At 38.4% G+C, this 55,758-nt stretch carries 31 protein-coding genes, 2 tRNA genes and 3 pseudogenes; 10 read left to right on the forward strand and 26 right to left on the reverse strand.

Annotated elements, in window-relative coordinates; all coding sequences use genetic code 11:
- Positions 1–497 precede the first annotated feature (497 nt).
- From T344_RS0116125 to T344_RS0116160, 7 genes are all read right to left on the reverse strand, one after another.
- Positions 498–2,078 carry a response regulator transcription factor gene (locus T344_RS0116125; RefSeq protein WP_027629569.1) on the reverse strand — a complete coding sequence of 527 codons (1,581 nt, stop codon included), beginning with the start codon at positions 2,076–2,078 and terminating at the stop codon, positions 498–500.
- Positions 2,053–3,924 (reverse strand): cache domain-containing sensor histidine kinase, encoded by a 1,872-nt coding sequence (locus T344_RS0116130; protein ID WP_051571943.1) that lies wholly within the window; start codon positions 3,922–3,924, stop codon positions 2,053–2,055. The genes T344_RS0116125 and T344_RS0116130 overlap by 26 nt, the downstream gene beginning before the upstream one ends.
- Before the next feature lie 128 nt (positions 3,925–4,052).
- The gene (gene nagZ, locus T344_RS0116135) at positions 4,053–5,417 is read right to left on the reverse strand and encodes a beta-N-acetylhexosaminidase (protein ID WP_027629571.1); all 1,365 of its coding nucleotides are present in this window, start codon (positions 5,415–5,417) and stop codon (positions 4,053–4,055) included.
- A 178-nt stretch (positions 5,418–5,595) separates the two neighbouring features.
- Positions 5,596–7,740, reverse strand: coding sequence for a glycoside hydrolase family 3 C-terminal domain-containing protein (locus tag T344_RS0116140; protein WP_027629572.1), 2,145 nt, complete (start codon positions 7,738–7,740; stop codon positions 5,596–5,598).
- A 302-nt stretch (positions 7,741–8,042) separates the two neighbouring features.
- The gene (locus T344_RS0116150) at positions 8,043–8,897 is read right to left on the reverse strand and encodes a carbohydrate ABC transporter permease (protein WP_051571947.1); all 855 of its coding nucleotides are present in this window, start codon (positions 8,895–8,897) and stop codon (positions 8,043–8,045) included.
- A complete protein-coding gene (locus tag T344_RS0116155; RefSeq protein ID WP_027629574.1) occupies positions 8,894–9,778 on the reverse strand; it encodes a carbohydrate ABC transporter permease in 885 nt (294 codons plus the stop codon). Before T344_RS0116155 ends, T344_RS0116150 begins: the two co-directional genes overlap by 4 nt.
- Before the next feature lie 151 nt (positions 9,779–9,929).
- Positions 9,930–11,264: an extracellular solute-binding protein gene (locus tag T344_RS0116160; RefSeq protein WP_027629575.1), complete on the reverse strand. Its 1,335-nt coding sequence runs from the start codon at positions 11,262–11,264 to the stop codon at positions 9,930–9,932.
- 229 nt (positions 11,265–11,493) lie between these two features.
- On the opposite strand from T344_RS0116160, the gene T344_RS0116165 reads away from it, so the two are divergent.
- From T344_RS0116165 to T344_RS0116185, 5 genes and pseudogenes are all read left to right on the forward strand, one after another.
- Positions 11,494–13,263, forward strand: a complete 1,770-nt coding sequence (locus tag T344_RS0116165; protein WP_027629576.1) for a cache domain-containing sensor histidine kinase — start codon at positions 11,494–11,496, stop codon at positions 13,261–13,263.
- Positions 13,256–14,860, forward strand: a complete 1,605-nt coding sequence (locus tag T344_RS0116170) for a response regulator (RefSeq protein ID WP_027629577.1) — start codon at positions 13,256–13,258, stop codon at positions 14,858–14,860. The genes T344_RS0116165 and T344_RS0116170 overlap by 8 nt, the downstream gene beginning before the upstream one ends.
- A gap of 119 nt (positions 14,861–14,979) precedes the next feature.
- Complete coding sequence (locus T344_RS0116175; protein ID WP_004625524.1) at positions 14,980–15,276, forward strand: hypothetical protein; 297 nt, start codon at positions 14,980–14,982, stop codon at positions 15,274–15,276.
- A gap of 82 nt (positions 15,277–15,358) precedes the next feature.
- Entirely contained in the window at positions 15,359–16,882 is a 1,524-nt protein-coding gene (locus tag T344_RS29870; protein WP_051571949.1) for a sensor histidine kinase, read from the forward strand.
- Between the two features lie 106 nt (positions 16,883–16,988).
- Positions 16,989–17,183, forward strand: a pseudogene (locus T344_RS0116185) (TetR/AcrR family transcriptional regulator); the annotation flags it as partial.
- A gap of 139 nt (positions 17,184–17,322) precedes the next feature.
- Here the strand turns inward: T344_RS0116185 and T344_RS28460 are convergent.
- The 3 genes and pseudogenes from T344_RS28460 to T344_RS0116195 all read right to left on the reverse strand — a co-directional run bounded on the left by T344_RS28460 (position 17,323) and on the right by T344_RS0116195 (position 18,478).
- Positions 17,323–17,688, reverse strand: a complete 366-nt coding sequence (locus T344_RS28460) for a putative immunity protein (protein ID WP_051571951.1) — start codon at positions 17,686–17,688, stop codon at positions 17,323–17,325.
- Positions 17,689–17,842: 154 nt separating this feature from the next.
- Positions 17,843–18,034 (reverse strand): annotated as a pseudogene (locus tag T344_RS30435) (SRPBCC family protein); the annotation flags it as partial.
- 39 nt (positions 18,035–18,073) lie between these two features.
- Positions 18,074–18,478 carry a VOC family protein gene (locus T344_RS0116195; RefSeq protein ID WP_027629579.1) on the reverse strand — a complete coding sequence of 135 codons (405 nt, stop codon included), beginning with the start codon at positions 18,476–18,478 and terminating at the stop codon, positions 18,074–18,076.
- Between the two features lie 207 nt (positions 18,479–18,685).
- Between T344_RS0116195 and T344_RS30440 the strand changes: the two are divergent.
- Positions 18,686–18,832 (forward strand): annotated as a pseudogene (locus T344_RS30440) (type II toxin-antitoxin system RelE/ParE family toxin); the annotation flags it as partial.
- A gap of 192 nt (positions 18,833–19,024) precedes the next feature.
- Here the strand turns inward: T344_RS30440 and T344_RS0116200 are convergent.
- The 5 genes from T344_RS0116200 to T344_RS0116225 form a co-directional block, all read right to left on the reverse strand.
- Positions 19,025–19,113, reverse strand: a tRNA-Ser gene (locus T344_RS0116200).
- Between the two features lie 123 nt (positions 19,114–19,236).
- The gene (locus T344_RS0116205) at positions 19,237–19,893 is read right to left on the reverse strand and encodes an ABC-2 transporter permease (RefSeq protein ID WP_027629580.1); all 657 of its coding nucleotides are present in this window, start codon (positions 19,891–19,893) and stop codon (positions 19,237–19,239) included.
- The gene (locus T344_RS0116210) at positions 19,886–20,746 is read right to left on the reverse strand and encodes an ABC transporter ATP-binding protein (RefSeq protein ID WP_027629581.1); all 861 of its coding nucleotides are present in this window, start codon (positions 20,744–20,746) and stop codon (positions 19,886–19,888) included. Before T344_RS0116210 ends, T344_RS0116205 begins: the two co-directional genes overlap by 8 nt.
- Positions 20,739–21,122 carry a GntR family transcriptional regulator gene (locus T344_RS0116215; protein ID WP_004625643.1) on the reverse strand — a complete coding sequence of 128 codons (384 nt, stop codon included), beginning with the start codon at positions 21,120–21,122 and terminating at the stop codon, positions 20,739–20,741. The genes T344_RS0116210 and T344_RS0116215 overlap by 8 nt, the downstream gene beginning before the upstream one ends.
- Before the next feature lie 184 nt (positions 21,123–21,306).
- A complete protein-coding gene (locus tag T344_RS0116225; protein ID WP_242842098.1) occupies positions 21,307–22,239 on the reverse strand; it encodes a putative ABC transporter permease in 933 nt (310 codons plus the stop codon).
- A gap of 362 nt (positions 22,240–22,601) precedes the next feature.
- Between T344_RS0116225 and T344_RS28465 the strand changes: the two genes are divergently transcribed.
- The 4 genes from T344_RS28465 to T344_RS0116250 all read left to right on the forward strand — a co-directional run bounded on the left by T344_RS28465 (position 22,602) and on the right by T344_RS0116250 (position 27,474).
- On the forward strand, positions 22,602–23,906 hold the full coding sequence (locus tag T344_RS28465) for an HD-GYP domain-containing protein (protein ID WP_034861851.1): 1,305 nt from the start codon (positions 22,602–22,604) through the stop codon (positions 23,904–23,906).
- Positions 23,907–24,167: 261 nt separating this feature from the next.
- Positions 24,168–24,259, forward strand: a tRNA-Ser gene (locus T344_RS0116235).
- 966 nt (positions 24,260–25,225) lie between these two features.
- Positions 25,226–26,218, forward strand: a complete 993-nt coding sequence (locus T344_RS0116245) for a cysteine peptidase family C39 domain-containing protein (RefSeq protein ID WP_027629583.1) — start codon at positions 25,226–25,228, stop codon at positions 26,216–26,218.
- A 224-nt stretch (positions 26,219–26,442) separates the two neighbouring features.
- Positions 26,443–27,474, forward strand: a complete 1,032-nt coding sequence (locus T344_RS0116250) for a hypothetical protein (protein WP_027629584.1) — start codon at positions 26,443–26,445, stop codon at positions 27,472–27,474.
- Here T344_RS0116250 and T344_RS0116255 read toward each other — a convergent pair.
- The 11 genes from T344_RS0116255 to T344_RS0116305 all read right to left on the reverse strand — a co-directional run.
- Positions 27,449–28,129, reverse strand: a complete 681-nt coding sequence (locus T344_RS0116255) for an ABC transporter ATP-binding protein (protein WP_027629585.1) — start codon at positions 28,127–28,129, stop codon at positions 27,449–27,451. The two genes, T344_RS0116250 and T344_RS0116255, sit on opposite strands and share 26 nt — an antisense overlap.
- 56 nt (positions 28,130–28,185) lie before the next feature.
- Positions 28,186–29,946, reverse strand: a complete 1,761-nt coding sequence (locus T344_RS0116260; RefSeq protein ID WP_027629586.1) for an ABC transporter ATP-binding protein — start codon at positions 29,944–29,946, stop codon at positions 28,186–28,188.
- 22 nt (positions 29,947–29,968) lie between these two features.
- Positions 29,969–31,723 (reverse strand): ABC transporter ATP-binding protein, encoded by a 1,755-nt coding sequence (locus T344_RS0116265; RefSeq protein ID WP_027629587.1) that lies wholly within the window; start codon positions 31,721–31,723, stop codon positions 29,969–29,971.
- Positions 31,724–31,743: 20 nt separating this feature from the next.
- Positions 31,744–32,814 carry an HlyD family secretion protein gene (locus T344_RS0116270; RefSeq protein ID WP_027629588.1) on the reverse strand — a complete coding sequence of 357 codons (1,071 nt, stop codon included), beginning with the start codon at positions 32,812–32,814 and terminating at the stop codon, positions 31,744–31,746.
- Between the two features lie 114 nt (positions 32,815–32,928).
- Positions 32,929–34,005, reverse strand: a complete 1,077-nt coding sequence (locus T344_RS0116275; protein ID WP_027629589.1) for a hypothetical protein — start codon at positions 34,003–34,005, stop codon at positions 32,929–32,931.
- A 68-nt stretch (positions 34,006–34,073) separates the two neighbouring features.
- Positions 34,074–39,254, reverse strand: coding sequence for an SDR family NAD(P)-dependent oxidoreductase (locus tag T344_RS29875; RefSeq protein WP_051571954.1), 5,181 nt, complete (start codon positions 39,252–39,254; stop codon positions 34,074–34,076).
- A gap of 20 nt (positions 39,255–39,274) precedes the next feature.
- Complete coding sequence (locus T344_RS31145) at positions 39,275–39,424, reverse strand: hypothetical protein (protein WP_162178040.1); 150 nt, start codon at positions 39,422–39,424, stop codon at positions 39,275–39,277.
- Positions 39,425–39,607 carry a hypothetical protein gene (locus T344_RS30785; protein WP_162178041.1) on the reverse strand — a complete coding sequence of 61 codons (183 nt, stop codon included), beginning with the start codon at positions 39,605–39,607 and terminating at the stop codon, positions 39,425–39,427.
- A gap of 28 nt (positions 39,608–39,635) precedes the next feature.
- Complete coding sequence (locus T344_RS28480; protein ID WP_051571956.1) at positions 39,636–52,169, reverse strand: non-ribosomal peptide synthetase; 12,534 nt, start codon at positions 52,167–52,169, stop codon at positions 39,636–39,638.
- A gap of 62 nt (positions 52,170–52,231) precedes the next feature.
- On the reverse strand, positions 52,232–53,914 hold the full coding sequence (locus T344_RS0116300) for a B12-binding domain-containing radical SAM protein (protein WP_027629590.1): 1,683 nt from the start codon (positions 53,912–53,914) through the stop codon (positions 52,232–52,234).
- Positions 53,915–53,941: 27 nt separating this feature from the next.
- The coding region (locus T344_RS0116305) for a condensation domain-containing protein (RefSeq protein WP_027629591.1) at positions 53,942–55,758 on the reverse strand (1,817 nt) is incomplete at its 5' end.

A 55,758-nucleotide genomic window follows, 5' to 3' on the forward strand; every position in this document is an offset into this window, starting at 1 on the left:
AAGGAGCTCAAAGCACCGTTTTGCAAGAGCCACTTTCGCTGCTGCTAATATACATCTGGATGCTTGGATCAAACACAAATCCTTTAGTATTCTGAGTCTATTGCAATAGTACAAGAACTTTTCAAACAGCATTTAAAAATCTTTGAATTTCAAAGGTTTATTTGCTGTCCCAAAAAATCTGGGCTCAAAATTACACAACTATTAATTTCTCAAGGTACAATGCTTTTTCTACAAATAGCTCCATTTCACAAAGAAAATGGAGTGAAGTATTGGTTTTTCTCGAAATTACCAATTACTTTTCGAGAGTATTCTATAAGTTGTTTTAATATATTACAATGATATTACCGGAGCGTACATTATCAAATTAATATTTCTATGAATTATATAGACAATTTTAAGAGGATTTTGGCAGTACTTTGTAAAAAGACCTTCCTTCTGAATTCCTAAAAAAACAACCATGTACTATTTTATGATAATTAATAAAATAGTACATGGTATTAATTTTTATGCTTTATATCCTTTGGAGTGATACCGAAATATTTTTTAAACAATCTGTTGAAGTAAAATTGATCATTGATCCCAACTGCCGATGCTGCCTCCTTTATAAGAAAATTTTTGGATACCAGGAGCTCATAAGCCTTTTTCAGCTTTAACTCGTTTATATAATCGATCATGCTTTTCCCCACATCCGACTTAAACACCCTGCAAAGGTATGTGTCTGTCAGATTTACCCTTCTGGCAACCTCCGGAACAGTAATTTTACGGTAAATATTATCTTCTATATATTTCAAGGCTTCATGGATTTCCTTACGGTATGTTTTCCGGGTTTTAATGCTTTGTACGGCCGTTTCAAATATATTTTTCAAAACAAGCTTCAAAGCCTCTTCACTTTCTGCGGTAAAAATCACGTCTTCATCAGTATTGTATTCATCAAATATCTCCTCGTTGCAAATCCCCAGATTCATTAGCCTTTTTTCCGCATCCCGCAAAACCCTCTTTATTATTTTCTTAAGTCTGAAGGGGTTCAGAAGAGTTTCTTCTCCGGCTTTTATTATACTTTCAAGAGTTTTCAATATACCTTCAACATTGCCGCCGGCAACCTCATTGAAAATACGGTCTGCCGACGATAATGCCAGCTCTTTCACATATTGTTCATTGTCATCCGGTATGCTTTTATTATCGGTACATACATCCGAAATACTCTCATAAAACATAAGCTCACAGGCTCTTTTACTTCTTCCCGCTTCATTTATCAATGATTGTGCATCCCGGGCAAAAGCTCCGTAAATAACGCCTATTTTCAGGTTGAAGTACATATAGGTTATATCCTTGATTCTCTGGGCTGTCTCCTGAGGAGATATTTTAACTTCATCCGTTGGGAAATTCACAGCAACAAGAGCGGAATTATTCTCAAAATCCAATGCAGATATCCAATTGGATTTGTTGAATATATTACCGGCAATATTCTTAATAATTTCCCCCACTTTTTGCCCGGTCTTTTCCAGAGCTGCCCGGTCCCCGCACCTGACCACAAATACTTGAATACATTCATTCCGCCCTGAAGCAAACATTCCGGAAACTGCCCCGGCTTGGGCTGCCGCTTCGTTTTCTGGCCCGAACCACAGCTTGTACAGGCAGTTATATCTCTCAAATTCAATGTCCTTCATACTTATTTGAGGAACAGCTTCCTTTCCTCTTCTGGAGTCAAGCTTTTCCTTTATCTCATACAAAACCCTCATAAATTCCTCAGAGCTAACAGTTACCTTAAGAATATAGTCATGGGCTCCGTATTTCATAGCTTCCCTGACGAGCTCAAAATCATTGTAATTGCTCAAAACCAAAATTTCTCCGTCATAATTTGTATCCTTAAGCTTTTTTATCAGTTCAATTCCGTCCATATGGGGCATTTTTAAATCTGTAATTATTATATCCGGTCTGGTTTTCTCACATATTTCAAGGGCACGTGAGCCGTCGGATGCCGTACCTAAAAGCTGAAATCCGCTATCCGCCCAATTGATCATGGATTTTATGGCAAGCTTTACAATCTTTTCATCATCCACGATTAAGATACTGTACATTATCATCACCCTCCCATAGAATCAAAGGCAGAATTATCTCGGTAACGGTTCCTTCGCCCTTTTTACTTTTTGTTGTGAGCCCATAGCCATCTCCAAAGTTGAGTTTGATTCTCTCGTTCACGTTTTCTATTCCTATTCCGGACAGCTTGTTCTTCCTGGATTCCCCATCCATACTTTCAGTATCAAAGCCCTTCCCGTCATCAGCTATCCGTATAAGGAGCACATCTTCAATATTGCCTACCGATATTTTTATGCTTACTGTCCTTTCATCCTCATCAATTCCGTGAATAATGGAATTTTCAACTATGGGCTGTAAAAGAAATTTTATAACCATGCACTTTTCCAATCCTTTTTCTATTTCATAACTTAATGAGAAGGAGTTGGCATAACGGATTCCCTGAATAGTGGCATAGTTGTTTAAATTTTCTATTTCCTTTTCCAAAGGTATGATTTCTTCCTTATTCAGTATTGTGTCCTTCAATAAACCTGAAAGAGCTCCCAGCCCATCTTCAAGAGTTTTATTACCGCTGAGCATGGCAGACCATTTGAGAGAATTGAGGGTGTTAAACAGGAAATGAGGATTTATTTGAGCCTGGAGCATCTTCAATTCGGCTTCCCTTTTTCTGAAATGCTGTCTCTCAATTTCCACAATCAAAGCTTTCAGTCTTTCAACCATTGCCTTAATATTGAAAGTCAATTCACTTATTTCATCGTTATACCTGTCGTCAATTTCTTCCTCCAGATTCCCGTCCCTTATGTTTTTTGCCGAGTGCAGCAGTGATTTCAAGGGTATGGAAACACTTGCATAAATAATGAGAGACAGGATTATTGAAGCAGAAATGACAATAATGCTTGCAAATATGACATTATTCTTGACCTCGCTGGATTGCGAGCTTATAAACCTGTATGGGATCTTTCCGACTATATACCAGTCGAGAGAAGGCAAAAATGACCCGGCCACCAGGAAATCCCCTTCGGGAAACCTGTATCTGAAGGTATTGTTGTTTTTGAGATAGTTATTGTATATTTGAGTCTTAAGGTTGTTATCCTTTATGAAAGTATCTTTTTTTATACTGCCTGAAACTGTGGAAACCACCGCTCCGTCGCTCCTCATGATGAACAGGTCGCTGCCCTTCCCAAGGTCTATGTTTTTATAGGTATTCTGTGCAAATATTCTTTCGTCGATGACTATTAACAGATAACCCCGTTTTTCCAGATAGCTGTGTTTTGAATATACCACCCTGCTGAGCACTATACAGCTGTTCCCAAGGTTTGATCCAAGTCTTGTCCAATATGTGTTTCCCATGGCATTGTCGGTGTGCTTTATTATATCAATTATGTCGTTCTCATTGAAAATCTCGTATCCAAGGTCATAAAATATATTTCCGTCGGGAAATCTGATACTTATATTCTTGACGTTTTTATAATTGAACAGTTCCCTGCTGAATTTATTTGTCAGCAGCTCCATCAGTTTGTTCTTGCTCACATCATTCATATCATTGAACTTGATAATCCCATCCTGTACATCGTCATTCATAATAATTGATTCGCTTAATTTCTCATACTGATCCGTTTCGTTTTTTACATTTTTTGTGATTTCCTGAACCAATTGACCGGAATATGAGTTAAGTTTCGATGTAATGGATTTCTCGTAATTAGAGTTGGAATAGGTTCCTACAAGAGCGATTGGAAGCACCGAAATAAGCAAAAAACCGAGAAAAATACGCTGTATAATGGGTATTTTTCTCACTTTTAAAATAAAAGCAATTGATTTATTCTTAGCAATTTTATAGAAACGCACCCTTGCGTAATCAGTATTTTTGGCTCCACCAAGTTTATGTTTCATAATATGCACCATCATACGCAAATTTATTTTTTATTATCTACTAAAATGTGATTCTATCAAATATTTAACGTTATTGCAAACCATAATACGGAAATAGCGGGTTATCTATCTCCAAATTAACAACTTTATTATTTAAATAGTGCACTTATTTCAGCATTGATTTTCTGCGGATCAACAGGCCCGGCCGGTGCATTTCCAAGCGAATACCTCTGCTTCAGCTCCAGTACCCTGTAAACACTTTCATCCAGCCTCCCGGTACTGATCTGTCCTGTTTGTGCGGCAGCCAGCAGAGCTTTTATGACTGTCTCCTGCTTGTCAAAGCCGTGGCAGACCAGCACTATGTCGGCACCGGCCTGAATGGATTTTACTGCCGCCCCGCCCATGTCGTAGTTCTTCTCTATGGCACCCATGGTAAAATCATCTGTGATAACGACGCCATTAAAGTTCATATCTGTTCTCAATAAGTCTGTAATAACAGCTTTGGAGAAGGAGGCAGGGTTTTCCGGGTCAAGTTTTGGAAGCAATATATGGGCTATCATAATGGCGTCAGCACTATTTTCGATAGCCGCCTTAAACGGCACCAGTTCAAAGCTTTCCAGCCTTTTAAGATCATGGTTGACCCGGGGCAGGCCTACGTGGGAATCCACCGAGGTATCCCCATGGCCTGGGAAATGCTTGACAACCGAAATAACATTTTCAGCCCTGATACCCTTCATGGTTTCTATTCCCAGCCTGCTGACCAGGCCGGCGGTTGTTCCGAAAGACCGGTCACCGATCACAGGGTTTTTAGGATTGCTGTTTATGTCCAGTACAGGAGCAAAGTCCATATTAAAACCAAATGAGCTCAGTTCTCTCCCCAATATGTTTCCTATCTGATAGGACAGGGAACTGTCGTTTTTTTGTCCTATTACTTTGTTGGAGGGGAATTTTTTAAATTCATCTGGAAGTCTGGACACTCTGCCGCCTTCCTCATCCACCGACAGGAACAAGGGCACTTTATTGGAGGCCGCATTTGTCTCCTTCAGCGAATTAAGCAGAGTCAACAGCTGGGCGGAATCCTGTATGTTCTTTTTAAATAAAATGAAACCGCCTGCGTGGTATTTATCCATGAGCTGCTTTGAATGTTCGTCATTTTCATAGCCGTCCACACCCACAATTACAAGCTGTCCCACTTTTTCTTCAAGGGTCATACTGTCAATCAAAGCTTTAATTTCATCGGTCTGGCTGTCCTGCCCCGGTTCTGCCGTATCAGGACTGTTCTGTGCGGTTGTATTTCCGGGGCCTCCGGCCATTCCCGAAGTTGCGGCAGCAGTACTTTCAGCTGCTCCGCCCGGCCTTGTGCCATCCGAAGGTTTCAATACCTGCGGCAGGCCAAAGTTCTGTATCAGTACATACCCCAATACAACCGCTGCTACTGCTATCAGTGATAATCCGATTCCAACCCTGGATCTTCTTTTCCTTCTGTAGGTTTCTTTCCTGCTGCCCTTATTCATAAGCCTCCATTGAAATATAATATTCATAGTTATATTTGCTTTTATATAATTATATGCCTCCTGACCGCAAAGTACCAGACCGGTACGCCTATCACAAAACCCCGTTCACCGGACACTGACCAAGCATGTATCCGTTTAACGGGGTTTTTTAAATTTATATTAAATTTCAGTTATGCGTTTATTCAACTGTAAACGTCACTTCCAGAGGTGCCTTTCCGCTGAGTCTTTTGCTGACTTTGTCGGGCTGCGTCCCGCCCACAAAGAGAGTAAAATCGCCGTTCTCAACATAGCGCTTTCCTTCTTCATCCACAAGCATCATTGCCCTGGGGCCGATCTCAAAACTGACTGTCCTTTGCTCCCCGCTCTTCAGGTGCATGCGCTTAAAGCCGCACAGACTGTGATTGGGTACTCTTACCGATGCCTTCAAATCCTTGATATAAACCTGAACGACTTCATCGGAATCCCTGCTTCCGGTATTCCTGACATCCACACTGACCGTTATGCTGTCCCCGTTCTTGATCCTTGAGCCGGAGCAGACCGGGTTTGAATATTCAAAATTTGTGTAGCTCAGACCAAAGCCAAAAGGATACAGAGCATCCTGCTTCATGAACTTATAAGTCCTGTTTTCCATTGAATAGTCTTTGAAATCCGGCAGTTCTTCGGTTGACTTATAGAAGGTCACAGGCAGTCTTCCCGCAGGCGAATAATCTCCGAACAGCATTTCAGCGAAAGCCTGACCGCCCCTTGAACCGGGATACCAGCACTGTACAATTGCCGCTGCCTTGTCGGCCGCATTTCCTATGCTGAGCGCACTGCCTGAAACAAGGGCCACAATTGTGGGCTTGCCGGTTTCAAGAATTGCATCCAAAAGCTTTCTCTGTGATTCCGGGAGATTAAGGTCGGCCTTATCTCCTCCGGCATCCAGGATTGCCGTACCCTGGTCGTTCTGCTCTCCCTCAACTGATGCGTCAAGCCCCAGACAGAGAACGACAACATCACTGCGTTGGGCAGCCGACACGGCTTCCTTCAGCCTGTCTCCGGGAAGTGCCAGATCTTCCTCCCTGTTCATGTGGAGGTGGCTGCCCAGAGCGTACCATACACGGGTTTCAGGTGACACCCTGTTTCTGATGCCATCCAGCAGGGTTATACTGTGGGACGGCGTACCGCTGTAATTTGCTATCAAAGCCAGATCACTTGCAGCATTGGGTCCGATAACAGCTATATTCTTTATTTTGCCCGGCTCCAAAGGCAGAAGTCCGTTATTCTTCAGCAAAACCATTGATTTTCTCGAAGCATCAAGTGATAGTGCATTATGTTCCTTGCAGTCATTTATTTCATAAGGTATGCTGTCGAATTCGCAGTCATCGTCAAACATACCAAGTCTCATTCTGGTAGTCATAACCCTGATTGCAGCACGGTCAATATCCTCTTCGGTAATCAGGCCTTCTTTTAAAGACAATAGGAGCAAGAGATAAATATTGCCGCAGTTCAGGTCACATCCGCTTTTTATGGCCAGTGCAGCAGATTCGGTTGGAGTCTTTGTCACTCCGTGACCCTCATGGAAATCCTTAATTGCCCAGCAGTCCGAAACCACATGGCCGTCAAAGCCCCAGGAATCCCTGAGAATGTCCTGCAGCAGTGTTTTGCTTCCGTTGCAGGGTTCTCCGTTGGTCCTGTTGTAGGCACCCATTACCGCTTCAACTTTGGCTTCCTTTACAAGTGCTTCAAACGCAGGGAGATATGTTTCAAACATATCCTGCTTTGAGGCTATGGCGTCAAAATGATGCCTGTCATCCTCGGGTCCGCTGTGTACTGCAAAATGCTTTGCACAGGCTGCCGCCTTCAGATGTTTCCCGCTGCCCTGGAGCCCCTTTACAAAAGCCACCCCAAGCCTTGAAGTAAGATACGGATCTTCCCCGTAGGTTTCATGTCCCCGTCCCCACCTGGGATCTCTGAAAATATTTACATTGGGTGACCAGAAGGTAATTCCCTTATATATGTCACGGTCGTCTTTCCTTGAACTTTCATTATACTTCGCTCTTCCCTCTGTTGCGATCACATCAGCGATTTTTTGCAGATACTCATCATCAAAAATGGCTGCCAGACCTATTGCCTGTGGAAATACCGTAGCAACACCCGCTCTGGCAACTCCGTGAAGCGCTTCATTCCACCAGTTATACCTGGGGACACCCAATCTTTCAACCGCCTGCGCATCGTATCTAAGCTGTGACGCCTTTTCCTCAAGCGTCATCCTCGACACCAGGTCGGCCGCTCTTTCTTTGAAGGAAAGTGATTTGTCCAAATATTTCGGCTTTTGTTCCATATTAACCTCCTAGTTTTTCTCGCTTTCCGCTTTAATTTAACGCGTTGTGCTAATTAATTAAATTATGTACTTTATAATTATTTGCCATAACTGTTGCTGCAATCAGCTTAACCGTCATGCCGGTCAAATTGGTTCCCGGCTTTGCAGTTAAAGGAGTTATTCTTATTATACAGGTACAGTTACACAACTTCAAGCAATGGACGGCACGGTAAAGTACCTGCTGATATTTGCTTGTGAACAGCAAATATTATTTAAAGCAAGCGCCTGGTGTGCAATCCATTGATTGAAAAGGAAAACTCATGTCAGCCCTTGACGGCCCCAACCACCAGGCTGTCCTGTACTTTCTTGCTCATGAATGCATATATGATCAGGGTTGGGATTGTTGCAACCATGAGACCTGCACCTATGGGGCCCCAGTCAGTGGTGTACTGGCCGGCCAGAGACTGGATACCGACTGTCAGGGTTTTGAACCGGACATCGCTGATAAACACCACTGCAAACATCAATTCATTCCAGGCCTGCAGAAAAGTGAATATGGTAACTGTTGCCATGGCCGGTCTCATCAGCGGCATTATTATGCTGAAGAATATCCTGTAAATACTGCAGCCGTCAATACACGCAGCCTCCTCCAGCTCTCTGGGCAGGGACGCCATAAAACCGGAAAATATAAGTATGGCCATAGGTATTGCAAAGGCTGAATAAGGTATGATCAAAGCCCAATAGGAATTGACCATTTTCAGGTTCCTCAGCATGACGAATATGGGAAGCAGAGCCGAATGGAGGGGGACAGTGAGCCCAAGGATAAAAAAGGAATTCATTTGTTTTCTTATCTTAAATACCATTCTGGTCAGTGCATAGGAGGCCATGACGGAAAATATTACCGTAAACAGAATTGTGGCAGCCGTGACTATTACACTGTTTATAAAATAATGCCCTACGTTACCGCCCAAAAGAGCATTGCTGTAATTGGACCAGAGCCATTTGGTGGGAATACCCAGGGGATTCCCACCGAATATTTCCGAGTTGTCCTTCAAGGAAAAGGTAAACATCCAGTACAGCGGAAACAGCTGTATAAATGCTACCACAATGAGGGCGGCATACATAAGTATACTTGATATGGATCGTTTGGAACTGCTCACCGTTGTATGTCTGCTCATCTTTTTGCACCCTCCCTTTCTCTGAACAGGAAACCCACCAGGATTGACAGTACAAAGCATTCAAGGATAACGAATATAGCCATTGCACTTCCGTATCCGTATTGGTTTCCTTTAAATATGGTACTGACCATATACGTACCTATAACCTCACTTGCGTGGACAGGGCCCCCGCCGGTCAAAACATATACAAGATCAAATACCTTAAGCGCTCCTGTTACTGCAAATATTACAGAGACATTGAGTACAGGCTTCAGCATAGGTATGGTTATTTTCATGGATGTATTCCACCAGGAAGAGCCGTCTATTACCGCAGCTTCAAAAACATCGGTGGAAATGGATTTAATACCCGCGTACATCAGCAGCATATGATAGCCGATATACTGCCATATTATAGGAATAAAGGTAGCGCCCAGCGCATTTCTGGTATCTCCCAGCCATTCCTGAGCCCAGGAATCAAGGCCTATTGAACGCAATAACAAATTCAGGATACCGTAGTCATAATTATATATTTTCATCCACAGCTGACCTATAACAACTGTGGAAATAATAACCGGTACAAAATAGACAGTCACAAAGCTTTTTTCAAATTTGACACCCTTTGCCAGAACAAGAGCTAAAAGCAGTGAAATGGGGAGCTGGATAAATACCGACGCAACTGCCAGAATCAGCGAATTAACAGCCGCTTTAACAAATATGGGATCAGAAATGAGTCCCTTATAGTTGGCGAGCCCAATAAAGGTACCTTTTCCGAATCCGGACCAATCCTGCATGCTATAGTATAATGACATAATTATCGGTACTATAATAACGGCTATAAACATAACCAGGGCCGGAAACAGGAAAAATACTATGGCTTTCTTATTATTCAATACCCTATCCACAAAACTCACTTCCTTCTTTTATTAGTTTTTATTAGATTAATTATTGCTCTAATCTTTATTACATTTTTCATAAGTATTTGGCGTCCATTTGCCACCGGTGAATTACCAAATAAGTATCAAATGGACGCCAGGTATATAATTTCAGTATCTGTTATTTGCCGTATATTGACTGCAAGCTGTCTACAAACTGTTCCGGTGTTTTTGCCCCCATGAACAATTCCTGCAGAGCATTCAGATAAGTTTCAGTATCCTTGCCTGCAAGGAGGGTATCCCACCAGATTGTAAAGCCTTCCGCATCTTTTGTAAGATCAACAACCTTTACAAGTGTGGCCGGCAATTTGCTTTTATCAACATCCTCAGCCTTCCAGGCAGGCATTGCTGCACCAGCCAGGTAGGATTCCTTTGAAAAGTTTTCCGCAAAATACATCTGGAATTTAACAGCCTCATCCTTGTTCTTTGTGTTGGCACTGACCATTACCGCGTCAACCGCTCCGCCTGTAAACTGCTTTGCGTTTCCCTTTCCGTCGGGTATTGCCGGGAAGGAGATGACACCGATCTTGCCGGCAACCTTGGAATCCTTGGCATCAGCCTTACCTGCCGCCCAGCTGCCTTTGAACATCATTGGTATTTTTCCGTCATAGAAGGGCACTTCAGCTTCATCGTTGGATATTCCGGCCGCACCCTTTGAGAATGCACCTGCATCTACGAGTTCCTTAAATCTCTTAGCCGCATTCAGGAATTCCGGATCTTTAAAGGAACCTTCCTTTGTAAGGGTTTTAACTATTTTCTCAGGTCCTGCCGCTCTTAATGCCATAACGTCAAAGTACATCGCTATGGTCCATTTATCTTTTCCGGATACGGCCATAGGAGTTATTCCCTTCGCCTTGAAAGCTTTGATGGCTGTAAGCAGTTCATCATAAGTGGCCGGAAGTTTCACATTGTTCTTATCAAACAGTTCGGTGTTCACGAATAAAGCTCCCGCCGCAAGGAAGAAAGGCATCCCATATATTTTATCGTTGTAAGTCAGGTTGTTGAAGGCACCGTTAACCAGTTTGCCCTTGGTTTCAGCCGTAATGTAATCATCTATAGCCAAAACTGAATTTGAATCAATAAATGGCTTTGAGAAGCCCCCGCCCCAGGTTGAGAAAAGGTCAGGCAGTTCATTGGCCGCTGCCATGGCTTTTATCTTTGTCTTGTAGGCTTCGTTTTCGTTTGTGTCAACTGTTATCCTTACATTTTTATTAGCCTTCTGGTAATCATCAATTACCTTTTTAGCAGCCGGCATAAAAGGATCCGTTGCTCCGCCCCAGATATGGCTGAACTTCAATTCAACCTGCTTTCCGGCACCGGCATTGGTATTTCCGGCATTTGTGTTGGTGGCAGTACCGGTATTGTCCCCGGCAGGTTTCCCACAAGCTGTCATACCAACCGCCAAAGCTCCTGCAAGTATAAATGCCATTCCTCTTTTTACTAGCATTTTGTTCATGGTTATTCCTCCTTGAAATAATTGTTACGCTTAATGATACTAGGTAATTATGCCTAAAGTAAACGTAAAATGGTTACCTTTCATTGTGCAATATTATTACTTTTAATTAACCTTTTCATAAATATTTTTATAAAACTCCTCTAAAAAAGGTAAACTAATTTTATTGAATCTTATGGTATAATAGCAGCAATATACAAAATTATTATTCGCAAAATACACGGAGTTATTAATGAAACCTATTATGAATATTATGGAAAAAATAAAGTCTGCCTTTATGGATTTTTCTATCCGGCGTAAAATGCTTTCAATATTTATGGCATTTATGCTTTTTTACATTGGAATCAGCATAATAATTTATATACAGATCATTAACAATGAAACCGTCAGCCAGGTAAAACAGCGCTCTCATGAAACCACCGAGCTTATCAGGAAAAATATTGACACATTGATTGGCAGTGCCAACAACGTATCAAAAATCCTCACAACAAATTCCCTTGTCAGGACTTATCTGCATACGCAGGACCCGGGGCTGGCTCTGACAAAAAGCGTTAATGAGTTTTTGACAAGTATTCATATCACCTCCCCGAATATCGATTCCATTTACGTTTATGATTTTCACGGCTCATCGCTGAAAACTACAAAATTTCTTACCGTTTCAACAGTGGAGGATGTACGGCTGGCGCCCTGGTTCAATGAGCTTAGGACTCTTAACGGAGGCTATAAAATAAGCATCAACGCCGATAATACCCTCAAAACCACTTCCGGCAAGAACCTGGTATCTGTTATGCGGATATTGAATGATCTGGACAGTATCACTCCCATAGGTGTCCTGGTACTGAACATTTCAGAGGACAGCGTTTTCGACATTGTCAAGGAGACCACCAAAAGCGGCTCCTCCACTTTTATCCTCCTGGATAAAAACAACAGTCCGGTTATCAAGGATGATCCCGGTTATCCTGTTTACTTGAAATATTTGCGTGACATGACGGGCTCCGAAAGCATCGAGACGGTAAATAATCAAAAAAGCTATATCTACACGCTGGGCCTGGAGGACATAGGCTGGAGGATAATCAGTTTTTCCAGCCTGTCGTTTACTTCACCCGAAATTAAAACCCTGAATGTCGTCTACATGGTTTTTATAGTTGTGACCCTCTTATTGTTTATTCTGGCGGCACTGTTTACTTCCGGGCTCATTACCGCGCCCATTCAAAAGCTGATCAAATCCATGCAGGGAGTTGCAAACGGCGTATTCAAAAGGGTCAGCTATAACACGGGGAATGATGAGATAGGCGAATTGAAGAACAATTACAACCTGATGATAATGCACATTAACGATCTTATTATCAGGCTGGTGGATGAGGAAAAACAAAAGCGCCGTTTCGAACTGGATGTGCTCAATGAACAAATAAAACCGCATTTTCTGTATAATACTCTCGACAATATTGCCTTTCTGGCCCTGCAAAACAATAACAATACGCTGTACGAAGCCGTCAACGCTCTGGGAAGCTATTGCAGGATCAGTCTGAGCAAAGGTTCCGAGACCATCAGTCTGGCTGATGAAATAAGACTTATCAGAAACTATCTGGCCCTCCAGAAGCTGCGGTACGGCGATATGATAAACGATGAATACAAGGTGGAGGATAATACTCTCAATATAAAAATTTTAAAAAACATTTTGCAGCCCCTGGTTGAGAATTCCATTTACCACGGCATAAGGCCCAGCGGTGAACCTGGCCTGATAACCGTATCCGCCAGCCTGGCTGAGGGTTACCTTTTCCTTTCTGTCCAAGATAACGGGCTTGGTATGGATGAGGACGAAATAAACTCCATATCCGATGAAAATCTGGCCAGAAATCAGTCAAGTTTTGGCCTCCGGGGAACGATACAGCGTCTTAAAATCCATTATGGAACAAATGATATATACAAGGTTGAGAGTAAAAAATATGAGGGTACAAAAATAATTTTGAAAATTCCTGTGGAGGTGAGCAGTCATGAATAACAGAGCTTTAAAAGTACTTATTGTGGACGATGAAAGCAATACCAGAAGTCTTGTACGTATGTCCATAGACTGGGAGGGGCTGGGCCTTCAGGCCATCGGCGATGCCACCAGCGGTCTTGAAGCACTGGATATGATAGACAGTGAATTACCCGACATAATAATTACAGACATCCAGATGCCGTACATGGACGGACTGTCCCTGAGCAAGGCTGTAAAGGAAATGCATCCCGATATGGCCATAGTCATACTGACTGCCCATGACGAGTTTTCATATGCACAAAGTGCTGTTTCAATAGGTGTTTCAGACTTCATACTAAAACCCATTGATAAGGCACTGCTCAATGAAACTCTTTCAAGGCTGGCCGACAGGATTAATTCACACAGGCTCAGGCTGGGTGAGCTGGAGCTGTCACACCAGTATTTCAAGAACAATATCGGTGTCTTTCAAAACAAGGTCTTAAATGATCTCATATCCCCCAACAGACCTGGCTTTACTTTTGAGCCGGGGGAATTCGACATGGTTGAACTGGACTTTGATTCCGAATATAATACCTGCCAGATTGCCCTTATTAATATCGCCATGGAAAAAAACAGGTATTCCAACCTGGAAAGGCAGGTTCTGCTCCAAAACTGCTGTTCCCATATTAAAAACAATTATTGTCCGTCGGGCAGGGCTTATGTTTTTACAGATGTAAACGGTAATATAGTCTTACTTGGCAATGACAGAAATATCTCTCTTAACGATATTTCCGAATATGCTGCGGCATATTTTAAGGAACAGCTTTCCACAGTTGTATACTGCGGAATAGGAAGAACCGTAACAGGTATTGAAAATGTGCACATTTCTTACAATCAGGCTCTCAATGCCCTGAATACATGTTATATCACCGGGGAGGAAATAACCTATGCCGAGGTGCAGGTCACAGGGTATGAAAGCAAAATATTCAACAACAGTTCCTCCATCGAAAATATGAAGCTGGCCATCAAGTCCGGTATGACAGACCGGGCGGTACATTATACCAAAGAATTGCTTTTTAACTATGCCAAGGAAAATATCAATGACCTGGACGGCGTGAAAATAACTGCCATAAACATCAGTACTTATATCAAGGAACTGCTGAACGAGATGAAAATTTCATATATGGCTGACCTGTCGCTTTCAGGTGAGATGGTCCTGGGCATATTTAAATACGATAAATATTCAGACATAGAAAATACCGTAACCGCTATGGTTCAAAAGGCCTGCGAGCTTATTAACGAAGCTCTGAGCAGTAAAAACAACTCCATGGTGTCGGAGATAAAAAATTATATTGATGAAAATTTCAGCAATTATGATCTGAATCTTAAGCTGGTTGCAGATAAATTTTATCTCAACTCAAGTTACTTAAGCAGAATTTTTAAAAAGGGTACAGGAGTGTCATTTTCAGAATATCTGATAAAAATACGGATGGAAAAGGCCATTTCCCTGCTTAAAATTCAGGATTACAAGGCATATCAGCTGGCGCAGTTCGTGGGAATACCCGATCCGAACTATTTTGTAAAATGCTTTAAAAAAATTGTTGGAATTCCTTTTGCAGAATACAAATTAAGGAAATAGCCCCTTAAAGATCAGGTCAGCAGGTATTTGAGCCTTTGAAAATTGAATAACTTTTTAATTTTTGGGCCATATTGATTGCATATGTATATTGATTACACAGGTTAAGAGGGATTTATAAAATGAATGATGAACAGCTTCTGGAGTGCCCAAACTGTAAAGGCCATAATTTTCTAATAAAGTACGAAGCAACCTATGTCTATTCGTACAACATAGACTCTGATGCTCCCGGCTTTAAAAATACAGGGGAATTTCTTCCTTTTATGTTTGATAAAAGAGAGCAGAAAGACGCCCATCAGTACCTTGAGTGCAAAACGTGCGGTAACCAGTATCCCTGCTATCTCAACGAATGGGACAACAAAACAGGAATCCTGAAACTTCAAAAAGCTGTCGGCCAGCCTACAAAAAATATTGGATAAATTACCAATTAGTAGAGGAATTTGTATTATAATGTAGAACTCATAATTAAGTGTTCAAATTTATTTTGAAGGAGACGCTATTATGGGTATATATAATCTTCTTTGTAATGTACTTGTATTAAAGAATCCTAAAGAGCTGTACAAAAAGTATTCCAAAGAAATAAATGAACAGATTCTCAGGCTTAACATTGTCAGGATTGTAAATATAATGTGGGTTCTATTATTCGCAAACAGTATTCTGGTCCTGACCGATATTCTGATTTTCAGAGGCAAATTGGCTGAGTCTGCCTACAAGAATGTGTTCTACCTGCATTTAAGCCTGTATCCCATCCTATTATTTTATCTGGCTTTATATCATATAAAAATAAAAAACCTGAATAACTATAAATATATTAACCTGTCCATAAATATTGTCATGATCATTTGGTCTGAATTGATGTCCTTCAATGCCCAATTCATACACAGCCAGATTTCGGCCTATCTGTTAACCCTGTTCTGCATGTCTGCCCTGCTCATTATGCCCCCTGCCCAAAGCCTTATTCTATTCCCATCCGCTTTCATATCCTTGTTAATCGGCATGTTGATTACAGGTATCCCGGAAACGATACTTTACGGACATATAACCAATTCTTTCTTTATGGTTATAATTTCTTTATTTATTTCCATCATAAGTTATTGGACATTTTGCGGCCATGTCATAAACCAGCAGATTATTGCTGATAAAAATAAGGAAATAGATGCTCTTAACGAAGAACTTATCAGGAAGGTTCAGTCGCAAACCGACGAACTAGTTAAAATGAACTCAACACTTGAACTTGAAAAACTCAGGATATCGTTATTTGCAAATATTTCTCATGAATTCAAGACCCCTATTAACGTTATATTATCTGCCGAACAGCTGCTGGAGTATAAACTCAAGGATGACCGGTCTCCCATTTCCGCTTCCTGCATGAAAAAATACATGTCCTCAATAAAGCAGAACTGCTACAGACTAATCCGTCTTGTAACAAACATCATAGATATAAATACCATTGACTGCGGAAATATGAATCTGCAGCTTGAGAACCAGGATATTGTCAAAGCCACCGAAGATATTGTCCTGTCTGTCGCAGGCCTCATTAAAAATAAGAATATTTCCCTGATATTCGATACCGAGATGGAAGAGAAAGTGATTGCAATTGATTTGGATAAAATAGAAAGAGTTATTTTGAATCTGCTTTCAAATGCCATGAAATTTACTTCTCCCGGAGGATCCATCACCGTAAATATGTTCGAGCAGGATAATTATGTAGTAATATCGGTAAAAGATACGGGTATAGGGATACCCGAGGAGCTGCAATCTGCCATTTTTGACAGGCTGGTGCAGGTGGACAGATCCTTTACCAAGAGTTCAGAGGGAAGTGGTATAGGTTTGTCAATTTCCAAATCAATTATTGATATGCATAAGGGCATGATATACGTAAACAGCCGGGTTGGGGAGGGAAGTGAATTTATTGTTGAACTCCCCTCCTATACAATTGAGGGGGCAAAAGCAGAAGTAGCTGCCGTAGATGAACTGGGCAGAATTGAAAAAGTGAAAATCGAGTTTTCTGATATTTATTTGTAAAAATCGCAATTTCGCGTTCATGGTCCTTAACCGGCTACCTTGACATAATAATACTGCAATATACAATACGTACTAACAGTCTGTATTTTGGGTGAGGTGATAAAATTTGGCACGTAATAAGTATCCGGAGATAGCTGTAAACCGTATCCTTGATACAGCAATGAAATTATTCATGACAAAAGGGTATGAACATATAACGGTTCAAGACATTATCAATGAATTTGGCAATTTAAGCAAAGGTGCCATTTATCATCATTTCAAATCCAAAGAATATATAATGGGTGCTGTAAATGCCCGCATGTTAAATGATTTCGAGTTGTTATCCGTGAGTTTTCACGGGTGTTATGAAGAAAATGCTACCAAAATAATATTTTCAGGATATTTGTTAGCATAGTTTTGCATCGCCCAATCCACCAGCTTTATAGCGATGCCGGGTTCCATTAGCGTTTCCTTTTTAAGCTCGATAGAGCCGGTACACCATATTTCCTAATTATAGCTGTTAAATCATAGATTGGAAATCCGATAGCATGTCCATTTGCATGAACTACGCCGCAAGCTTGCCCAATGGCATGGCACAAAGCTATATCTTCAAGAGAGTCGATTTCCTTTGCCACTGCGTGAGCCTGCAAAATCGCGCGCTTGGCCACGGGCATTTTCACTTTACCAGCAGCCCAATCTTTTGATGTCAGCACAGCGGATCCAAGTCGCTTTTTGTTTGGATAACGCTCAAACAACTTTTGAGCGGTTTCATCGGCAAATTCAAATGCCCACAAGACCATTGTCCGATGATTTTGTTCTTGAATCAATGCGGTTAAATCAGCTAAAATTTCACTATTTTTAGCAAAAAGAACCTTATTCTTTCTGTTAAACTCTATTTTGCACTTCGTTAAGCCAATTCATATTTTCTCCTTTGACAGATAAATTCCCATTATCTGATACTTCCAATTATATGATTGCACATTAACTGTGAGAAAACTTTATCAACCTATCCTCCAGTTGATGAAGAACCAAGGGCCATGCCTGTTCATGCTTGTCCCTTGATTCTTCATCTGAAAGCCCTGCATGATTTAATCGTAATATTGTTCCACTCTCAACCATTTCTAATTCCACAGTCACAACTGTTTCTGCACCTTTAGTTCCGTCAGCACCCGTTAGCCATGTAAGCGAGTTTGGGTGCGTAAATACGCATTCCTATTTAATCGCAGTAAACATCCAATTGATGCCAAAGCGGTCGCGAAGCGAACCGTGCAGCACGGCGAAAAACGACTCTGTAAGCTCCATATAGATTTCGCCATCCTGCTTTAGTATGTTCCATGCCCTTTGGATGAGTGCCGCGTCCTTTGTAGTGATGGAAACGTACATATTGTTACCCGCTTCGCCCCGCTCGGACGCATCGGCACACATAATTTCCCCGCCGTCCAATTGGATACGGGAGTGAAGCACAAGCTCTTTGTTCTCCTCCGGAACAGGGAAGTTTGGGTTTGGCGGCATATCGCCATATTTTTGCATTTCAGTTATTTTCGCATCAAAGGCCTTTTCGTAGACTAAAAGAGCCTCGGCACAATTCCTGTTAAACATGAGATAGTGCCCTAACATATTGTTTTCCTCCTTATTTTAAGATTCAATTCTTCAGCAAGATAAAGATTATAGAGATAAGTATATCACAAACATTTCAAATTATATAAAGAGTTAAATCAACTTTTAATAATATAAAACGTCCACATAGATAATGACACACCAGGACGCTGGCAGCAAAGACTGTTGAAACCCTTCTTTCACCTTCTTATGCGATTTCCAATGAACCGCCGAAGCGAGAATGAATTGATGGATGCTAACCGCAAGATATTCATTGCGAAATGGTATCTGATTCTGTATCAGATTAAAGATCAGTCGGTGTACGTTGATTATATTGTGGATTGCAGGCAGGATTATGGATGGTTGGTAAAATAGATCAGTCCATTTATTAAAAGGGCAATAAATATCATAGGAACAAAAAATTAATTAATAGAAGCAATGCAGGGATAAAAAAGAGGAAACTCTTTTTTATTGAAAAATTATAATGAAAAAAGCCCGCAAACGCACTAAAATTTTATGTATAAAACGCTGAAAAGCCTGATAAAATCAGGCTTTTCAGGCAAATTGTGGCGGAGAGGGCGGGATTCGAACCCGCGTGACGTTTCCGTCAAACTGATTTCGAGTCAGCCCCGTTATGACCTCTTCGATACCTCTCCAAAATCAGCTAAAGCCGTTTACTTGTTTATATTGTATGTCAACTAACTTCAGCATATATATTCTACACGGAAAACCACAGTGTTTCAAGTTTTTTATTTTTCCATATTCTTTCAGTAGGAAAACTATAGCTCCATTCCATCATACAACTTCTGAGTAAATCCCATTGAAATGCCGTAAATTACGATATCCAGCAAAATCGAGACTGCAAAAAAGGCGGAGACATTATTTAATACAGCAATATCAGGAATTTTTTGAAGATTTTCCGGACTGACACCTTTAGCTATAACCCCGACCAGAAACATTCCTATAAAAGGGATGAAAGTAATAAATCTGCCTTTAATGGCACCAAACTTGAAAAACCCCGGCAGTTGTATCGCCGTAAAAAGTGTATACAGCATCAATCCCACGCTTACTGCTATTACTGTATCCTGATATGAAAATGATTTTTTTGTAAATGTCAGAATTACAACATTCATTACCACTCCGAATAAGACGGCAATAACTCCTGTAAGTGCTGAGAACATATATCTGCCTGTCACAATATCTCTCTTGGTCACGGGCAGTAATCCATAAAGCCTGTTGAGATCATTTTTCTCAGCTATGGAAAAGGTGTAGCTTGAAGTCATTGCCATAATACTCATACAAAATATAACTCCTGAAATTATATCCTGTGTTCCGAATATTACAATCAACGGAACCAGAAAAACTATCAGCAGCGATTTGGAATATGGTTTGATTAACGAAATATCAAGCTTTATCATTTTTATAACATTATTCATTATTACTGCCTCCCTTGCTGGTAAAAATAATAATATCGTCTATTGAAACAGGTTCACAGCTCATGTTACTAAAGCTCTTGATATCACTGGTCCTAATCAATCCTTCAAAGCCTGTTGAATACTTCCTTATACCCATAAGCATTCTTTCCTGTTCTCTGCCAAGGTCATTTTTGCCCCCCTTGACCATCCTGAAACCGTCTATAAAATCATCCTTTGACCCGGTGAAAAATAAATTACCATTATTTATAAACGTAATATAGTCTGCAATCTTATCCAAATCAGAGGTTATATGGGTAGAGAACAGCACACTTCTTTTACCGTCCTGTATAAATTCAGATAAAATATCAAGAAATTCATCTCTGGCCACAGGATCCAGCCCACTGGTAGGTTCATCAAGAATCAGCAGTCTGGCATCGTGGGACAACGCGCAGGCCACCATTAATTTCATCTGCATTCCCCGGGAAAGTTCTTTAACCTTTTTATTTTTATCCAGACCAAAGTTTTTAATCATATTATGAAACTTTTTACTGTCCCAGGTTGAATAAAAAATACCAATGGATTTTTCCACCTGCTTAATGGTCCAGTCCTGTACAAAATAACTGGAATCGAATACGGCGCCTATGTTTTCCTTTATCCTGCCCTGGTCGTCAATACTGTCCATACCAAGGATTTTTATACTTCCGCCTGACTTTTTTATCATATTGAGCATAAGTTTTATGGTTGTAGTCTTGCCTGCTCCATTTGGCCCTATGAGCCCCATGATATACCCTTCCGGCAATGAAAGGTTTATATTGTTCAGGGTAAATTTATCATATTTTTTACAAAGGCCCTCTATTTCTATAACATTACTCATTTTCATCCTCCTCCATAAGTATTCCAAGCATTTTTACAAGTTCTTCCTCTGATACGCCCGCCCTTCTTGCTGATCTAATCGCCGAAACCAGATTATCCTCTATTTCTCTCAGCAGCTGTTCACGGATCAGTTCAGAGCCCCTTCCCATAACGTAGCAGCCCTTTCCCTGAACATTTGTCACATATCCCTCCTGCTCCAACTCGGTATATGCTCTGGTGGTGGTAAGAACGCTTATTTTAAGATCTCTGGCCAGCTGGCGCAAGGAGGGCAGAAGCTCATTCTCTTCTATTTCCCCCGAAAGAATGGAACTTTTGATCTGCTCTTTTATCTGTTCATAAATGGGTATACCCGAGGTATTTGAAATAATAATTTTCACTTATATCCTCCGTTCGGATGTATATACTGTTATATATGTTACATATACAGTATATACATTAATGACAGCACTGTCAATAAAAAGCCGCAAAAAAGCCTGCATGCTTGCAGGCCCATAACAGCAGGTGTTTTGAATATTAAATTTTTTTATTACTTCAGCAGATGCTTTAAATATCAGCCACTCCTTACTTGGTCACCTTTTGTTTCAATTCTTTCAGAGCTTCCTTCAAATGGCCCAGCTGTGCGTTATACCTGACGCTGCGCATTCCAGGAAAAGCTTTGATTAACCTGTGTCCGCTGCCTCTTTTGGCAGTTAGGGCTTCAAACTTTTCCCTCAGCTTTTTATTAAGTTCCAGTTTGCTCTCCTCAAACTTGTGATTAAAGCCTGTTTTACTTTCTTCGATTATCTGATTTAAATTTGCCTTACTTTCCTCCAATTTGTTATTAAGACTTGTTCTGCCTATTTCTATCTTTTGATTTATACCGGCCTTGCCTTCTTCTATGATGATTTTCAGCTTTTCAAAGCTTTTCAGGAATTCCCGCTCATTGAACCATTCCTGAATATCGGTATTTTTACGGAGTTCCTCTGTAAATTCATATAGCTTCCTGAGCCGCTCATTAAGATTTACCAGCGTATTAAGCGTAAAGATGCTGTCCACGATAAAAACTACAAATAATAAAATGTCTATAATCATCAAATAGGAATAGGGTATGTTCCCAACCAGCTTTTCGGTTATTGGATGAATGACCTCTATAAGCAGGACGCCCATCATTCCAAAACAAATGGAATTCTCCAGACATACCCGGCCTTGCAGGTTAAACCTCTTATTACTGTAATCCCACCATCTTGTTCCGAAAAAAGTCTCAAGCAGCCAGCCTGTTATATACTCAATAATGCTTGTAATTGCCATACCGGTTATAAAAACGAACGGCAGACTAAAGGCTACAGGTTCCAGCAGCCATATAATAAAAAGAGCTCCAAAACCGTACACAGGACACACAGGCCCCGCCAGAAAACCTCTGTTTACAATTCTTTTTGATAAAAAGGAACAGAATACAACCTCACAAAACCATCCAATAAAGCTGTAAATGGTAAAATAAACAAACAATTTTTCCACTTCCTGCAATCGGATTCCCCCCTGTCAACATCCCTCAGCTATTTATATAAATTATACGAAATTTTTTGATTAAAGTTTATAGGTTAATTGAAGAAAAATGTATTAATTTGTAATATTAAGGTCTGAAATAAGGTCTGAAAAATGGCGACTGATGATATCATAAAGAGCTCGTGGAATCCATACCCTCAAATGTATTGTATCGGAAAAAATGCATAAAACCTGTATATACAACTTTACCAGCTATAGCCCAGCATTTTTATGGATATTTCATCTGAAATTTCATTCCAAATGCAATGGGTTTATAGTAAAATAATTCTATATTATGTCATAATTTAATATATAAAATAATAAAAGGTGGTAAAATGGATCTTCAAATTCCAATTATAAATATGGTTTTATCCCTCTCAGGCGCAATTGATTTAATTGACCGCAGCTTGACCAATCATCACAAGAGAGTCACATATATAGCATTCAGTATAGCAAAGCAACTGAATTTTTCGGATCGGGAGCTGAAAGATATCGTTTTGGCAAGCCTGCTGCATGACTGCGGTGCCGTAAATGTATCAGAAAGAAATTCATTATTCGAATTTGATTACGGAAATTCGTCAATACATAGGCATTCCCATGGCTATAAGGGATGGTTTATTCTCAGTGATTCTGAAGAATTGAAGGCTGCTGCCGAAATAATCAAATTCCATCATGTTTTTTGGGAAGAACAGGACGAAGGATATCTTCATACTGATGAAATACCTGTAGCCAGTCATGTCCTCCACCTGGCAGACAGAATTGATATACTTATCAATAGAAATAAGGAAATTCTTGATCAGAGAAAATTCATCCTTAATCAGGTTGAAAGATGTAAAGGTACAATGTTTATGCCGGAAGTTGTAGAGGCATTTGAAACTCTTGCACCCAAGCCGTATTTTTGGTTTGATATTGTCAATCCCTATCTTGATGAACTGATCAAGAATGAAATGTCCTCCTACCTGGTAACCCTGAACAACAAGAGTTTATTGGAGTTTGCCAATGTAGCACACAGGATAATCGACTTCAGAAGCAAATTTACTGCCACCCATTCAATCGGAGTTGCAACCAGTGCCAGCAGTCTGGCTTCAAAGCTGGGCTTCAGCAAAGAAGACTGTGAGCTTATGCATTGCGCAGGCCTGATGCATGATCTTGGAAAGCTGGCCATATCTGAAAGGATTCTGGAGAAATCGGGGCCCCTTGACAAGCATGAGTACAATATTATTAAAACCCATACATACCATACATACAGAATTATAGATTCCATACCCGGCCTTGGCAAAGTCCGAAACTGGGCGGCCTTTCACCATGAAAAGCTGGATGGTTCCGGGTATCCCTTCAGGCTGAAGGCCGATGAACTTGATTTGGGTTCAAGAATACTGGCCATAAGTGATATGTTTACAGCATTGACCGAAGAGAGACCCTATCGGCGTGCACTATCTGTCAATGCCGCCATTGATATCATAATGAATACAAAAGGTCTGGATCCGGATGTAAAGGACTGCCTGTATAAAAATCTTGAGGAAATAAACGAGATACGAAGGGTTTCACAGGAAAATATCTTTCTTAGCTGCCATGAAGTATTGAATAGTCAATATGATTTTGCATATTCTAAATTAAAGTTATCCGGACAAATTAAGTAATTCTTTTTACATAACACACATTGCTTTAACAGCCAATCGAAAAAAGATAAAAAAACAGCCGGCCATCCAGCCGGCTAAATTTATTGTTAAGGGTATTTCATAACTATATTGTATACCTGATCGGGTTTAATTACACTGTCAATACATGCGTCAGGAGGAATGTTATACCTGTATATGATTATTGACAGTTTGCTGTTGACAAGTACCATGGTGTAATGTAAAATATAAAAGCGGCTTAAGGCCGAATTAAATATTTTATGTGGAGAGATGGCTGAGCTGGTCTAAGGCGCACGACTGGAAATCGTGTGACGGCTAATACCCGTCCGAGAGTTCGAATCTCTCTCTCTCCGCCAAAATTTATCTGAAAGTCCTTGTAAATCAAGGGCTTTCAGTGTTTTATACATCGAATAGGAAGTAGCTGATTATTTCAGATACCCACCTTTCAGTCGAGTAAATAAGGGGAGTTTCACCCCAAATTTTTCAACAGAGTCGGCTTCTCCCTTCTTGCTATACATAGGTACTTTTTTACAAGCTCCTCCACACAGGGAGATCGTCATATGCTCATTCGTCTGGCTTGAAAAGACATGGCTGCCCAAGAAGGTAAGTTTGTTTACACATGTCAGAAAATATTTTAATAAAGCAGCACACTGTACAGGTCTCGTTACGATACGGGCATTACTTGGACATTTTGCTTAATCATTTTCAAATGAGAGGTTCTCTTTTTTCAAAGCTCATCTTATTTTATTACAGAAATGCTCATATATCGTACATTCACTGTCCAAAATACTGGAAGTATTTTTTTCAGTATTTGCTTCCCATTGATATTCTGTTGTGATACAATACTCATTGTAATATTCCCTTTTTAAGTAAAATAAGGGGTATTATTGTATATACAAACAATCCCAGGTCCAATTAAGGTGAGAAATTCCTTTAGAAACATGTAAAAAACTACAGTGAAATCAAATCGTAAGATCTTATATGAAAAACTAAGTATACGGTAATATTATGTCTTATCACGCTCTTTACAACCCGTCAAGTAAATGAAACTGCACAGGAGGTGGGATTTACCATTAAACCTTTTAACATAGTTTAAAACTTATACAATAGGCACATAGAAAAAGCAACAGCTACACTCAAAGAGATATACTTGCCTACCAAACTTATCAATCAAGTTCACCTTAACGATAAGCATAACAGAAGAATTAGACACAATAATACCGGATGACTTGATCCAATAAGAAAACTCGACGCATAAAATTTTGAAACTAGTAAAAGGACTATGCTTAAAGGAATGAGAGTTTAATAAGGGAGGAGAATTAATGAATCGGAAAACATTGTATATGCAAGATCCGATTGTAAGTACATATACATCATATGGAAGTTTATTTTCTATAATCCAGGATAAAATGTGGCCATGGGTTTTTAATAATTTTATTCAAATAAGATATGCTCGTGGGTGGAAAATATATGCTTTTGACAATCATCACATGTTTTTGAGTAATTGTCCAAATATTGCATACTATATATTACCGCAAGGTATAATAATAAATAAATGGAATAAATCCTTAAAAGAACTGATTATTGATTCGGTAAATTCAGATTATTATCTATTCTTATACGTGGATCGTTATTATATTTCTAAATCAGATTATTACTTAAACTATCATTTCCCACATGAAATCTTTATTTATGGTTATGATTTGGAAAAGGATATAGTCTATATTGCAGATAACTTGCAAGGTGGTAAATTTATTAAGACTGAATGTTCATTTGAAGAAATTGAAAATGGTTATTGGCATGTAAAAGGTGATTATACTTTTCTTATAGATGTTCGGTTATTAAAACTCAAAGATGATATTTCATCTAATTTCGATTTGGAACAGGTACGCTTGGGATTAGATAGTTATCTTCATTCTAAGAGAACAGTTGACTTATTAGACGAACAAAAATGTGATTTTGGATTTGATGCAATCAATAGACTCTTTTGGGAACTAGAGAATCAATCAAAAGAAAAAGCTGAAATTGATATACGTCCATTTCATTTATTGTATGAACACAAGATATTAATGGAAATGAGAGTTAAGTATATGGTTGAACAAGGATACATATTAGATAATTGTAATTTAATAAGGAACTTATCTGATTTAAAAAATGATTATTTCTCATTAAGAAATATGCTCATAAAAATTAATATAAAAAGAGATTCTAAGATGATGCGCGATATAATAAATAAATTTCAACTCAATATTATAACTGAAAAAAGCTTGATTACTAATCTGCTACAAACCATAACCAGCTCTACTCCAATTTAAAAATACCCCAAATGCCTATATATATTGAGAGTGATGCTATAAAGCAGACGATATGTTCTATCCACTTCGGAGAGAGATAATTTGTTAAATATTTAAAGCTGAAAGATGAATGGAAAACAAATAGGGAATTTAGTATTTATTACAATCTCTTATCACTAATTTTTGCTTCATGGTTCTATAAAAAGAAATTGCAAAATTATTAACTCATGCATTGGAGAGAAATTATGAACTATTTATTATATTGTGCTTTTGGAGAGACTAAATATATAAATATGGCTGTTTATTCCATACTATCTTACATTAATTCTTATGGTAATCCCGGCAAAGAAATAAGCCTCGTAATATTTACCAATAATGTTATCCCTTTTAAAAAGGCATTATCGGAATACGAAGGGAATATCATATATGAAAAAATATCAGATAGTACATTAGATGACTGGCTTAATGGGACTAATTACATGCCCAGGCTAAAAATTAAATCCCTGCAGTATTTTTTTGAAAAGTACACTGGGAATGTACTTTTTATAGACTGTGATACCTTCCACATTAAGAATATTGAACATCTTTTCGATAAAATAAATGATAATCGTTTTATCTTATTTTCAAAATGTCCCTCAATAAGAGAGTATTTAAAGTTCCTTGGTGAATATTTCAAAAAATATCCAACGGATTTTCCTTTTTCTCTATATAAGTTGTGTCTCGACTTGGAAAAGACAGGTTTTATAACAGATGGGCAAAAAAAATACTCTATATCTTTATCCTTCTGTGAATATAATTCAGGTGTGATTGGAATGAATGCTAAATATTTACCTCTTCTTGATGAAGTGCTTAATTTGTCTGATATTATTTATAAAAAATATCACTATTGGTGTGCAGAAGAATTTGCATTCTCTTATGTGATAAGCCAAATTCAAGAGATAGTAACCTGCGAAGATTCAATATACCACTACTTCAATGATAAATGGTGTAGATTTATTTTAGCAGATTTATTCGGATGTAATGATGAAAATGATATAGATGAGTTTGATAAATATTTAAAGCAGAATAACCTTGCATCCTTAAAAGGCAGCATTAATATCAATTGTGAGGATTTACCGTTCCTAATACAATTTGTACGTGAATATATACTAAAATTGGGTACTGATATACTACATTTTTTTTATTTCACTGATGATTCTTATCATGCATTTGTTGTAAAAAATTTCAAAACATACAAAAAAATTGAGCAACTTATGAAAGCACAATCCCATCTTTAATTTTTACAATTCTATCTCCGTATTTTACAGACTCCATAGAATGTGTAACTTGTATGATAGTTTTTCCCTTTTCTCTATTAATTCTTTGTAAAAGGTTCATAATATCCGTTCCTGTTTTGGAATCCAGATTTCCAATCGGTTCATCCGCCAATATAATATCCGGACTGTTTATTAATGCTCTTGCGATTGCAACCCTCTGTTGTTCACCTCCGGATAATTCTCTTGGTTTATGCTTCATTCTGCTTTCGAGACCAACAATGTGTATAATTTCATCCAGTTCCTTTTTGTAAAACTTCTCTCTTTTACCATCCAGTAGTAAGGAAAGCATTATATTCTCTTCTACATTTAAATTTGGTATTAAATTATAGAATTGAAATATAAAACCAATATCCTTTCTTCGCATGGAACTTGCTTCCTTATCTTTCATACTTGAAATACTCTTGCCTTTTATTTTTATTTGACCTGATGTTGGATTATCAAGCCCACCGATCAAATATAGAAGGGTGCTTTTCCCAGATCCCGATGCGCCCATAATCGATATAAACTCACCTGAGTATATATTTAAGTTTACATCACAGAGTACTGGTAGCTCTACCTGGCCTAATTTAAATACTTTATGTAATCCAATTACTTCAATAGCTTTATCATACGGCATGATAATCCCTCCCTTTAACACTACATTTTTTTAAGTTAACTAAAAAATTTTATAATTCAATTCTCTGCAAAAATTTGGCCAAACTGCTTTTCAAAAAGATTTTCATACAAACCATTTGAATTGATAAGTTCTGCATGACTGCCATATTCAGATACACTGCCCTTTTCAATGGCATATATAACATCAGCGTTTATAACCGTTGTCAGTCTATGTGCAATAACCAGCACCGTTCTTTCTCTTGCCAAGTTTATTAAAGCTTTCTGTATTGATCTTTCTGATTCAGAATCCAAAGCAGATGTAGCTTCATCCATTATCAGAATGGGAGCATTTTTAAATAATGCCCTTGCAATAGCTATTCTCTGTTTTTGTCCTCCGGATAAATTTTTTCCTTTCTCGCTTATAACACTATTATAGCCCTCAGGTTGACTCATAATAAATTCATGAGCATCAGCAGCTTTAGCAGCCTCTGTAACCTCTTCTTCTGTTGCATTTACACATCCAATGGAAATGTTATTAAAGATCGTATCATTAAACAAAACAGGATCTTGGGGCACATATGCTATTAGCTTTCTCAACTGTTTTAAAGAAAAATCATTAATATCTCTACCGCCAATCTTTATACAACCGCTTGATGCTCTATAAAAGCCTAACAATAGCTTTACAATGGTACTCTTTCCCGAACCACTCTCTCCAATAAGCGCAATTGATTTTCGATTACCTATAACCATATTTAAATTTTTTAGAACTACCGTATCTTTATATGCAAAGTTTACATCTATAACTTCGATTGAATAGTCTTGCTGTTCCAGATTATCCTGAATAAAAGTCTCCTGCTGTTCAACTTCCGTTTCTGAATCCAAAATTTCAAAAACTCTGTGAACTCCTGCCATTGAACTCTGAATATCTGCAACGAAGCCGCCCATTCTCCTAAACATAGCGTACATATTGCCTTGGAGTGTATACATCGCCATAACTGAACCAATATCGATATAGCCCTTAATTAACATAAATACGCCTGCACCTAGCAATCCTGCGGTACTTAGCTGCATAAAAGCTGCATTGATACTGTTTAGCCATGCATATGTATTACCTATTTTCCTGCACTCTTCTGTTAATATCTCACTTTTCATTACAACTTTGTCATTGACTAATTTTTCAAGTCGAAATATTTTAGATAAATGTACACTGGAAAGTAAATCAACAACACTTTGAATCATATGACTGTAAAATACTCTGATTTTATCATTTGCCCTTCTCACTGATTTAGAGAACAATGTATTAGTGATAGTTACAAGCACACCAAGAATTAACAAAGGAAAACCTATTCTCCAATCGATAGCCATTATACTGAGCATTGCACTCAATCCCAGAATAATTGAAAATACCAAGTTGCTAATATGTCCCCAATAAAGTATTTGTATGGTATCAATATCGCCTGTAACTCGTGATATATAATCTCCCGAATGGCTATTCTCAAAACTTTTTAGCGGTAATTTCTGTAGTTTACTGAACACTTTTATTCTGATTTCAACCATAGTTTTCCTTACAGAGACTCCGAAAAAATACTTACAAATAGGTTGCAAAATGAATGCACTCAATGTTGAGACACACACAATGATAACAGCCCTGTTCAAAAGTTCTCCATTCATTTGAGCAGCAGCATTGAACAAGTCTTTGACTATAAATGCAAAAATAATATTGAAGCATATGGCAATTATAATTTGATCACCAAGTAAAGCCAGTGCATAAATCCAAAACCTCTTTCCAAAAAATCGGAAAACTCTCACAAACTCATTTTTCATTAACTTTTTAATCACACAATACTACGCTCCTTAATTCTTAATTTATATCTCCAGAAGTCTGAATAGTATAAAGATTTTTATAATAGTCACATGTGTTAAGCAGATACTCATGCCTACCACTCCCAATTACTTCTCCGTCCTTTATGACGATAACTTCATCGGTATCATTTGTTGCTGATAGCCTATGAGAAATTATTACTACAGACTTATCCTCAAGGTAATCCTTCATACTTTCTTGCAGGTCAGCTTCTGTCTTCGAGTCAATGGCAGATGTCGGCTCATCAAAAAGTATTAATGGTGCTTCCTTCAAAAGTGCTCTAGCTAAAGCAATTCTCTGTTTTTGACCTCCTGATAAGTTTGTGCTATTCTCACTAACAATGGTATTATATGCCTCTGGAAATTGCACAATGAAATCATGTGCATTGGCAGCCTTTGCTGCTTTTATAATTTCGTCATCTGCAGCCCCGCTTCTTCCCATTGCAATGTTCTCCATTATTGTTACAGGAAATAGATATGTATCTTGAGAAACTATAGCAATATTTTCTCTTAAACAATTCTTACTTATATCATTGATATTTTCACCAAACACCTTGATTATCCCCTTTGATGGCTTATAAAACCCACATAGCAGCTTGAAAAGAGTTGTTTTTCCACTTCCACTTGCTCCTGCAATCACTAACTTCTTTCGTGCAGGCAATTTGAAATTTATATCATTTAGTACAACAACATCATCCTTATAGGAAAATGCTACATTTTCAAATTCCAGAGCCGTATTGTTATTATTATTCAAAGTCTGAATATTTCCGAGGTTTTCTTCATATGGTTCGTCCAACACCTCAAATATTCGTATTATTGCTCCTTGTGCCGTTCTTATCATGTTGAATATTCCCCTGATATTATTTATTGAACCTGTCAGGAAAGGCAGCAAATACAAAAATATTACAAAGTCGCCAATAGTTATTTCATTTTTAAAAGTAAGATATCCACCATAAATATTAACCACCACCATAGGTACTATAATTGTTAAAATATTTAAAGGTGTTATCAGTATGTTTCTCTTTTCAATACGTTTTCCCCACTGGAAAACATTTGACATAGTTTCGCTAAACTTTTTAATAAATAAGTTTTCAAGCTGAAATGATTTAATAATGTGAATTCCCTCAATAGTCTCCTGTATTAGAATATTAGCTGACGAGTTCTCCCGGGCTATCATATTTGAATAGTATGGAAATACCTTTGTCAGGAGATTGTTTACAAACAAAGTGAGAGGAAACATAATTACAGTTGCTAAAAGAAGCTTCCAATTTATTGTAAAATCATAAACTAAAACACCTACAAATATTAGAGGCTCAAAAACGATACTGTTAACATATTCCAGCGACGTCGCAACCGAACCGATATCGTTATTCAATCTGGAATTTAAATCACCTGAATGTTTAGACTCATGGTATGGTATGGATAACTTACCCACATGATTAAATACATAATTTCTCAAATCCCGAATAGTATAAATAACAAAACGGTTGTGAGTTAGTGACCTAAAAAAGGATACCGGAATATTTGCAACAAAAGCTGCAATTAATATATAAAAGTAATCTCCGAAAAAACTTTCAAAATCTTTACTTAATGCGGCATTAGTAAGTCCTTTAAAAGAATATGCAAGCATTAATGGAATAGCAAAGCTAATAAGACTACAAATTATATTAAGTGACAGATATATTTTATGATTTTTTATAAAAGGCAGTAACCTCTTGTAAATGTTTACTGCGCTTATCTTCCCGCTTATATTCAAATTATCACTCTTTCACTTATTTAATTATTACTTATTTCGACATCTATGCTTAACTGTGGTAATAAAAACCCTCCGCCATCAATAAACTCTATTTCCACAGGAAAAACAATCTCACCGTTCTGTGTAAATCCATCACCGGAAATAAATGAAACTTTTCCGCTAAAACTTTTTGATTTATCTGCTATTGGTGTTATTTTTACTGGGGCATCCAACTTTACATTTTTGATATCCTCTTCACTAACATCAACTTCAGCAATCAATTGATCTAAGTCTACAATGCTGCATATTTTCTTAGTACCGTCAAGCTGATCATTTTCTTTAAAGCCTAATTCGGAAATGCTTCCATTTTCAACATCTGAGATAATCGTTCCATCTTTTATGTATTCTTCGCTTAATAATGAAATATAACTATCCAAATCTTCCTTCGCCAAACGGGCTTTTTCCTTTAAAACCTCAATATCATTTTCGATCATTTTGGCGGCTTCTTTATTATCACTATTTTGTTTATCAACCGAACTTTGGGCCTTTGAAATAGAAAGTTTCAGCTTCTCAATATCAATTTTTTTCTGATTAACCGACTTTTCAGCCAGTTTATATTCTTGTTGTGAGATACCTCCCATATCCAGCAATTGTTTACTTTCAGTTAATTCTCTTTGAAGTTCAGCGTACTCCTTTTCCATTGCCTCAAGCTGAATGGACATTTGTTCCATATCATACGGATCTACCTTAATAATTTGCTTTAATTTCTTTAACTGTTCCTCTGATTTTTGCAACTCAAGGTCTGCTAGCTTATATTGACTCTCTTTCTGGCTTTTCTGTAATTCATACTCCTGCATATTAATAGTAGCTATAGTCTGTCCTTTTTTAACTTTCTGTCCGTTTTTAATAAGAATCTTTTCAATTTTAGCTGGAAATCCGATATATATATCTCTGCTTTTAAGACACTTTATACTACCAAAAGCTTCAACAGGCGCTTTGCTATAGTTATCATAAGCAACCACATTTTTTACGGGCTCCTTTGAAGTGTTGCTGCAAGATGCCAATAGCGCTGATATAATCAATAACGTAGATATGATAATACCCTTTCTCATAATCCATTCCCCCTCATATATTGTATTAAACATTAATATATTCCGTCAAGCAAATTCATCCTTTTCTTCCATTTACATGCAACAAAGCCGTTGCCACAGGTTAAGAAAAATAGTTTATAAAATCCTGCTTTTCATATATTCATAGAGAATGTCTCGGACAGCAGATAAAATTGAAATATCTAATTTTTCAGCTTCCATCAGTTTACATCTCACTAATTCTAAATATTTTATATCCTGTGTATACCAGTACTTTATCGACAATTGATGCATCTGTTCAAGCAATGTACCTAATGCTTCGGTGCTGTCTATTACATCTTTGGAAATTGAAACATATCCATTTTCATCAAGATATTTCCAAATAGACACAAGTCTTGATTTATTTTCAGCCAGTGCTTTCAAGGCTCCTTCGATCGGGTCCATTCTTTCCAAGGATAAAGTGGCTAAGTCGCCTGTCATTTTCAATAGAATATTGTATAAATCTTCATAGTAACTTTTATAAATAGAAACTCCGAATCTCCTTACTCCCGAACAAAAAATATCACCTTCTGTTTCAGGAACTAAGACTTCTCCTCCCCTCAAGCATTTTGTTATTGATGCATATATAACTTCAAGCCGTGGCTGCCTGTCGAAACTGTCTATTAAGTAAAAAACCGTTGCAGGTAAATGCAACCTATATAAATCAATGTATTCGTCTATATTTTCAGACATAGTACTTAATGAGCTTTGAAAAGCAACTTCAAGTTGATTGTATTTGATGACATGTTCGGCCCAATATTTGTTGTTAATACTAAATCCCACGAAACAAAACTCCATTGACTCATTGTCGTAACCATAAATCAGTATATTATGCAGCCGATGCTTGCCTAAATATTCTTTGCTTCCTTCAACATAGTAGTAATCACATAAAAGAACAACATAACCATTATTGTCAATTTCCTGAATTATTTTTTCAACTATATTTGTTTTATCGATTATATTTTTGCATGTTATAATTTCATCATAATTACAAAGAGCCTCCAGTGAATCCACCTGACTGTACCCAAAAAAGTAATTCTCATCAACCACACAATAAATGAATCTTTCAATGAACCAAGGAATATATTTCGGTGATGACAATATTGCAGCAAGCCTGGTAAATGTCCAACATTCCGTTGTAAGCTTCGTATTTAAAGTCACAGGTAATTTCTTCATTACAACGTCTCTCCTCCTCTATTCAAACTGATATACTTAAAAACCAATTTTAATTCCTATGTTCTGCTTCAGGAAAAAGCAAAATCAATCTCTTCTTTTATTGATCGATCTTCCTTTTCAACAGTGTAAACATTATTAAACTTAATATCTATTATTCTTATCTCCTTGTTATCCAGCAAAGCATTTAGAACTTCGCAAAAATTATTACTGATACTTTCGATTGTTTCTTTCTTAAACAAGTTGGTATTATATTCAAACCGACCTTCAATTGTATCATTCAAGTCTATGCAAAAAAGGCTCAGATCAAATTGGCTGGCTCCCTCATTTTCTGGAGGGATAGTCTGATAAATCTGAAACATGGTGTTAAATATCGGATTTCTGCCAAAATCTCTTTCATAGTTCAGTTTGGTTACCAATAGATCAAAGGGGTAATTGAAATTATCGTAAGCCTGCAGGTTTTTCATTTTTATATACTCCAATATGTTGACTAAAGTCATTTGGTTATCAATCTTCGCTCGGATACAAAATGTATTTATAAACAGACCTACAACGTTTTCTATCTCCTTGCTGTACCTTCCACTCTCAGGTATTCCAACTATAATATCCTCGTCAAGGGTTATCTTGTGCATAAGAACAATATAAGCAGACAGCAGAAGTATATGGGGAGTAACCTTTAATTGCCCGCACATTTCTCTGATCTTTGTAGTATGTTCAGCAGAAATAATAATTTTTACATAACTTCCGTTAAAGGTCATTGACTTCGGACGAGAGTAATCAAAAGGAAGGTTGAGCAGTGGTAGCACACCAGAAAGTTCATCTTTCCAATAAGAAAGCATCTGTTCAGCTTCGGCACTTTCCAGCCAGATTTCCTGTTTTCTTACCCAGTCAAGATAAGTTGTACTTAAAGGAATTAATTTGGGCTGCCTATTTTCAACAAGAGAATTATATATTTCGATTATTTCTTCCTGACATATTAATGAACTCCATCCATCTATAATAATATGGTGCAAGTTAAAATGTATGCAGAAATGCTGATTTTCAAGCCTATAAATTTTTATCCTTATTAACGGCTTATCTAAATTAAAAATATATTTGAAATCATCATCAAGCATCTTATCGAGATCATTCCCATTCCCAGAACTGTCTGTAATATCTATGATTTCCATGTCAAGCTTCATATCACTCAGAACTACCTGTCGGGGAATCCCCTCCCACTCTACAAATATTGTTCTAAGTGCACTGTGTCTTTCTATTAATAGATTTACTGCCATTTTAAATTTTTCTATATCCAGTTCATAATCTACATATATATTAAACGGGACATTATACGCTATCATATCAGGATTAACTTTTTGCAGGAACCAAAGTCTTTTTTGGGAGTTTGACAGGTTAAATCCTACGGTTTTCTCAAGCTGATAACTTCCTGAATCTTCTGCCGGCTTAATATCCTTTTCTTTTCCAAGTTCCTCTATGTATGAAGTGAAGCCTGTCACTGTTGGATTATCGAGTAAATCACTTACAAGAACATTCTTACTTAGAATTTCTTTAATTTTGTTTACGATTTTAGTTGCTACAATAGAATCTCCCCCCATTTCGTAGAAGTCATCATAAACATTAATTTCCTTTAAGCCCATATACTCAGCCCATATTTTCGCAGTGATTTTTTCATTTTCCGAAATATCCTCAGGGTTCTTACCGGATATCTCAACTTCATACTCCTTATTAGCAATTACCTCTTTTTGAAGAATGGTATCTGGCTCCTGTCTGACTTTAATATGATCAGATAATTTTATAAAGCGCTGAGCTTCCCAATAATTTCTGTTCAATTCATAATCCGGCTTACCAATAATTACTCTTGCTTGCCCACTGCTAACTGCTGTATCAAAACAACGGATTGCCGTAACGGTATTAAGTGCTTTGAAAATTCCATCGTAGTTTACGCCATAGTTTACAGCCATTCCAACTTGTTTCCATGTAGCCCAATTAATTGATAGTACCTTATTCTGTCCAGTTCTATTGGCATATGCTGCATAAGAATCAATATATGAATTGGCAGCAGTATAGTCACTTTGTCCTCCTCCGCTGAAAATTGATGTAATAGAAGAGAACAAAATAAAGAAGTCGGGGGCATCCTGTCTTGTCAAGTTATCAAGTATCCATGTTCCTAACACCTTCGGAGCCAATACTCCTGCTATTTCCTTTTCCTCCTTCCTGATGATAAAGCCTTCTCCTGCAACCCCGGCGCTATGAATTATGCCGTTTATTCTTCCGTACTTTTTCCTCAAATCATTGATTAACAGTTGCATATCCTCCAGTGAAGACACATCGGCACTAACGTAGAAAATGTTTGCACCCTTACTGGTAAGGTCTTTTATTTCGTTAAGTCTTTTATAAATTTCAGCGTTATTTGAACCCGTGCCATTTCCCTGATATTTTGTCAGATCGGATCTGCCGATTAGAGCTATATTAATTAGCGACTTCCGCGCTAAATGCTTACAGATTTCAAACCCTATTCCTCCCAGTCCACCAGTTATGAGGTATACACCTTCAGTCTTTATTTCAATTCCATTTTCAGATTCACTGTTGATTTCAAGACCACTTTTAATTTCAAGTCGCCTGAATACACACTCATAGCGAATCCCTTCACGGTAGGAAGTTATATACATGTTCCTGTCTGCATAAATCTCACTTATTAATTGTTCTACAGATATATTATTCTCATCAATGTCAATACAACTGCATTGAAGATTGGAATACTCGTCCTGGATTGATTTACCGAATCCATACAAAGCAGAGTTTTCAGGATATATATTTTTTTCGCGCCCCGTAACTTCATTAGCATTTTCCGAAACTAGATGAATCCGGATATCTGTCCTTATTTTATTATTTGACAGAGCTTTAATGATATAAAAAATACTATACACCCCTTTATCCAGCTTTAGCCTCAAATCCCGGATTGTGCTGACTTCACTGTAAGAATTTGTGATCGACATCAGGTGTACAATCCTATTTATATCTTTACAGTCCGAGGTACTGAAAAGTTTGTCATAGTCCCCCGGATTCTCACTTATGAAATAGGTGTATTCATCCTGCACTTCATAGCTTTCGCCAATACTCACTTCTATGACGTCATTACCTGATTCACGGAGAGCTGCGGCCAACTTTTTACCTATACCCTTTTCGTCCATAAAAATTAATATTTTTTCTTTTATCCCCTCGCTCATGGTGCAGTTCTCTTGTTTGCTTACCTGCCATTCACATTTGTGAAAAAATTCTTCAATATTCTCATTTATATCAGCTTTATTAACTTCAGGTATTTCAACCCAGCAGCGATCACGTCCAAAAGGATATGTAGGCAAGCTTACCTTTCGCACCCTATTTTGCGAATACAACACTTCCCATTTCACATCAGCACCCTGCACATACAGGCTGCATAAAACCTCTATCAGGCTATCAAAACTGTTTTCGTAGCTTTTATCGATGATCTGACTAAGTTTTTCAGCTGCATACTCATCCAGATTATGTTTATCACTCTCGAATAGTTCTCCCTTTTCTTTAATGGGTTTATTGTAGGGAATTATCTTATAATTTCCGAAATATACCCCTACCGGAGTTATATCATCGAACCTTGTAACTGAGACTGTTCTAAGCTTCTGTTTCAAATCATCCACGCTGTTGCATGGGATAGCAATCCTATAATTATAGTGCCCCCTGCCCGTATTTGCCGTAAAACAGATATCCTCTAAAATAGTGTCACCTGAATCCTCAAAAAATGCCTGATATTTCTCAACAAGCTTTTTTAAAGAGGCTTGACTTTTGGCCGACAAAGCAAAAATCTGAGTTCTAGCCTCAGAAATGTTTTTTGTTCTCTGTGTAACTTCACCCTTATATTGCTCCAAGACCACATGGCAATTGGTACCACTGAGGCCAAAGGCACTTACACCAAATCTGGCCGGGGTATCTGACACCTCAAGTTCGGTCAGTCTCGTATTAACATAAACGGGGGAATTTTCAAAGTCGATTTTTTTATTTGGTGTATTAAAATGTAAACTAGCTGGAATTTTTCCGTTTTTTAACGACAATACACACTTAACAAGCCCAGCAAGTCCGGCAGAACTATTCAAGTGACCAATATTAGTTTTGACGGAGCCTATTGCACAGAATTGCTTTCTCGACGTGTAATTTCTGAAGGCTCTCTGTATTCCCTCAACTTCTATAGGATCTCCCAGATCTGTTCCTGTACCATGAGCTTCAATATAAGATATGGTTTCTGGATTAATCCCCGCATCTTTCCAGGCTTTAGTTATTACCTTTTCCTGTGCTAACGGGCTTGGTGCCGTGATTCCGATTGTCCTTCCATCCTGATTATATGCACTTCCCTTTATTACCCCATGGATATTATCCCCATCAGCTACAGCTTTTGCCAATGGTTTAAGAAGTATAGCAACCACTCCCTCTCCCCCTCCGGTACCATCTGCACTATCATCAAATGTTTTTGATCTTCCATTTGACGATTCTATTCCAATAGAATCTTTTACATTACCCATAGTGGTTAAAAGGCTTAAGTCCACGCCCCCAGCAATTGCATACTCGCAATCCCTATTTTTTAAAGCCTGGCATGCAAGGTGCACAGCTACCAATGAAGATGAGCAAGCTGTATCTACCATCAGTGATGGCCCATTCAGGTCCAAGAGATACGATATTCTACTTGCAACAATAGAACGTAAATTTCCGGGCATCGAGGAAACAAGCATTTCCGGAGCGACAAGGTATATAAGAGTTTTATAGTCCAAAACCAGGTCATCGCCACAGCTAGCAAATACACCTGTATTGGTTTCCGCAAGTCTGCCGCCTCCATAGCCCGCATCCTCGATAGTTCCCCAAACCGTTTCAAGAAACAATCTCTGACGGGGATCCATAAAACTTGCTTCTTTGGGTGATATATTAAAAAACTTATAATCGAACTTGTCTATTTCATTCAAATAACCAAGCTCTCTATACTTTATATCCTCTGTATTTACACCTTGGAAGCTTAAAAAAGCATCTGAATCTGTTTTCCTCGTCTCGGGGATATTCCTGATGCAATCCTTTCCCATCCTAAGAATGTTCCAATAATCTTCTATGCTGTCGGCTTGGGCAAATCTTCCCGCCATTCCTATAATGGCGATATCCTTTTTGGAAACACTCTCCATTTTAAACCTCTCTTTGGTTGGTACCTCATTGTCGCCTAACACTCTCAAGCTAGCCATTTTACATGTCCCCCCACTAATCATTCCTCATATGCATTATAGTAAAATTTGGTTATTTTTTCAAGTTCTTTCAAACTAAGCTCTTCATCCCCCACATCATACGGTGTCACTTCGCAGATTTTTTTACCCATGCAGTGCTCAATGATTTCACACAGGTTTTTCCTGTACACTTACGCAAGGCTCTTTATGGTCTCTTCACGGTACTGCTTCCTGTTATAGCTGAAGGTGAGGGTCAACTTTCCTTCCACTGTCATTCCGTTTATGTCAAGCGCAAAACTCCTGTCCATGTCGGGGCATGTGCCTTCCTCCCGCAGCTTCTGCTCTAGCCTCCACTGCCACCTCTTCCGAATCATATAAGCCATTTAAATATCAGTACAAAATCTAGTCAGCAAATGTGTAACTCGACAAAGCCTGAATAAGCTCTGCATAATGATATAACATACCTTCAATCTTATCCCTGTTTAGCCTTGAAGCATTAAACTCACAGGTAATATATAGTTCATTATCCTCACAGGCTGATAGAATAATATCATATACCCCCAAAAGATTGCCATGCAAAGCCGAATCACAAACAAACAACGGTATTATTTGGTTTTTTTCCTTTTCTACAATTATTGAATCCAGTTGTGAAAAGAGATGATTAGTACCCGCTTTTAAACGCTGTTCATTTACTTGACTGAGCATAGTGTCAATTTCCTCTAAATCTTTAAGGCCTATATCCATAATATTTACAAGATTATCCGTATGCACAGCCGAATGTAATTTAAAACTTTTAAGCCCAGAGGCATCTGATAGCACGCAGGCAAAAACGCTCATCAGGATATCCGGTAATTCGACCCTTTCCCTTGATGCCAGTATCTTCAGTCTGTCATATACAGAATCTTCAAACCTCACCTTTAATATGTCTTCCTCCTGCTCAACATCTGTAAAATACTCATCAGGCAGTATCATCTTATCCAATTCCATTAAGGCTGCAGCATTATGTCCCCTGCTTTTTATATGAAGCGCCAGCTTGGAAATGGTAGGATAGGAAAAGATGTCAGCTATTTTTACATCTCCGGGGTATTTCTTTTCTATCTGGCTATGCAGCTTAATAGCCAATAGTGAATTACCTCCTATTTCAAAGAAGTTATCATTTGCTCCAATCAGATCAATATTAAGTAAATATTCCCACAAGCCTTGTAAATCCTTTTCAATCTCTGTGGATGGAGCTGCATACTGATTTCGAAGTATTACTCTCTCATTATATAAAGCTTGTAAAGCCTTACGGTCTACCTTTCCGTTGGAAGTAACAGGGAAGGCTGGCAAGTAAATATACCCATTCGGAATCATATACTCCGGTAAGGTCTTCGACAGGTGAATATATAGTTCTGATACAAGCAATTCACTGTCGGCTGTATAACATGCTATCAATTGTTTACCTTCGAAACCGTCATCCCTTGAAACAACTATGCACTCTTTAACATTTTCATGCTCTTCGATGCATTTTTCTATCTCTCCCAGCTCAATTCTGAAGCCCCTGATCTTTACCTGATTATCTATTCTGCCGAGATATTCAATATTTCCATCCTCAAGCCATCTGGCGAGATCTCCGGTCTTATACATCCTATCCAAACCTGGAGTATCATCATCTTCGAAAGTATATGGGTTCGGGATAAACTTTTCTTCGGTTAATTCCGGATTATTCAGGTAACCCCTTGCCAATCCGGCTCCGGCTATGTATAAGTCGCCTGCAATTCCAACGGGCTGCAATTTTTTATTTTTATCCAGTACCAGCAGCTTTATATTGTCTATGGGTTTACCTATAGGCACAGTGCTATAATTCTCCGCCTCCGAGCAATCAAAGTATGAGACGTCTACTGTGGCTTCAGTAGGACCGTACAAATTATGCAACTTAGTCCCTAACTTCTCGCCGAGAAGATTATTGAACTTTCTTACTTGCTGGAGTCCCAATGCTTCTCCACTGGCAAAAACTCTCTTCAAGCTGGATAATTTGTCATTGTGTGAAATGTATTCCAGATACTCCAGGAACATGCTCAACATCGAAGGTACGAAGTGTAATGTGGTTATCTTATTTGTATAAATTGTTTCGATGATGCAATCCGGATCTTTCTCCCCTCCAGGCTTTAAAAAGCAAACCTTTGCACCTGCATAAAACCACCAAAGAAGCTCCCAAACCGATACATCAAAGGTATATGGGGTCTTCTGCAGTATCACATCATTTTCATCAAGGCAGTACTGCTTTTGCATCCAATTAAGTCTGTTTATAACAGCATGGTGCTCTATCATAACTCCTTTTGGTTTTCCTGTAGTTCCTGAGGTATAAATTACATATGCCAGGTCACCAGGCGCATTTGTGCTGTCAATGCTCTCCTCATTCTCACTGTACAGGGAATCGTTCTCAATGTTTATGATATCTACAGGATAATCCGTATTATCTGCATAGCGTTCCTGTGTAAGCAGAATTCCTGCTTCGCTGTTTTCCAGCATAAACCTTATCCTGTCGTGAGGATAGCCAGGATCTATGGGCATGTACGCTCCGCCGGCTTTTAAAATACCCAGGATGCCTACCATCATCTCCAGAGAGCGTTCCATCATAATTCCTACAATAGTATTTGGTTTAACTCCCTTTCTTCTCAGCATGTTGGCAAGCCTGTTGGATTTTTCATTCAGAGCTGCATATGTCAGTTCTAAATCTCCAAAACACACTGCAACCCGGTTGGGGAACCGTTGAACCTGTTCATTGAACAAATCATTTAATGTCTTTTCCCTTGGATACTCACTTCTGGTATTATTAAATCCGCCAATGATTTCTTCTTTTTCAGCGCCGCTTATAAGTTCAATTTCTGAAAGCACAATTTCAGGATTAGAAGTAACTAGTTTTATGATATTTACAAAATGGTCTGACATCCGTTTAATAGTGCCGCGTTTATAAAGCCTTGTGCAGAACTCAAAAGCAAAGTCCAAATTATCTCCGTCCTCTATAGCGTACAAGCTTAAATCAAACTTTGCTATCCTGTTATCAAAGCCATAAGAACCAAACACTAATCCATCTATGGATATCTCCATACCTTGATTGTTTTGCAGCGAGAACATTGTATCAAACAATGGGTTCCTTCCCATATCTCTGTTAAGTTCCAGAGAATTTACAAGATCCTCAAATTGATAGTCCTGGTTCTGGAATGCTTTTAATGAATTATCCCTGACCTTTTCCAAAAATTCATAAAAGCTATATTCTTTAAGCGGATAATTTCTCATTGCAAGAGTATTTACAAATACCCCTGCAACCTCCTCCAAGTCAGCATGGTGACGTCCTGCAATGGGTGTACCCACCACTATATCTTCCTGACCGGTATACTTTGACAACATTATGTTATAGATTGACAGAATAACCATATAATTTGTCGTCCCGGTCTCAGAAGCAATAGTATGGAGCTTTTCAACCAGTTCCCTGTCTATTCTGAAACCAAGGGTATCACCCTCAAAGCTCTGTACTGATGGTCTTGGATAGTCTGTAGGCATATCAAGTAAAGGTATCTCACCTTCAAAGATTTTTAGCCAATATTGCATTTGTACATCCATCAGTTCTTTGTGAAGGATGCTGTTCTGCCACTCTGAAAAATCTTTGTACTGAAGCCTTAAGGACGGTAATTCTCTGCCACTGTAAATTGCGGCAAATTCCCTTGTTATAATTCCCATTGTCACACCATCAGTAACAATGTGATGTATGTCCCACATCAGTATATGTTTGTCCTTGGAAAGTTTTATAAGAGCGACTCTTATCAATGGAGCCACAGCTAAGTCAAAAGGTCGGATAAATGCATTAATACCTCCCTGTATCTCTGATTCATCCTTTTCCAAAAGCTCAACTTCGAAATTAACCTTATCATGTATAATTTGTACTACTTCTTCATCAATGAAGCTAAAGGATGTTCTTAATGCCTCATGCCTATCTATAAGCTTTTTAATGGTTTCTTCAAGTCTTTCAATATCCAGCGGTCCATCAACCATCATTGCCATCGGAATATTATAAGCAGTATTCGCCCCCTCCAACTTGTCAAGTATATAAAGTCTCTTCTGTGCAGCAGATACAGCATAGTAATCTCTCTTTTCAGCTTTTTCAATAGACAGATATGCTGTTTTCCCAGCCAGATCAATATATTCTCCAAGATCTTTGATGGTAGGCTTTTCGAACAACTGCCCCAAAGGTACCTCAACATTGAATTCCTTATGTATCTCATTCAGCAAAGCGGTGGCTCGTAATGAGTGCCCTCCGATTTCAAAGAAGTCATCTGTTGTACTTATTCTTTCTTCATTAGTTGATAGTACCTTTGCCCATAGTTTCACAAGATTTTCTTCAATTTTATTCTGCGGAGTATTAAAATCTGCCCCATCTTTTGCCGGCTCTTTTACATCAAATTTGGCTAAAGCCTTCCTGTCAATCTTACCGTTATCAGTCACGGGAAAGCTGTCTATTCTGGTAAATGCCGAAGGCAGCATGTAATGCGGCAAACTTCCGGACAAGCATTCTCTCAGTTCCTGCAGGTTTATATCCTCGTCAGAAACATAAAATGCATAAAGGCTCTTATCTCCGTCCATGTCGTCAATATCAAGCACCACTGCTTGTTTTACAAGGGGATGCTGCTGTATGGCGTTTTCAATTTCCATTAATTCAACCCTGTATCCCCTTATTTTAACCTGATAATCCGACCTTCCCAAAAATTCTATATTTCCATCTGCGTGCCATCTTGCCAAATCGCCTGTTCTATACATCATACTGCCGGGTTCAAATGGGTTTTTAACAAATCTCTCACATTCAAGCTCAGGCCTATTCAAATATCCCCTTGCCAACCCCTCACCCGAAATACAAAGTTCTCCGGTTATTCCTATAGGCTGCAGAGTGTTATTTTCTCCAAGTATATATACTTTAGTATTCGCAATAGATTTTCCAATAAAAATAATCCTGTCTGACTCTAAATTTCTGCATATGGTTGTTGCAACGCTGTTCTCTGTGGGCCCGTATTCATTTATCAGCTCAATATTGCTGGATTTGGTCCTGCTTTTTGTAACCAGAGTGGAGCTTACCTTATCCCCAGCCAGCGTTACTAATCTGAGGGAGTGTAAATCCTCTGCAGACGTATATTCCAGTATGGAATCATAAAGGTGTGGAACTGCAATAAAATGTGTTACTTTATACTTTTGAATATAACCAGCCATTGCCATCGGGTCTTTGGAATGTTTCTCAAGTAAAATTACAGCGCTGCTTCCAGACACAATTGGTGTAAAAAAGCTGGTAAGAAAACCATCGAAAGTATGTGAGAATAATTGCAGAACAACGTCTGCCTCGTTCAGTGCATATTCATTCTTTCTCCATTGAATTGTGTTGCTTATGCTTCGATGTTCAACCATGACACCTTTAGGCTTACCTTCAGTACCCGAAGTATATATGATATAGGCAAGGTCTTTAGATGAATTCACCTTGGCGAGATTCATGCCATCACCTATAAATGATTCCTCACTGCTTAAGTTTATAATTTCACCATTAAATCGGTTTACCTTGCTCAGTAAATGATTTTGCGTAACCAGTATTCTGGAACCCGAATCCTCCAGCATATATGAAATTCTGTCCTCAGGATAGCTAAAATCTACAGGCATATATGCGGCACCTGATTTTAATATACCAAGTATTGCTATGGCCATATCATGTGAGCGTTCAACCATCACTGCAACAACTGTTTCAGGTCCCACACCTTTTTCTCTCAAATACATAGCCAGTCGATTAGCCTTTTGATTTAATTCTCTGTAGGTTAGTATTGTATCATCATAAATCAGAGCAATATTATCCGGTGTTTTTTCCACCTGCTGCTCAAACAGTTCAGTAATGGTCTTGTCCAGGTCCAACTCATATTGGTTTCCATTGAAAACCTTCAGCAGTTTTTGTTTCTCCTCAGTGGATAAAATATTTATCTGTCCTAGTTTCACATCTGGATTTTTTGCTATTTCTTGCGCTGCACTTAATATATGCCCAGCCATCGCCTCCATTGTTTCTCTTGCAAATAGTCTCGTACAGTAATTCAAACTAAACACTACCACATTATCCAACTCTGAGGCTCTCAATGTAAAATCAAAATTTGCCGCATCATTTCCCGTTCCAAAGGAAGAAAAATTCAAGCCGTTTATACCGATTGAGGGTATATCCATATTCTGCCATGCAAATACAGTGTCAAACAATGGATTTCTGCTTAAATCCTTCTTAATCCTTATATTTTCTACCAACTCTTCAAACTGGTAATCCTGGTTCTCATATGCTTCAAGTGCCCTTGATCTTACATCCTGAAGGAATTCCCTGAAAGTAATGTCATCCTTGGGATAATTACGCATGGCCAGCATATTAACAAACATTCCTACAATATTGTTTAAATCCTCATGAGTCCTTCCTGCTACTCCTGTACCTACAATAATATCTTCTTGTCCTGAATACTTATGCAGTACTATATTATAAACCGACAGGAAAACCATAAACAACGTAGTACCAGTCTCTAAAGCAAGCTGATTCAAATTTCTGGTCAATTCCGCATCTGATACGAAGGTGAAACTATCTCCCTCAAAGCTCCGTATTGCTGGTCTTGGATAGTCTGTAGGTATGTTGAGTACCGGAACTTCACTGCTGAATATATTCATCCAGTATTCCTTTTGTTTTAATACTAGGTTTGTATTTAAGAAATTATTCTGCCAGACCGCAAAATCCTTATACTGTATTTTCAGTTCAGGAAGCTGAATTCCTTCATAGAGTTTTACAAACTCATACATTATTACCCCTATGGATGTACCATCCGTAATAATATGGTGCATATCACAAATAAGTATGTGCCTTGTTGAGGATACCCGTACAAGTCCAACACTAATTAATGGGGCTTGTCCCAAATCAAAAGGTCTTACAAAATTCCGTATAACAGCCCTGGCTTCATCATCGCACGTACATTCAAAATAAGAAATTGAGAACTCAACCTCTTGATGAATCCGCTGAACTGGCTCACTTTCAACTATTTCAAACGAAGTTCTGAAAACCTCGTGTCTTTTTATCATAGCCTTTATAGTTTCCTCAAAACGCTCCCTATCAAGTGTACCTTCTACTGCCATTATCAATGGGAGATTGTAGTCTGTACCCTGGCCCTGCATCTGATATATAGTAAACATCCTTTTTTGAGCAGAGGATACAGGGTAGTAATTTCTTTCCTCAACCGGCTTAATTGCATGGAATGCTTCTTGCTGCGTGTTCTCTATGCACTCGGCAAGCGCCCTTATTGACTGCAGCATAAATACTTCTCTCAATGTTATCTTTACATTAAATTCCTTGAATATTCTAGAGACCAGCTTAGTTGCCTTCAGAGAATGTCCTCCTACAGCAAAAAAATTGTCATTAATGCCTACCCTGTCAAGCTTTAAAATATCTTGCCATATTAATGCAAGCTGCTCCTGCGTGTGGTTCTGCGGTGCCACGTACTCTACCCCGGCGTAAGTCTCGTTTTTAATATCCCGTAGTGCTTTTCTGTCAACCTTGCCGTTAGAGTTCAAGGGAAATTCCTGAAGCTGCCTGTAATATTGTGGTACCATATACAACGGAAGTCTCTTTGATAAAAATTCTCTGATTTCATTAATATTCAGTTCACCTTCACAAACTATATATGCACTCAGGGTGTCATTCTTATCCCCTCCGGCTATTACAACAGCTTCCTTCACAGCTGGGTATTCCAGCAGCTTTATTTCTATCTCACCCGGCTCAATTCTATAACCTCTGATCTTCAGCTGATGGTCGATGCGCCCTATGTACTCTACGTTTCCATCAGGGAGCCACCTTCCTGTGTCCCCTGTCTTAAACATCCTTGCATCATCAATAAACGGGTTTTGTATAAACTTCTCATTTGTGTATTCAGGCATGTTCAGGTAACCCGACGATAGGCAATCTCCGGAGATATAGATTTCTCCCGGAATCCCGACAGGCTGAAGCTGAAGGCTAGGGTTCAATATATAAACCTGTGTATTATGAGATGGCTTACCTATTGGTACAACACGAGTGTCTGTATTATACAGAATATGATAGTGCATGGTATCATCAGAGCATTCGCTCTGCCCGTAAGCATTTATAAGCTTTATATCATATTCGCTGTAAAATTCATTAACTAGAGAAGAAGTAATCTTTTCCCCCGTCAAAATCAGTTTTTCAAGTATGGGCAGTTTGAGCTTCCCTGTTTGGTCCATATTTTCAAGATAAGCTCCAAGAAGTGAGGGGACTACCTCCGCTATTGAAACCTTGTCTTTCTCAATATTCTCAAACAGCAAATATCCATCGTTAGATACACTCTTAGGATATATCACCAGTTTTGTCCCGATGAACAATGGAGCAAACACCTGCCAAATGGAGGCTACAAATGTTATATTTAAATTAAGGCAAAGGATATGATGGTTTTTAATTTCAAGCACATCAATTTTTGTGTATATGTGGTTTATAATACCTGTATGTTTCAGAATTACTCCTTTTGGAACACCGGTAGAACCCGAGGTATATATTATTACTGCAACATCTGAGGGTTTACTTATCTTTTCCAGATTAACACCACTTCCAGACTCTAAGTCCTGTTTATCCAAATCAATAATATCGCCCTGAAACTTAAATTTATTTTGATTACCGCCAGTGATTAATAAAATATCTACCTTGCTGTCTGCAAGCATAAATTCAATTCTCTTGGCCGGAAAGTCGGGGCTTATTGGCAGATATGCTCCACCTGCCTTCAGTATTCCAAGTATCCCGACCATCATTTGAATCGACGGCTCTGCCATAACTCCCAACACATTACCTGCTTCTACCCCTTTTTGTCTAAGAATTCCGGCAAGTCTGTTTGCTCTTATATTGAGCTCACCGTACGTCAAACTTATACCTTCGCACTCAACCGCAACATTGTTTGGCACTGTATCGGCCTGTTCTTCAAAAAATTCATACAGCAGTTTTTCTTTGGGATATATGAACTTTGTATTGTTGAAATCAAGCAGCTTGTTCTTTTCCTCATCATCCAGCAGCTCTATTTCAGAAATGGTTTTATATGGGAATTCGGCTATTTGGCTTAATATATTAACAAAATGTCTTCCAAGTGATTTAATTGTTTCTTCGTTGAATAACCTTGTGCAATACTCAATCTCAAAAAATATGCCATTATCTATTTCAATAGCGGTTAGAACAGTATCAAATTTTGCAATACTTTTTTTGAAACCGTAATGACTGAATACCAGGCCAGGTATTTCTACTTCTACATTTTGAGTATTCTGCATGATAAACATGGTGTCAAAAACAGGATTCCTGCCTGCATCTCTCTTCAAATCCAGTTTCTCAACTAATTCCTCAAACATATAATCCTGGTTATCAAAAGCTTTGATTGTATTGGTCTTTATTTCCTGAAGGAATTGCTCAAAGGTCTTATCTGCCTTAGGATAGTTCCTATGGGCCAATGTATTTACGAACATACCAATTACATTTTCCAAATCTGCATGCTGTCTTCCAGCGACCGGAGAGCCTACAATAATATCATTCTGTCCTGTATATTTTGATAACAGCACATTGTATGCTGCCAGAAGCACCATATACAATGTTGCTCCCGTCCTCAGAGCAAGACTGTTTAATCTTTCTGCCAAAGTCTTATCTATTGTGAATGTCAGAGCATTTCCTTCAAAGTTTTGCATTGGAGGCCTTGAGAAGTCGGTGGGAATGTCAAGGATTGGAAGTTCACCTTTAAAGGTATCCAGCCAGTATTCTTCCTGTCTGTTTATTTCTCCTGATTTAAACAGTCTGTATTGCCATTCACAAAAATCCTTGTACTGTATCTTTAGTTCGGGAATTTCCATACCTTTATAAAAGTCGGCAAATTCCTTTATCATTATATTCAATGACATGCCGTCCGTTATTATATGGTGCATATCAAACATTAATACATGCTTGGTATCATTTATCTTTGCCAGCGTCACCCTTAATAAAGGTGCTTTACTTAAATCAAACGGCTGTATAAAGCTCTGGACTGTTTGATCAATCTCGCTCTCATTTATTTCAATATAACTAATCTTAAAGTTAACTTTTTCATGTACTTTCTGTACAGTTTCTTCACCTGCCAGTTCAAATGAAGTTCTGAAGGCTTCATGCCTAAGAACCAATTTCTCCACTGTCTCCTCAAAACGTCCCTCATCCAAATCTCCGTCTACAGTCATTACTACAGGGGTGTTGTAGGTGACTCCTGTCCCTTCATATTGGTGGAGTATATATAACCTTTTTTGAGCAGACGATGCCGGATAGTATTCTTTTTCTTCTGCTGGTTGAATAGCTATATGCAGCTTTTCATCAGAATCTTTAATGTATTGAGCAATTGCAGCTATAGTTGGCTCTCTGAATATTTCTCCCAGAGGAACCTCAACATTTAGCTCTTTGTTTATCCTATTGATTAAAACTGTAGCTCTTAATGAATGACCTCCAAATTCAAAGAAATCATTGTACACACCAATATTATCGATTTTAAGTATATCCTTCCACATCCGTACCAATTGCTCTTCGATTTCATCTCTAGGGGGCACAAAATCTACATGCGCTGTTTTTACTGGAGATGGTAATAGATTTACCTCTACCTTTCCATTTGATGATACCGGTATGCTTTCAAGTTGAACGAAATAAGCTGGTATCATATACTGGGGCAATTCTCGTGAAAGGTAATTCCTTAACTCAGGCTCATGCTTCTCCATATCTGCGACAAAGTAACAACAGATATACTTATTACCGGTATTGTCCTCTTTCATCGTAGCTACAACCTGCTTCATACCGCTGAAACTCAAGAGTCTGTTTTCTATTTCAGACAATTCTATTCTGTATCCCCTTATTTTTACCTGACGATCCGCCCTCCCTACGTACTCCAAATTACCGTTTTCAAGTCTTCTAGCAAGGTCTCCCGTTTTGTACATTCGTTTAAAAGGAATAAAGGAATTTAATACAAATCTCTCATCTGTGAGTTCACTATTATTTATGTATCCTCTTGCAACACCATCCCCCGCTATATAAATTTCACCCGTTACAAGGTCAGGTACAGGATTCAGATCTCTATCCAGAATATATATCTGAACATTATCCGCCGGTTTTCCGATAGGTACTGATACCCTTCTATCAGTTTCAGGATTATATCTATAAATCATACAACCCACTACTGTTTCGGTAGGTCCATATTCATTATATATTTCCACATTTTCACCGAATCTCTGGTAAACAACCTCTGCCTGTTCGGTTTTGAGGTCCTCTCCTCCCACAATTAACTTTTTTATCTGCGTCTTTTTAAAGTTCATTTCTTCCACTAATTTAAGATGTGTTGGCGTTAATTTTATTATCCCTGCCTTGTTTTCTTCAATAATACGTCTGATTAATTGCAGCTTGTCCTGCCCTTTGTAAATAAGTATCTTACTTCCTGAAATTAGCGGTGTAAATATGGATGTCACTGTCAAATCGAATGATACTGATGAATACAGCGGAAAATCTACTTTTTCACCATTTGTATACACCTTCTTTGCCCACCATACATAATTAACCAATCCTTTGTTAGTTATCATCACCCCTTTAGACTTGCCCGTAGTACCAGAAGTATAAATAACATAAGCAAGGCTTTCAGGTGAATTAATTCTTTCCGGAGAAGAACATTCCCCCGAGTATAATGCTTGGTCATCCAAATCTATAACTACTCCCTGAAAGTCAATATTCTTATAGTCTGGCTGCCCTGAAACCAGTAAAACTTTTGCATTACTATCATGGAGCATATACCGTATTCTTTCTGATGGATAACTCGCATCAATAGGCAGATATGCTCCTCCAGCTTTTAATATTCCCAGTATTCCAACAATAAACCCTTTTGAGCCTTCTGACATAATACCGGCCACACTGTCGATGGTCAAACCTTCTTCCTTTAGTAAAAAGGCAATTTTGTTTGCTCTATTGTTTAATTCTTTATATGTAATACTGGTATCCTCATCTACGATAGCCACATTTTCCGGTGCAAGAATGGCCTGTTGTTCAAAGAGTTCTATAATGGTTTTATCTTTAGGGTAATCTGTACAGGTATCATTCAGTCCGTATAAAATCCTCTCTTTTTCTTCTACTCCAAGTATTTCAACTTCAGCAATCTTTAACGCTACATCCTGCAGGACTACATTCAGTAAATTTATCAGGTGGGCAGCGGCATTATCTACAATCAAACCCCGGTATAATACCGGATTGTATTCAATGGAGAGTTCCAAACCATTGTCTTTAGTTGAGAAACAAAAAATAAGATTACACCGGACCTTATCCAGACATCTCTTATTATGGATACTGTCCAACATGGCAGCTATTTCGAAGTAGGCTAAACAATCTTTAGGAACTTCTATCCCCGCGTATTCCATCACTTTACTAATAGGATAATTCTGATTTGTTATAGCCTCTTCAATAACTCGTCTGGCCTCATACAACAAATCTTTGAACATGGTATTTCCGTTAACTCTATTTCTTATAGGCAAAACAAGATTTATGACTTCATCATCTATATCCTTTTTAAAAACCGGAGTCCCAAATAATATGTCCTCATTACCAGAGTATTTATAAAGCAATACACTCAAGCCGCACGACAAGATGGTAAATAGCCTTTGTTCTGAATTATTACTTAATTTAATGATTTTTGAGGATAGTTCCTGTGGAAAGCTGTAGCTAACACTCTCTTTCTCTACCTGCGTCAGACTGTTTAAATGGTTATCATGAGGCAATCCGCTTTGGGTCACCTCACCAGCCATCTTTCCCATCCAGTACTCTCTCTCTCTTTCTAAATATTCACTTTTGTCAATTATGCTATTTATAAAATTATCGCTCATTCTATTTACTCCCTTTCAAAAACGTCGATAACCGCTATTTAATAATGTAAGGACACATTTTTTTATAGATACTTCTTATTTTCATTAATGAAAACTTTTCTGTTCTTAAATTCAGTAATTAATGGCACGGCATTCTTGTGCAATTTTTGCCATCTTGTATCCGCCAAGTATACTTCTCTTAATGTGTAAGGATTTGGAATGCCCAACTTTTTACAATGTTCCACAAACCTAATTACTCTCCGGTAAATTTCTTCCCATGATGGCTCTACATTTAAAGTCCAGGTTTGAGTCACGATCATATCCGTCACGTCCTCTGGGAATAACAAAGCTGCACCATATTTATTAGCCCAAAAATCAGAATCAATCTGTGAGCTGGGGAAATATTGGAATGGATTGCACTCTGCTTCATAAATATAATCCTTAATTTCCTCTATTAAATCCAGTGTCTGCATGAAATCCTGCTCTGTTTCCTCCGGATGACCCACTACCCAGTAAGTAGTCGTTTTTATTCCAGCTTCGGCAAGTGTTTTAACCGAGTCCCTTATCAAGTCAGGTGTTATTTTTTTACTCATAAGCTCCAATATCTTCGGTGAGCCGCTTTCAACCCCTAATCTGGCCCTGTAGAATCCTCCACGTCGCCACTGACGTACCTTCTCTACGTCACACGCTTGCCTGTCCGCTCTCAAATATCCATCCCAGTAGAGTGAGAGCTCCCTGTTAATAAGTTCTGCAGAAATATCGTCAATTACAGGATTGACCAATGAATCTCCAAAGAGAAACAACTGCAATCTATATTTGTCATAGAGTTTCACCATTTCGTCAGCAATCTGAGTTGAGCCCTTTTTTCTGTATTTTCCCCATTGAACTGTCTCCGAACAAAAACTGCACTGGAATGGACAGCTTCTTGAAACATATACTGCCAACTGAGGATAGCTCAACACGTCCAGGCCGGTAAAATCAGGAACCTCCACATTTGATATGTCAATAGTCTCATTGCCGTTATCCTTAAGTGTAAATACCTTTTGGTCTTTCGGTAGTTTTCCCTGTAAATATTTTAGTAAAAGGTCCTCTCCCTCGCCGACAATGATTTTATCAATATATTTTGCATACCTCTCTGTAAAGTGTTTGAAATTGGGTGAATTAATAGAGAGCTGATCAGCAAAGATGCCTCCCCCCATGACCGTTTTAATCTCCGGACATTTTTCCTTGATTAATTTAAAAGCGAAAAGTGATGCAGGCAAAGTTCCTGTATATACCGAAATGCCAACAATCCCGGGTTTATGCTCCTCGAGTGCTTGAAGGATATTTTTTTCAAGCTTTGAATAGAAGGATTTCAATATCGTATCTAACTGTTCAACCTGCTGATCATTTATATCGGTAAAATAATGCTTTGATATCAACAATTTTACAAAATTATAATATTTCTTTTTTTCCTGATTGTTTATTGCAGCCATTGCATGATTGCGAAGAACCTTATGGGCAGTATTATAAAAATTACCCTGCTTCTCTTTTGGTATAAATCCATTCAGAACATCGTTATAATTATAATAGATTTCTGATATCTCCAAATCCGTATTGATATCATCCAGGACAACTTCGTATCCGTGCTTGTTTAAATGACTTTTTAAACATGATATACCCAGCGGTGGAATAAGCGGTGTCCAAAAGGGCAATAACATCAACATAACCTTTTGATTTTCCAATCCATTTTTCATTGGTTGATTTGAAAGCTTTTGCGTATACATAAAATCTCTCTCCTAATTAAATTTATTTTAGAAATTAAAATCTCCCTCATCAATCACTACTTCAAGAGTTTTAGCGGTATCTATTGTTATTTTAATGTCCTCGATCTTTACATTTGTATTTGCTACTATTTGGTGCAAAATCTCAATGTAATGCTGTAAGATTTTTTCTGCAGTGGATCTACTGAACAACGTTACTTTGTACTCTAAATTCAGCAATGTACCCCAACTGTACTCAAGAAACTGAAGAAACAGGTCAAATTTCGTCGTTTTGTTCAATACCGGATATGATTTTACACTCAGTTCGTCAACAAGTTCAGCATCAGCTTCCACCTGCAAATCAAATTTTTCCACCGTAAGACATGTCTCAAATAAGGGATTCATTGCACCATCCCTTCTAAGTCCGCATTTATCTACAAGATCCTCATACTGATAATCCTGATTTTCAAACACCTTCAATACCTCTGTTTTAACTTCTTCAAGAAACTCTAAAAAAGTCTTGTCAGGCTGGGGATAATTTCTCATGGGGAGCATATTTACAAACATACCTATCAGGTTGTTCAGATCGGCATGTGTTCTACCTGCAACAGGAGTGATAACAACAATATCCTCACGTTTGGTATACTTATTAAGAAGTATGTTATATACCGCCAGGAAGAGCATGTAAGTGGTTGTCTTGGTCTGGGAATTTATTTTACAAATTTCTTTTATCAGGTCGTAATCTATCTGATGGGTGATACTATCTCCCGTAAAACTCTGCACTACGGGTCTTTTATAATCTATTGGCAAATTGAGTTCTGGGACAGGTTTAGAAAATTTACTTAACCAATACTCCTCCTGCCTTCGAAACATATCTGTTAAAAACAAATTATTTTGCCATACAGCAAAATCCTTGTACTGGATTCTCAGTTTTGGAAGTTCAATACCTTTATAAAGATCGAGGAACTCTTTCTCAATTATTTTCCATGATTCGCCATCTGTGGTGATGTGGTGCATACTTAGCATAAATACATGCCTATAGTCAGATATTTTCAGCAACCCTACTCTGAAAAGAGGTACACGGTTTAAGTCGAAGAGCTCGTTGAAATTCTCAACTATACTATCCACTTCCTCCTCTGTTACTTCCCTGTACATTATTTCAACATCAATTTTCTTATGTATTATCTGTACAATATCATCATCCACAATATCAAACGATGTCCTGAATATCTCATGTCTTTCAATCATACCTTCGATAGCTTTATCAAAGCGTACCCTGTCAAAATCCCCCTCAATAATTCGTACTAAAGGAATATTATAGCTTTTATCTGCACCTTCAAACTTATTATGTATATATATCCCTCTTTGAGCTGATGATGCAGGATAGTACTCCTTTTCTTCAACGGGCTCTATGGTAACATATATGTTTTCCTCCGCATCTCTTATGTACTCTGCAAGACCGGCAATCGTTGGAGTCTCGAATAATCTTCCCAGCGGTACCTCTACATTAAACTCCTTGTGTATCCTGTTTACAAGGAATATAGCCTTTAAGGAATGGCCTCCCAGTCCGAAGAAGTCATCTTCTATTCCTACCCTTTCCAGATTCAGCACCTGAAGCCATATTTCTGCAAGCTTTTCTTCAATTCTATCCCTTGGACCTATGTACTCTTCTTTCATTCCCCTTCCCTTTTTTGGGTCAGGAAGAGCTTTGGCGTCTACTTTCCCGTTAGTTGTCATTGGTATGCGCTCTACCTTTACGATATATGAAGGAACCATATAGACCGGCAGCTCCTTTTCAAGCCTTCTTTTTATTTCATTCTCCTCCGGTTCCCCGTCGGATGTAATGTAAGCGCAGAGATAGCCTTCCG

It is taken from the genome of Ruminiclostridium cellobioparum DSM 1351 = ATCC 15832, assembly GCF_000621505.1.
In the GTDB taxonomy this organism is placed as follows: domain Bacteria; phylum Bacillota; class Clostridia; order Acetivibrionales; family DSM-1351; genus Ruminiclostridium; species Ruminiclostridium cellobioparum.

Coding starts and splice junctions, on each gene's coding strand:
- T344_RS0116125 (WP_027629569.1), bottom strand. CDS start 2,078: ATGTACAGTATCTTAATCGTGGATGATGAAAAGATTGTAAAGCTTGCC.
- T344_RS0116130 (WP_051571943.1), bottom strand. CDS start 3,924: ATGAAACATAAACTTGGTGGAGCCAAAAATACTGATTACGCAAGGGTG.
- nagZ (WP_027629571.1), bottom strand. CDS start 5,417: ATGAATAAGGGCAGCAGGAAAGAAACCTACAGAAGGAAAAGAAGATCC.
- T344_RS0116140 (WP_027629572.1), bottom strand. CDS start 7,740: ATGGAACAAAAGCCGAAATATTTGGACAAATCACTTTCCTTCAAAGAA.
- T344_RS0116150 (WP_051571947.1), bottom strand. CDS start 8,897: ATGAGCAGACATACAACGGTGAGCAGTTCCAAACGATCCATATCAAGT.
- T344_RS0116160 (WP_027629575.1), bottom strand. CDS start 11,264: ATGAACAAAATGCTAGTAAAAAGAGGAATGGCATTTATACTTGCAGGA.
- T344_RS0116165 (WP_027629576.1), top strand. CDS start 11,494: ATGAAACCTATTATGAATATTATGGAAAAAATAAAGTCTGCCTTTATG.
- T344_RS0116170 (WP_027629577.1), top strand. CDS start 13,256: ATGAATAACAGAGCTTTAAAAGTACTTATTGTGGACGATGAAAGCAAT.
- T344_RS0116175 (WP_004625524.1), top strand. CDS start 14,980: ATGAATGATGAACAGCTTCTGGAGTGCCCAAACTGTAAAGGCCATAAT.
- T344_RS29870 (WP_051571949.1), top strand. CDS start 15,359: ATGGGTATATATAATCTTCTTTGTAATGTACTTGTATTAAAGAATCCT.
- T344_RS0116195 (WP_027629579.1), bottom strand. CDS start 18,478: ATGTTAGGGCACTATCTCATGTTTAACAGGAATTGTGCCGAGGCTCTT.
- T344_RS0116205 (WP_027629580.1), bottom strand. CDS start 19,893: ATGAATAATGTTATAAAAATGATAAAGCTTGATATTTCGTTAATCAAA.
- T344_RS0116210 (WP_027629581.1), bottom strand. CDS start 20,746: ATGAGTAATGTTATAGAAATAGAGGGCCTTTGTAAAAAATATGATAAA.
- T344_RS28465 (WP_034861851.1), top strand. CDS start 22,602: ATGGATCTTCAAATTCCAATTATAAATATGGTTTTATCCCTCTCAGGC.
- T344_RS0116245 (WP_027629583.1), top strand. CDS start 25,226: ATGAATCGGAAAACATTGTATATGCAAGATCCGATTGTAAGTACATAT.
- T344_RS0116250 (WP_027629584.1), top strand. CDS start 26,443: ATGAACTATTTATTATATTGTGCTTTTGGAGAGACTAAATATATAAAT.
- T344_RS0116255 (WP_027629585.1), bottom strand. CDS start 28,129: ATGCCGTATGATAAAGCTATTGAAGTAATTGGATTACATAAAGTATTT.
- T344_RS0116270 (WP_027629588.1), bottom strand. CDS start 32,814: ATGAGAAAGGGTATTATCATATCTACGTTATTGATTATATCAGCGCTA.
- T344_RS0116275 (WP_027629589.1), bottom strand. CDS start 34,005: ATGAAGAAATTACCTGTGACTTTAAATACGAAGCTTACAACGGAATGT.
- T344_RS29875 (WP_051571954.1), bottom strand. CDS start 39,254: ATGGCTAGCTTGAGAGTGTTAGGCGACAATGAGGTACCAACCAAAGAG.
- T344_RS30785 (WP_162178041.1), bottom strand. CDS start 39,607: ATGATTCGGAAGAGGTGGCAGTGGAGGCTAGAGCAGAAGCTGCGGGAG.
- T344_RS28480 (WP_051571956.1), bottom strand. CDS start 52,169: ATGAGCGATAATTTTATAAATAGCATAATTGACAAAAGTGAATATTTA.
- T344_RS0116300 (WP_027629590.1), bottom strand. CDS start 53,914: ATGTATACGCAAAAGCTTTCAAATCAACCAATGAAAAATGGATTGGAA.